At 61.8% G+C, this 50,237-nt stretch carries 56 protein-coding genes and 1 pseudogene (1 of these 57 running past the window's edge); 28 read left to right on the top strand and 29 right to left on the bottom strand.

Annotation, left to right across the window (positions count from 1 at the left end; translation table 11 throughout):
* Nucleotides 1-10 precede the first annotated feature (10 nt).
* The 4 genes from M3G19_RS06305 to M3G19_RS06290 all read right to left on the bottom strand — a co-directional run bounded on the left by M3G19_RS06305 (nucleotide 11) and on the right by M3G19_RS06290 (nucleotide 3,814).
* Nucleotides 11-262 (bottom strand): YHS domain-containing protein, encoded by a 252-nt coding sequence (locus M3G19_RS06305; RefSeq protein WP_070478513.1) that lies wholly within the window; start codon nucleotides 260-262, stop codon nucleotides 11-13.
* A gap of 83 nt (nucleotides 263-345) precedes the next feature.
* Complete coding sequence (locus M3G19_RS06300) at nucleotides 346-2,616, bottom strand: cation-translocating P-type ATPase (protein ID WP_070478511.1); 2,271 nt, start codon at nucleotides 2,614-2,616, stop codon at nucleotides 346-348.
* A gap of 47 nt (nucleotides 2,617-2,663) precedes the next feature.
* On the bottom strand, nucleotides 2,664-3,605 hold the full coding sequence (locus M3G19_RS06295) for a hypothetical protein (RefSeq protein ID WP_070478510.1): 942 nt from the start codon (nucleotides 3,603-3,605) through the stop codon (nucleotides 2,664-2,666).
* A complete protein-coding gene (locus tag M3G19_RS06290) occupies nucleotides 3,605-3,814 on the bottom strand; it encodes a heavy-metal-associated domain-containing protein (protein ID WP_070478508.1) in 210 nt (69 codons plus the stop codon). Before M3G19_RS06290 ends, M3G19_RS06295 begins: the two co-directional genes overlap by 1 nt.
* Nucleotides 3,815-4,248: 434 nt before the next feature.
* Between M3G19_RS06290 and M3G19_RS06285 the strand changes: the two genes are divergently transcribed.
* The 3 genes from M3G19_RS06285 (at nucleotide 4,249) to M3G19_RS06275 (ending at nucleotide 6,797) form a co-directional block, all read left to right on the top strand.
* On the top strand, nucleotides 4,249-4,458 hold the full coding sequence (locus M3G19_RS06285; RefSeq protein WP_070478506.1) for a hypothetical protein: 210 nt from the start codon (nucleotides 4,249-4,251) through the stop codon (nucleotides 4,456-4,458).
* Nucleotides 4,459-5,140: 682 nt separating this feature from the next.
* Entirely contained in the window at nucleotides 5,141-6,292 is a 1,152-nt protein-coding gene (locus M3G19_RS06280; RefSeq protein ID WP_210573287.1) for a replication initiation protein, read from the top strand.
* Between the two features lie 202 nt (nucleotides 6,293-6,494).
* Nucleotides 6,495-6,797, top strand: coding sequence for a DUF732 domain-containing protein (locus M3G19_RS06275; protein WP_210573285.1), 303 nt, complete (start codon nucleotides 6,495-6,497; stop codon nucleotides 6,795-6,797).
* A 169-nt stretch (nucleotides 6,798-6,966) separates the two neighbouring features.
* On the opposite strand, the pseudogene M3G19_RS06270 reads toward M3G19_RS06275, so the two are convergent.
* From M3G19_RS06270 to M3G19_RS06235, 8 genes and pseudogenes are all read right to left on the bottom strand, one after another.
* A pseudogene (locus M3G19_RS06270) lies at nucleotides 6,967-7,137 on the bottom strand (IS256 family transposase); the annotation flags it as partial.
* Between the two features lie 226 nt (nucleotides 7,138-7,363).
* Nucleotides 7,364-8,533 (bottom strand): hypothetical protein, encoded by a 1,170-nt coding sequence (locus tag M3G19_RS06265; protein ID WP_210573283.1) that lies wholly within the window; start codon nucleotides 8,531-8,533, stop codon nucleotides 7,364-7,366.
* Between the two features lie 3 nt (nucleotides 8,534-8,536).
* Complete coding sequence (locus M3G19_RS06260) at nucleotides 8,537-9,076, bottom strand: DUF4365 domain-containing protein (protein WP_210573281.1); 540 nt, start codon at nucleotides 9,074-9,076, stop codon at nucleotides 8,537-8,539.
* A gap of 855 nt (nucleotides 9,077-9,931) precedes the next feature.
* Nucleotides 9,932-11,140 (bottom strand): Fic family protein, encoded by a 1,209-nt coding sequence (locus M3G19_RS06255; RefSeq protein WP_259901569.1) that lies wholly within the window; start codon nucleotides 11,138-11,140, stop codon nucleotides 9,932-9,934.
* 123 nt (nucleotides 11,141-11,263) lie between these two features.
* Complete coding sequence (locus M3G19_RS06250; RefSeq protein WP_259901562.1) at nucleotides 11,264-11,545, bottom strand: glutaredoxin domain-containing protein; 282 nt, start codon at nucleotides 11,543-11,545, stop codon at nucleotides 11,264-11,266.
* A 2-nt stretch (nucleotides 11,546-11,547) separates the two neighbouring features.
* Nucleotides 11,548-12,066 carry a dihydrofolate reductase gene (locus M3G19_RS06245; RefSeq protein ID WP_259901559.1) on the bottom strand — a complete coding sequence of 173 codons (519 nt, stop codon included), beginning with the start codon at nucleotides 12,064-12,066 and terminating at the stop codon, nucleotides 11,548-11,550.
* A gap of 2 nt (nucleotides 12,067-12,068) precedes the next feature.
* The gene (locus tag M3G19_RS06240) at nucleotides 12,069-12,878 is read right to left on the bottom strand and encodes a thymidylate synthase (RefSeq protein WP_259901558.1); all 810 of its coding nucleotides are present in this window, start codon (nucleotides 12,876-12,878) and stop codon (nucleotides 12,069-12,071) included.
* A 40-nt stretch (nucleotides 12,879-12,918) separates the two neighbouring features.
* Nucleotides 12,919-13,692, bottom strand: coding sequence for a 3'(2'),5'-bisphosphate nucleotidase CysQ (locus tag M3G19_RS06235; protein WP_259901557.1), 774 nt, complete (start codon nucleotides 13,690-13,692; stop codon nucleotides 12,919-12,921).
* Nucleotides 13,693-13,924: 232 nt separating this feature from the next.
* Here M3G19_RS06235 and M3G19_RS06230 point away from each other — a divergent pair, with 232 nt between their 5' ends.
* The 4 genes from M3G19_RS06230 to M3G19_RS06215 are packed head-to-tail and all read left to right on the top strand — an operon-like array spanning nucleotide 13,925 to nucleotide 20,167.
* Entirely contained in the window at nucleotides 13,925-18,697 is a 4,773-nt protein-coding gene (locus tag M3G19_RS06230; protein ID WP_259901556.1) for a DEAD/DEAH box helicase, read from the top strand.
* A gap of 38 nt (nucleotides 18,698-18,735) precedes the next feature.
* Complete coding sequence (locus M3G19_RS06225) at nucleotides 18,736-18,942, top strand: CopG family transcriptional regulator (RefSeq protein WP_259901552.1); 207 nt, start codon at nucleotides 18,736-18,738, stop codon at nucleotides 18,940-18,942.
* Between the two features lie 32 nt (nucleotides 18,943-18,974).
* Nucleotides 18,975-19,319: a type II toxin-antitoxin system death-on-curing family toxin gene (locus M3G19_RS06220; protein WP_259901549.1), complete on the top strand. Its 345-nt coding sequence runs from the start codon at nucleotides 18,975-18,977 to the stop codon at nucleotides 19,317-19,319.
* Nucleotides 19,320-19,342: 23 nt separating this feature from the next.
* The gene (locus M3G19_RS06215) at nucleotides 19,343-20,167 is read left to right on the top strand and encodes a DNA-formamidopyrimidine glycosylase family protein (RefSeq protein ID WP_259901547.1); all 825 of its coding nucleotides are present in this window, start codon (nucleotides 19,343-19,345) and stop codon (nucleotides 20,165-20,167) included.
* Here the strand turns inward: M3G19_RS06215 and M3G19_RS06210 are convergent, their stop codons facing one another.
* The 4 genes from M3G19_RS06210 to pgi form a co-directional block, all read right to left on the bottom strand.
* On the bottom strand, nucleotides 20,168-20,401 hold the full coding sequence (locus M3G19_RS06210; RefSeq protein WP_259901540.1) for a hypothetical protein: 234 nt from the start codon (nucleotides 20,399-20,401) through the stop codon (nucleotides 20,168-20,170).
* A gap of 50 nt (nucleotides 20,402-20,451) precedes the next feature.
* A complete protein-coding gene (locus M3G19_RS06205; RefSeq protein ID WP_259901538.1) occupies nucleotides 20,452-21,081 on the bottom strand; it encodes a DedA family protein in 630 nt (209 codons plus the stop codon).
* A gap of 15 nt (nucleotides 21,082-21,096) precedes the next feature.
* A complete protein-coding gene (locus M3G19_RS06200) occupies nucleotides 21,097-22,584 on the bottom strand; it encodes a glutamate-cysteine ligase family protein (RefSeq protein WP_259901530.1) in 1,488 nt (495 codons plus the stop codon).
* A gap of 67 nt (nucleotides 22,585-22,651) precedes the next feature.
* The gene (gene pgi / locus M3G19_RS06195; protein ID WP_259901524.1) at nucleotides 22,652-24,289 is read right to left on the bottom strand and encodes a glucose-6-phosphate isomerase; all 1,638 of its coding nucleotides are present in this window, start codon (nucleotides 24,287-24,289) and stop codon (nucleotides 22,652-22,654) included.
* Between the two features lie 103 nt (nucleotides 24,290-24,392).
* Between pgi and M3G19_RS06190 the strand changes: the two genes are divergently transcribed.
* Nucleotides 24,393-24,713, top strand: a complete 321-nt coding sequence (locus M3G19_RS06190; protein WP_259901516.1) for an antibiotic biosynthesis monooxygenase — start codon at nucleotides 24,393-24,395, stop codon at nucleotides 24,711-24,713.
* 122 nt (nucleotides 24,714-24,835) lie between these two features.
* Here the strand turns inward: M3G19_RS06190 and M3G19_RS06185 are convergent, their stop codons facing one another.
* Nucleotides 24,836-25,855: a hypothetical protein gene (locus tag M3G19_RS06185; protein ID WP_259901506.1), complete on the bottom strand. Its 1,020-nt coding sequence runs from the start codon at nucleotides 25,853-25,855 to the stop codon at nucleotides 24,836-24,838.
* Nucleotides 25,856-26,009: 154 nt separating this feature from the next.
* On the bottom strand, nucleotides 26,010-26,309 hold the full coding sequence (locus M3G19_RS06180) for a chorismate mutase (protein WP_259901504.1): 300 nt from the start codon (nucleotides 26,307-26,309) through the stop codon (nucleotides 26,010-26,012).
* 87 nt (nucleotides 26,310-26,396) lie between these two features.
* On the opposite strand from M3G19_RS06180, the gene pcrA reads away from it, so the two are divergent.
* Nucleotides 26,397-28,691 carry a DNA helicase PcrA gene (gene pcrA / locus M3G19_RS06175; RefSeq protein WP_259901497.1) on the top strand — a complete coding sequence of 765 codons (2,295 nt, stop codon included), beginning with the start codon at nucleotides 26,397-26,399 and terminating at the stop codon, nucleotides 28,689-28,691.
* 4 nt (nucleotides 28,692-28,695) lie between these two features.
* Here the strand turns inward: pcrA and M3G19_RS06170 are convergent, their stop codons facing one another.
* Together M3G19_RS06170 and M3G19_RS06165 are read right to left on the bottom strand one after the other, a co-directional pair.
* Complete coding sequence (locus M3G19_RS06170; protein WP_259901488.1) at nucleotides 28,696-29,376, bottom strand: M23 family metallopeptidase; 681 nt, start codon at nucleotides 29,374-29,376, stop codon at nucleotides 28,696-28,698.
* Between the two features lie 250 nt (nucleotides 29,377-29,626).
* A complete protein-coding gene (locus tag M3G19_RS06165) occupies nucleotides 29,627-30,352 on the bottom strand; it encodes a M23 family metallopeptidase (protein WP_259901486.1) in 726 nt (241 codons plus the stop codon).
* Nucleotides 30,353-30,555: 203 nt separating this feature from the next.
* Between M3G19_RS06165 and M3G19_RS06160 the strand changes: the two genes are divergently transcribed.
* Genes M3G19_RS06160 through M3G19_RS06140 form a run of 5 tightly spaced genes read left to right on the top strand, consistent with a single transcriptional unit; the run spans nucleotide 30,556 to nucleotide 35,566 of the window.
* Nucleotides 30,556-32,034 (top strand): DUF6350 family protein, encoded by a 1,479-nt coding sequence (locus M3G19_RS06160; protein ID WP_259901484.1) that lies wholly within the window; start codon nucleotides 30,556-30,558, stop codon nucleotides 32,032-32,034.
* A gap of 6 nt (nucleotides 32,035-32,040) precedes the next feature.
* The gene (purN, locus tag M3G19_RS06155) at nucleotides 32,041-32,622 is read left to right on the top strand and encodes a phosphoribosylglycinamide formyltransferase (RefSeq protein WP_259901483.1); all 582 of its coding nucleotides are present in this window, start codon (nucleotides 32,041-32,043) and stop codon (nucleotides 32,620-32,622) included.
* Nucleotides 32,619-34,139: a bifunctional phosphoribosylaminoimidazolecarboxamide formyltransferase/IMP cyclohydrolase gene (gene purH, locus M3G19_RS06150; RefSeq protein WP_259901481.1), complete on the top strand. Its 1,521-nt coding sequence runs from the start codon at nucleotides 32,619-32,621 to the stop codon at nucleotides 34,137-34,139. The genes purN and purH overlap by 4 nt, the downstream gene beginning before the upstream one ends.
* Before the next feature lie 57 nt (nucleotides 34,140-34,196).
* A complete protein-coding gene (locus M3G19_RS06145) occupies nucleotides 34,197-34,694 on the top strand; it encodes a hypothetical protein (RefSeq protein ID WP_259901479.1) in 498 nt (165 codons plus the stop codon).
* Nucleotides 34,691-35,566, top strand: coding sequence for a class A beta-lactamase-related serine hydrolase (locus M3G19_RS06140; protein ID WP_259901478.1), 876 nt, complete (start codon nucleotides 34,691-34,693; stop codon nucleotides 35,564-35,566). The genes M3G19_RS06145 and M3G19_RS06140 overlap by 4 nt, the downstream gene beginning before the upstream one ends.
* A gap of 76 nt (nucleotides 35,567-35,642) precedes the next feature.
* On the opposite strand, the gene rpsR is transcribed toward M3G19_RS06140, so the two are convergent.
* The 5 genes from rpsR to M3G19_RS06115 form a co-directional block, all read right to left on the bottom strand.
* Nucleotides 35,643-35,891 (bottom strand): 30S ribosomal protein S18, encoded by a 249-nt coding sequence (rpsR, locus tag M3G19_RS06135; protein WP_076599274.1) that lies wholly within the window; start codon nucleotides 35,889-35,891, stop codon nucleotides 35,643-35,645.
* Nucleotides 35,892-35,909: 18 nt separating this feature from the next.
* Nucleotides 35,910-36,215, bottom strand: a complete 306-nt coding sequence (gene rpsN / locus M3G19_RS06130; RefSeq protein ID WP_076599275.1) for a 30S ribosomal protein S14 — start codon at nucleotides 36,213-36,215, stop codon at nucleotides 35,910-35,912.
* A gap of 2 nt (nucleotides 36,216-36,217) precedes the next feature.
* Nucleotides 36,218-36,382, bottom strand: a complete 165-nt coding sequence (gene rpmG, locus M3G19_RS06125) for a 50S ribosomal protein L33 (protein ID WP_012359793.1) — start codon at nucleotides 36,380-36,382, stop codon at nucleotides 36,218-36,220.
* Nucleotides 36,383-36,385: 3 nt separating this feature from the next.
* Entirely contained in the window at nucleotides 36,386-36,622 is a 237-nt protein-coding gene (rpmB, locus tag M3G19_RS06120) for a 50S ribosomal protein L28 (RefSeq protein ID WP_075466037.1), read from the bottom strand.
* Between the two features lie 227 nt (nucleotides 36,623-36,849).
* Nucleotides 36,850-37,977: an SLC13 family permease gene (locus tag M3G19_RS06115; RefSeq protein ID WP_259901469.1), complete on the bottom strand. Its 1,128-nt coding sequence runs from the start codon at nucleotides 37,975-37,977 to the stop codon at nucleotides 36,850-36,852.
* A gap of 141 nt (nucleotides 37,978-38,118) precedes the next feature.
* On the opposite strand from M3G19_RS06115, the gene M3G19_RS06110 reads away from it, so the two are divergent.
* The 7 genes from M3G19_RS06110 to M3G19_RS06080 all read left to right on the top strand — a co-directional run bounded on the left by M3G19_RS06110 (nucleotide 38,119) and on the right by M3G19_RS06080 (nucleotide 42,844).
* Complete coding sequence (locus M3G19_RS06110; protein ID WP_210573235.1) at nucleotides 38,119-38,391, top strand: type B 50S ribosomal protein L31; 273 nt, start codon at nucleotides 38,119-38,121, stop codon at nucleotides 38,389-38,391.
* 24 nt (nucleotides 38,392-38,415) lie between these two features.
* Entirely contained in the window at nucleotides 38,416-38,589 is a 174-nt protein-coding gene (rpmF, locus tag M3G19_RS06105; protein WP_076599278.1) for a 50S ribosomal protein L32, read from the top strand.
* A 95-nt stretch (nucleotides 38,590-38,684) separates the two neighbouring features.
* Nucleotides 38,685-39,386 (top strand): response regulator transcription factor, encoded by a 702-nt coding sequence (locus tag M3G19_RS06100; RefSeq protein ID WP_259901463.1) that lies wholly within the window; start codon nucleotides 38,685-38,687, stop codon nucleotides 39,384-39,386.
* Nucleotides 39,383-40,783: a HAMP domain-containing sensor histidine kinase gene (locus M3G19_RS06095; protein WP_259901462.1), complete on the top strand. Its 1,401-nt coding sequence runs from the start codon at nucleotides 39,383-39,385 to the stop codon at nucleotides 40,781-40,783. The genes M3G19_RS06100 and M3G19_RS06095 overlap by 4 nt, the downstream gene beginning before the upstream one ends.
* 76 nt (nucleotides 40,784-40,859) lie before the next feature.
* The gene (locus M3G19_RS06090; protein WP_396121755.1) at nucleotides 40,860-42,038 is read left to right on the top strand and encodes a trypsin-like peptidase domain-containing protein; all 1,179 of its coding nucleotides are present in this window, start codon (nucleotides 40,860-40,862) and stop codon (nucleotides 42,036-42,038) included.
* 50 nt (nucleotides 42,039-42,088) lie between these two features.
* Nucleotides 42,089-42,655, top strand: a complete 567-nt coding sequence (locus tag M3G19_RS06085; RefSeq protein WP_210573231.1) for a molybdenum cofactor biosynthesis protein B — start codon at nucleotides 42,089-42,091, stop codon at nucleotides 42,653-42,655.
* The gene (locus M3G19_RS06080; protein ID WP_259901461.1) at nucleotides 42,656-42,844 is read left to right on the top strand and encodes a hypothetical protein; all 189 of its coding nucleotides are present in this window, start codon (nucleotides 42,656-42,658) and stop codon (nucleotides 42,842-42,844) included.
* On the opposite strand, the gene mscL is transcribed toward M3G19_RS06080, so the two are convergent.
* The 3 genes from mscL to M3G19_RS06065 form a co-directional block, all read right to left on the bottom strand.
* Nucleotides 42,841-43,254: a large-conductance mechanosensitive channel protein MscL gene (gene mscL / locus M3G19_RS06075; protein ID WP_259901460.1), complete on the bottom strand. Its 414-nt coding sequence runs from the start codon at nucleotides 43,252-43,254 to the stop codon at nucleotides 42,841-42,843. The two genes, M3G19_RS06080 and mscL, sit on opposite strands and share 4 nt — an antisense overlap.
* 121 nt (nucleotides 43,255-43,375) lie before the next feature.
* The gene (locus M3G19_RS06070; protein WP_396121754.1) at nucleotides 43,376-44,011 is read right to left on the bottom strand and encodes an SAF domain-containing protein; all 636 of its coding nucleotides are present in this window, start codon (nucleotides 44,009-44,011) and stop codon (nucleotides 43,376-43,378) included.
* A gap of 3 nt (nucleotides 44,012-44,014) precedes the next feature.
* On the bottom strand, nucleotides 44,015-44,599 hold the full coding sequence (locus tag M3G19_RS06065; protein WP_259901458.1) for a 5-formyltetrahydrofolate cyclo-ligase: 585 nt from the start codon (nucleotides 44,597-44,599) through the stop codon (nucleotides 44,015-44,017).
* Nucleotides 44,600-44,627: 28 nt separating this feature from the next.
* On the opposite strand from M3G19_RS06065, the gene M3G19_RS06060 reads away from it, so the two are divergent.
* The 5 genes from M3G19_RS06060 (at nucleotide 44,628) to M3G19_RS06040 (ending at nucleotide 49,198) form a co-directional block, all read left to right on the top strand.
* Nucleotides 44,628-45,548: a UTP--glucose-1-phosphate uridylyltransferase gene (locus tag M3G19_RS06060; protein WP_259901453.1), complete on the top strand. Its 921-nt coding sequence runs from the start codon at nucleotides 44,628-44,630 to the stop codon at nucleotides 45,546-45,548.
* A gap of 19 nt (nucleotides 45,549-45,567) precedes the next feature.
* Nucleotides 45,568-46,827: a gephyrin-like molybdotransferase Glp gene (glp, locus tag M3G19_RS06055; RefSeq protein ID WP_259901451.1), complete on the top strand. Its 1,260-nt coding sequence runs from the start codon at nucleotides 45,568-45,570 to the stop codon at nucleotides 46,825-46,827.
* Nucleotides 46,828-46,829: 2 nt separating this feature from the next.
* Nucleotides 46,830-47,480 carry a GNAT family N-acetyltransferase gene (locus tag M3G19_RS06050; protein ID WP_259901449.1) on the top strand — a complete coding sequence of 217 codons (651 nt, stop codon included), beginning with the start codon at nucleotides 46,830-46,832 and terminating at the stop codon, nucleotides 47,478-47,480.
* A 103-nt stretch (nucleotides 47,481-47,583) separates the two neighbouring features.
* The gene (gene glpR, locus M3G19_RS06045; protein WP_396121756.1) at nucleotides 47,584-48,636 is read left to right on the top strand and encodes a gephyrin-like molybdotransferase receptor GlpR; all 1,053 of its coding nucleotides are present in this window, start codon (nucleotides 47,584-47,586) and stop codon (nucleotides 48,634-48,636) included.
* Between the two features lie 46 nt (nucleotides 48,637-48,682).
* Nucleotides 48,683-49,198 (top strand): hotdog fold domain-containing protein, encoded by a 516-nt coding sequence (locus M3G19_RS06040; protein WP_259901447.1) that lies wholly within the window; start codon nucleotides 48,683-48,685, stop codon nucleotides 49,196-49,198.
* Here the strand turns inward: M3G19_RS06040 and M3G19_RS06035 are convergent.
* Nucleotides 49,179-49,601 (bottom strand): DNA-3-methyladenine glycosylase I, encoded by a 423-nt coding sequence (locus M3G19_RS06035; protein WP_210573218.1) that lies wholly within the window; start codon nucleotides 49,599-49,601, stop codon nucleotides 49,179-49,181. The genes M3G19_RS06040 and M3G19_RS06035 overlap by 20 nt on opposite strands.
* A gap of 55 nt (nucleotides 49,602-49,656) precedes the next feature.
* Here M3G19_RS06035 and M3G19_RS06030 point away from each other — a divergent pair, with 55 nt between their 5' ends.
* Together M3G19_RS06030 and M3G19_RS06025 are read left to right on the top strand one after the other, a co-directional pair.
* Nucleotides 49,657-50,064: a DoxX family protein gene (locus tag M3G19_RS06030; RefSeq protein ID WP_259901445.1), complete on the top strand. Its 408-nt coding sequence runs from the start codon at nucleotides 49,657-49,659 to the stop codon at nucleotides 50,062-50,064.
* On the top strand, nucleotides 50,057-50,237 hold the beginning of the coding sequence (locus tag M3G19_RS06025) for a zf-HC2 domain-containing protein (RefSeq protein ID WP_259901444.1). 416 nt of this gene lie beyond the right edge of the window; 181 of the gene's 597 nt are visible here — the first part of the coding sequence; it begins with the start codon at nucleotides 50,057-50,059; its stop codon lies beyond the right edge, outside the window. Before M3G19_RS06030 ends, M3G19_RS06025 begins: the two co-directional genes overlap by 8 nt.

Here is a 50,237-nt window from a genome sequence, read left to right as displayed (position 1 = left end):
CGCTGGTGGATTACGCCATGTTGGCGGCGTATTTGGCGGGGTCCGAATCAAATGCGGGGCCGCAGCCGGCGCAGCAGAAGTAGTAGCGCTCGCCCTTGAAGTCGCGGTAGAGGCCGGCGGCCTCGGCGGTCTTCTTGCTGACCGGGGTGCCGACCATGACCGGGCAGGTGGTCATGTCATCGGCGCCCCCGCCGAGCAGGTTCTCGCGTCCACCGTTCTCGGCGGCGGGGTTAGTCTCGTTCGTGCTACAGCAGTTGCTCATTTTCTGGTGTTCCTTCTGTATCGGATTCGTATGGATGGGTGGGTTCTGTATCGGATTGGTATGGATGGGTGGGTTCTCGTTCGTCACTTCGTGGCGACGCTCTTGAACCCGCGCAGGCGGAGGCTGTTGCCGACGACGAAGACGCTGGAGAACGCCATCGCCGCGCCTGCGAGCATGGGGTTGAGCATGCCCAGCGCTGCGACTGGGATCGCGGCGGTGTTATAGGCGAATGCCCAGAACAGGTTGGTCTTGATCGTCGAAAGTGTCTTCCGAGACAGACGGATCGCGTCGACCGCGGCCCGCAGGTCGCCGCGGACCAGGGTGATGTCGGAGGCCTCGATCGCGACGTCCGTGCCGGTGCCCATCGCCAGGCCCAGATCGGCCTGCGCGAGCGCGGGGGCGTCGTTGACGCCGTCGCCGACCATCGCGACGATCTTGCCCTCGCCCTGGAGACGGGTGACGACGTCGACCTTGTCCTTGGGCAGCACCTCGGCGATGACCTCCTCGATGCCGACCTCGGCGGCGATCTGGCGGGCCACGGCCTCATTGTCACCGGTGAGCAGCACCGGGGTCAGGCCGATCTCCTTGAGCCCGCGGATCGCCTCCGCGCTCGTGGGCTTGACGGTGTCGGCGACGACGAGGATGCCGCGCGCAGCACCGTCCCAGCCGATCGCGACGACCGTCTTGCCTTCACCCTCAGCTTGAGCCTTCGCCCGTGCGACCTCCGGAGAGAGCTTCTGTGACCAGTCGGCCAGCAGCGACTCGCGTCCGACGACGACCGGGGTGCCCTCGACGATGCCCTGCACGCCCTTGCCTTCAACATTGGCGAAGTCCTCGGGCGTGGGCAACTGGCCGACTTCCTGGGTGGCGCCCTTGGCGATCGCCTGCGCGATCGGGTGCTCCGAGGAGTCCTCCAACGCACCCGCGAAGCGCAGCAGCTCGGCACGGTCCACACCGGATTCGGTGATCACATCTGTCAGGGTCATCTTGCCGCTGGTGACGGTACCGGTCTTGTCGAGCACGACGGTATCGACCTTGCGGGTGGACTCCAGCACCTCTGGGCCCTTGATGAGGATGCCCATCTGCGCCCCGCGGCCGGTGCCGACCAGCAGCGCGGTCGGAGTCGCGAGTCCCAGCGCGCAGGGGCAGGCGATAACGAGCACGGCGACCGCTGCGGTGAACGCGGCGGCGACGGGGAATCCGGCTCCCAGCCAGGCGCCGAGGGTGATGAACGCGACGACGATGACGATCGGCACGAACACGCCGGAGATCGTGTCAGCCAGACGCTGCACCTCGGCCTTGCCAGTCTGCGCATCCTCGACGAGCTTCGCCATCTGCGCAAGCTGCGTGTCCGAACCGACACGGGTCGCCCGCACGACAAGGCGGCCGCCCGCGTTGACGGTGGCACCGGTGACCGAGTCGCCCTCGCGGACCTCGACCGGTACGGACTCGCCGGTGAGCATGGAGGCGTCCACCGCGGAGGAGCCGGAGACCACGATGCCGTCGGTGGCGATCTTCTCACCCGGACGAACGATGAACTCGTCGCCGACCTGGAGGTCAGAGGTGGGGATCTTCACCTCAACGCCGTCGCGGAGCACGGCGACTTCCTTCGCGCCGAGCTCCAGGAGGGCGCGCAGCGCGGCCCCGGCCTGGCGTTTGGAGCGCTTCTCGAAGTAGCGGCCGGCGAGGATGAACATCGTCACGCCCGCGCCAACTTCGAGATAGATGTTCGCCGCGCCATCCGAGGGAGCGATCGTGAACTCGAACGGGTGCGTCATCCCGGGTGTGCCAGCGGTTCCGAAGAATAGTGCGTAGACGGACCACAGCAGTGCGACCGAGGTGCCCATCGAGATGAGTGTGTCCATCGTCGCGGTACCGTGCTTGAGGTTCGTCCATGCGGCCTTATGGAACGGCCAGGCTGCCCAGATGATCACCGGGGCGGCAAGCGCGAGTGAGGCCCACTGCCAATATACGAACTGCAGTGCGGGGATCATGGCCATGGCGATCACGGGAACCGTGAGCACAATGGCGCCGACTAGCCGATGGCGCAGCGAGGTGAGCTCAGTGTCTTCCTCCTCCCCGGCCTCGGTCTCCGACGTGTTCGCCGTGGTGCCCTTGGGCTTGGGCAGCGCAGCCGTGTAGCCGGTCTTCTCGACCTCGGCGACCAGCAGGCCCGGATCGTAGCCGGCAGGCACGGTGACCTTGGCCTTCTCGGTGGCGTAGTTGACCGTGGCCGCGACGCCCTCGAGCTTGTTCAGCTTCTTCTCGATCCGGTTCGCACAGGAGGCGCAGGTCATCCCGCCGATCTCCAGCTCGATGTCCGGCCCACCGATGGGGGGCGCTAATGTACTCATCCTCTTCCTTCTCTCTTCATCTCTCGTGCGACGCCAGGCCCTGCGGGTCAGTGGCCGCCGGTATGCGAATCGTCTGTCTGCGAGCCGTCACCATGCTCGGCGTCGATCACGAACTCGGCGGTGTGCACCTGCCCATCGACCTGGAAGTCCAGGTAGAGCAGGTAACGGTCGGCGGTCGGGGCCTCCGCTGCGAATCCGATCTCGGGTCCGGCCGTGTCCCTGGCCTGGGGCTCGTCGCCCTCGGCGTGGACGTGCAAGTAGGCGAGGTCGCCTTCGCGCAGCGCCACCAGGTGGCCAAACGCGCCCAGGTAGGGCTCCAGCGTGGTCACCGGCTGACCGTCGCGCTCGACCGAGATGGTGAGCTCGCTTGAGGTGCCGGCGGTAAGGTCGCCATTCAGGGAGACGGTGTATCCGTCGACCTCGTCGGTGGTCTGTGACTCGGTCTCAACAGGGGCGAAGTCGCCCGCCACCTCGACGGCGCGAGTCAGGGTGATCCCTTCGGCTCCCTCGCCCTCGGGTGTGAAGTCGGCGTACACGCGGTAGGTGCCCGCCTCGTCCCAGGTCCACGGCACCGACCAAGTGCCTGTGCTCGTGTCAAGCTCGGGGTGCACGTGCTGGAAACCAGTACCATCGGTGCGAACGGCGATCAGATGCAGGTCCTTCTCGTGCGCGGTAGTGTACTCGGTCACCGCTTCGCCGGACTCGTCGAGGATCTGGAAACTCAGGTCTCCATCCTCGCCTGCAGCCGTGGGAGCCTGGACTGGGGAAAGTACGAAGCCGTCCGCGCTTGCGGAGACCCCGTTCAGAGTGGGCTCCGCAGTTTCTTGCGCAGCGCCGCCGTGTCCTTCACCGTGTGTGTTCACGTCACTTCCTTCTGCCCATGCTGCTACGAAGCTGTCAGGAATGACGGCGCCGGCAAGGCCGAAGGCCCCGCCGAACGCCACCACCAGCCCGGCCCCGTAGAGCGCAAGCCGTCCTCCGGCCTTCATCAGACACGCACCGCCGAGTAGCCGGCCTCCTCGACCGCCGCGAGGACCTTGGCATCGTCAATCTCGCCCTCGGCGGTGACGTTAAGCTTGCCGGTCTGCGCGCTGACCTGGATGTCCTGGACGCCGGGGATCTCACCGACTTCCTCGCGGACCGACATCTCGCAGTGCCCGCAGGTCATGCCCGTCACCTGGTAATTGTTCGAAGCCATTATGTATCCTCCTTGTGTCTCTGTAGTACCCCTACCGGGTACCTGTACAAGTCAACAGTATACCCCTGGCAGGTATTCCGCAAGAAGGGGGTGGTCGTATGAGCCACATCGCACGCGTGCTGCAGACGATGGCTGGAGCGTCCGACATGCGCCTCGTGGCGAAACGATGCTGCGGGGCGACCCGCTGGACGGTGTCGCTGCGCGTCGGAGAGTAGTGGTCCCGGTCTAATGAGAACCGTGGACTTCCTTGCCACGTCGGCGAAGGCAGTGACGACCGGTACGGGCCGGACACCACCAAACACCGATCAGTCGCTGGTGCTCATGGTACGAAGCCGGCCATGTCAACTGGATTCGCAGGCGTTCGAGATTGGTGAGTGGAACAGACGAATCCCAGCTGGAGTGCTCAGTTACGCCGGAGACAGTTAGCAGCCCCTGTGCAGGCATTAGTCAGGAAAAATAACCCCTCACAGGTTGCTGGCACTGACGCTTTTAAAAACAAAGGGTTCGGCGCACTCGTGCAGGCGGCCCGGGAGTCTCAGGAAGTCTTCGAAACCATCACGGCAGATCCAGGCAACCTCAATAAGTTCCTGGAGGTGCTAGCGCACATGATTGTCGCCGCCAAGGACGAGCAGCAGTCAAAGTAATCATCACGATAGGCACCCTGTATTAGTGATTACCGGTAGGGGTGCCCTCATCTAGTAGTTACGTGGCGAGAACGGATGATTACCGTAGGAGTTGCACTCTTAGTACTCTGAAGTGTTCGTATTCGATTGACTCAGAAATCATTAACGAGTTCTAGCCCTGCCTGAGGGGCGAGAGGCAGGGCTAGAACTTATACATAGTGGCCGTTCGGGGGGAAGCAGCCTATAACCATTGTGCGGAGCTTCGACAAAAGTCACAAGGGATTGTTCACTCCAGTGAGCATTGGCAGTGAGGAAGAAAGTACTGGGGTTTATCTATGTGGTTTCTCTTTAAAGGCTCTTTGGTTATCTGTAGTCCTGGAGGCTGTGGTGCTTGGAGTAGTCCTGGTTGCCTCGGTGACAACCAAGCCTTTGATTTGGACGGCAGTACACATGAGTACCGCTAACCCCTATGATCCATAGTCGATGTCTTGTATCTATGCAGGATACTCTGCGGTTTTAGCATTTGTTGCAATATATTTCAAACACTGTTACTGCAGGTAAAACATATCTTTATGTGTGTCTCGCACAAAATGACAGTCATGTGTTTTACAGTTGAGAGATACTAAAGACGAAAGAAGGCCACTCGGCGGCAACCAAGTGACCTTCGCTTATCACCCAGTAGTAGCTGGGGGAAAGCATGTGCATGATTCTATCTAATGATTCCTCTCCGGGCACTTTGACCGGTGCGCGTGTTGGTACGCCATCTAGAGTGCGCCAGGATTGCGCAGGTCTAGATGATACTCCGGCAAGTCAGCTTGACCGGGAAAAACTTCTCCAGCATCTTGGGCGTGATGCGCTACACGGTTCTATCAGCCGTGACTTTCAAAGTGCTTACCGTGTCGTGGTAGATGAAGAAACCGGTAAGAAGCGCAGCGTTCCGAGACTTTATCGCACTGATTCGGAGAAACTCGGTCGATGTGAATACGTCATGCTGACGAATAAGCAATATTCTGCGGTTATGGTTATTGATGTTGACCAGCCCGGAGAATCTGGAGGCCATCCAGTTCATCTCAATGCTTATGTTAAAAGCGTTATCTTCGCCCTTGTCCAGCGAGGCATTGGGCCAGCATGGGCCGGGATTAATCCGCTAAGTGGTAAAGCTCAGTTTATTTGGCTGATTGACCCGGTGTATACCGGCAAAAATAAGCATTCCAGCAATATGGAGCTGCTAAAAGCTACGAGCCAGGAGTTAGGCGCTCTTCTCGCACATGACCCGCACTTTGCGCACCGTTTTAGTCGTAGTCCTTTTTATACTGGTAAGTCAGTAGAGGCATATCGCTGGTATCACCAACACGATCGCGTCATTCGCCTCCAGGACTTTCTAAGGCAGGTGCGTGAGATGGCTGGACACCCTCAGTACGGTAAAAACATGCGTCAGCAATTTAGCTCTGGTCGTGAACTCATCAATGCAGTGAAGGCTCGTCGAGAAGAAGCCCAAGCCTTCAAAGCTCTTGCAGAAGATGTTGAAAACGAAATAGGCGCAGGACTTGATCAATATGACCCAGAACTGATCGACGGCGTCCGTGTCCTTTGGATTAGTCAAGGGTGCGCGGCCCGTGATGAAACGGCGTTCCGCCATGCTTTAAAGACCGGACACCGGCTCCGTGCTGCTGGACAACGCCTCACCGATGCGGCCATCATCGATGCCTATGAGCATGCGTACAACATTGCGCAGCACGTGGGCGCGGCAGGACGGCGTAGTGAGATGCCGCCTATGCGTGACCGCCAGACGATGGCTAGACGCGTTAGAGGCTATGTTACCCAATCTAGGAACAATGAAGTGTCCTGGGTTTAGTTCCGATCATTTCTAGAGAAGGATTGGAATCATGCCAAGGAAGCAGCCGTGAACGTAAGGTTCGGCCCCGTCGAAAGTAGTAGCCCGGCTCCCGCCGAGGCCGCCCAGCAGGACCCGTGGAATAGTGCTCCGGACCGTGGCGGATTCGGGCAGAATGACGGTTCAGAACCACCGTTTTAAGCCTGCCTGAGGAGACCGAAACATGAAGAAGCTAACCGCCGTTATCGCCGTTGCCCTGGCCCTCCCCCTCGCTGCTTGTAGCAACGCCAAGTATGAGCAGGGGGCTGAGTACCTGACAGAGAAGGGTTACCCGATGGACGCTGAGACATTCCAAACCTTCGCAGATGGTACGTGCGAGTCCGTCAAGGACAGTGACAAAGGGGCCGAGGAGTCGATGGAAGCTAACGCTCAGTCACTGCAACTAGTCGGCATGGACAAAGAGGAGGCAGAGTGGGTAGTCGCAACCTCGGTCTCCATCGTCTGTCCGGAGGTCATCGACTGGTAGTCGAATAAGTGTTCGGCATTGGTCGCACGCGTATTCTACACTAGACGGCGCGTTGACCGCGACACGAAAGAGGCGATTATCGACTCGTGCTTGAGCTTGAGAACCAAACGGTAGCCGAGGCGTTCACACTACGCGAGAGTGTCCGATTGTTTGTGTGCGGGGGCTTGGTTTACAAGTAATCCGCGAATCGGTCAGGGTAAGCCACGGCTAGTTGGTTGATGACTTGTTTCCATCCGGTGGCTTTCGCTCCTTCAATATAGCCGTTGCATTCGATGTCGCGTTTCGCTTTCTTGGCTCGCTGGGCGGCGCGCTTGTCCTCAATATTGCAGATCATCAGCCACGACATTGCCTCTTCCGACTCGTGGGCCGACTTGGTTGCCGGTTCGGTGACGGTGCGGATGCCGAGGCTCTAACCTGTGTGCTCCGGCAGGTTACCGCCCCGGACCTCGTAGCGGGTCTCGGGGCGGTAATCGATTCGATGGGGGATGACAGGACGGTTCGATCCGCTAAGGGGGCCTCGACTCCACGTAGCGTTTTCGGTGCGTGATTCGTTTCGCGAGTCTGCGTCAGGAGTTGAGTTCGTCGTCCGTCGAGCTTTGAATCCACATCGGAGCGAAGCTCTCCGGACTTTCCATGTGCCGGGGCGTGGTGTTTCGATTGACTACCCCGCGAACCCTTACCGTGGTCTTCTGCTCCAGCCAGTTGAAAATGTGTCGCAAGTCGTAGTCCTGCTCCGACACGGACACCTGAAGTTTGTAGTTCATCTCGGCATCCGGGTTGAGCCGTTCACTATTCTTCGGAACCGCTAGTGTGACTTGGTACAAGTCGGAGTCCAGCGCTTCTTTTTCTACGCCGAGAAGCTTGCCAACAAATGTGTCCTTTTCCGGTTCAATTTGCACTGTCAATCGATTGGCTGTCTCAGTGAGCAAGTCGTGGCAGGACGCAGAGAACTCAAAGTGACGTGGAAGGCTGTTCGCACCGACAGTTTGACTGTGGGAAGGAGCCCACTCGAACTCGGTTGTCGCATCATTGGAGCCTTCAGAAAGAATTTCAGCGATTCCTACGATGAGTTCTCTGCTTACGCCTTGATTGACCATTTCGCGTAGGTCGTCGTCTTGGAGGTCGAACGTCGGTGGCTGGATAACGAACTCGTTGACTGCCTGAAGCGCCTTGGCTAGGGAAGACGTCATCACGCGCTTTTCGTCCGGAACCATCACTGGCAGTGCGTTGTCAACAGTAGGTTTGCCCAGCTTGACGTACACAGGGAGCTTGTAGGACCCCTTCTCCGTGAAGCCCGCCATGACTGATTCGTAGCGAACCTCATCAGCGGCAGACAAGTTTCCAACCTGAGCCGTTTGCTTTATTGCAGTATGCGCGACAGCTCGCCAAATCCGGTCTGCCCCAGAGAGCAGGTCGTTAACGACCTTAAGCTGGGCCGCGGATACACCGAAGTCGGTATCGGTTCCGACGTTGGAGCGAAACTCGCTGACATCCACATTCCACAGCAGTAGACGGCGTCGCAGAATGTCAGGACTTATCTGTTCCCAATACGCCAAGCGCTCGACAGTCGCTTCAAGTGCCCTGGGATCATCGTCAAATGATTTTGGTACTGCCACTTGGGTTTCGGGCTGACCTTTACGAGACCACAACTCGCCAAGTTCACCCCGGGAAACAGCGGACCACTCATGTTGGGCCAGCCATTCCGTAAGGTTGGAACGCTCAAGTGTGAAGCTCATGGCTTAAACACCTCCCCCAAAAGCGCTAATAGCGACATCGTGCCAGTCACGAATGGAATGAGATGTCACGCGATCTTCCGTTCCTAAACTCACGACTTTGGACTGGGCTTCCATATACAGGTTGTTCTTCGCGAAGTCATCGACCCGGGTCCAATACCCGCGGACAGGGAAACTCAGCAAGTCGTTATCATGGTTTGCCCATTTCCCGTCCGGCGAGTTGATAACCACCAGAACCAGAATTACTGGGATCTTCGACTCAGCCCATTTCTCAAGCCACTCCTTGTGGAGAGGGAACGAGAAATTGTCTTTCCAGTACTTCTCCTGAGTTGTGCTTTTCAGCTGCACACGCAGGTTAGTCTCTCGAAAGACGATGTCCCCGTCAATTGCCTGATAGTCCTGGCGGTGCGTGATGAACTGGAACCCATCCTGGGCGCAAACCTGGGCTACGTAGGCAGCAGAAAACTCTTCGGAACGCGCAGTCATGCCGATAGCAGCATCGAGAGGGTGCAACGTTCTCTCGTCAAGCTTCGGCAGTGGGTTCACGCTTCGAATGATAACGGGTACTGCTAGACAGGGAAGGTGCGGCATGAGGAAAAATCTATCTAGAGCTTCGTCCCATAACCATAACCTGGGAAAAGCGCCAACATTGCCTCCTCGCTTAGTGCCGTGAGGGCCGGGATTGTAATACTGCATATCCTAAATTGAGCAAAGGTTCTCACCCCAAACTGTCGAGCACCTCCCCGAGAAGACTGGGGAGCATGACCCACCACAATGCAGGCGCGCTCTGGTCACCGCGTACTTCGCCCTTACAACTTTTCGCCCCGTGTCAGCACGCAGCTTTCAACGCGTCCCTGTACTCGGTGGTCCAACTTCTATGCACTCGCTGCAAGGTGGAGCTTGCAACCACCGAGGTGGGTGAGCAAGTCAACTATTTCCAAAAAAGGAAAATGTTGGCGCTGAGCAGGAGAAACGGGTGATGGTTTAGGGGTTACTTGGGCAACACATACCCACCGTGCCATCACAGCCCCTCGGACGTGTAAGCAACGTGCTGCCGCGTGCAAGTGGCCCCCTCTCTTGCCACTCCGAATCGGCGCTAAGATGCACCTGCGCAGCAGTGTGAGTTTAGAGGGGATCGTAATCTCACATTCATTTCCTAGATAGCCCCGCTCCGGCAATAGGTGAACGGTGTCGTCTCGGCGACCTGGTCAAGTCGGCAGTTCGATAGCGCCCGGCTAACGGCTCAAGTAAAGCAGGAATCACCGACCGCGCGACACCGGGCAAAAAGTGTCGAAAGTCGTCCGTTTTTGGCAGTTCAACACCACCGCGCGAGTGTGGACAATTCGCAGCAATCCACTACCCGGGACTTGACCAGGAGTTTTCTGAAACCCCCCTTTTGCGTCAATCCAACCCCAGCACATCGAGGGCTTTTGGAGTCAGAGCGAGCTCTAAAGGGCGTTTCTTCACAGCGACGATAAGGCCGCTTTCCTGGAGTTCCGTCACGTGATCGCGAACGGTATTCCAGGAACGGTTGAGGTATTCCTGCAAGTCTCTTGCTGCCACCGGTGCATCGGGGCCGAAGAGCTTGGCTTGGCCAAGAATGAAAAGAATTTGGCCTTGGTTTTCGGGTAGTTCTACCTTCGCTGCGTTCTCACGCAGTGAATGAAGCGATGCCAGTTTTTCCGTAAGGGACTTTTCGAGCTGCTCTTGAGCGTCGGTCAAAATCGTGAGCATTTTGAGCAGGAAGAAGGTTCCTTCGCCTCGATTGAGAGGTGCCTCTGTCTCCTCGAACGCTTTGTAGTACTTGGCGCGCTGGATGGAAAACTGGTGCGATACTGACATTGCAGTGGGGGCGGACAGCGCCTTAATCAGGGCGAAAGCCAAGAGAAAGCGGCCGATGCGGCCGTTTCCGTCGTAGAACGGGTGAGTGTATTCGAACATGAAGTGCCCCATGAAAGCATTCACCAGGCGGTGGCTGTCCACGTTTTGCGTAGCAAGGAAGGTCTCGAGTCTCGCGGTGATTTCGGCTTCGTCCGTCGGGGCGGCATGAATCTCTTTCTGTCCATCGTGAATCGAAACTGAGTGGGCACGGAATAACTGACCGTCAGGCTTGTCGCTATCGGCAATCTCGTCGGCCAGAAGTTCGTCGTAAAGCGAGCGAAGCGCTTGTGGTGACTGGGGGAAGGCCCGTGCATCTTCCCGGGGAAAGAGCAGAGATGAGTACAAGGCTGCCATTTCGCGGAATCGCTTGTGCGCGGTTGTCCGTGGTTGCTTCAGTGCTTCGGCGATTTCCTGGCGAGTGGAGCGAATACCTTCGATGCTGTTCGTTGCCTTGATCTCTTCGATAAGGAGGTCGCTCAGGTAGTGGCTCTTGGCGGCATCGGGAAGTGATGCCCATTTAGGAGCGATCCGTAGTTCGTTGCTCCACACCTGCTCAATCGCTTCCACAACCTCGTTCGTATGCACGACAAACAAGGGGTGGGCGCCCACGTTGAAGTCCCAGGTGACCGTCGCAGGCGAGGAAAGACGCAGCTCATGCTGCTCCTTTGCGATTTTTTCACCGTTTTGATGGCTGTGGAAGACCTGTTTTAGCTGCTTGTGGGGGCTCATGTTGCGAACTTCCCTGGTCGTCGGGGTGCAATTTAGAGACCTATCTTAAGCCTGTATTTTGCAAAAAGCCCGCATTTTGAAAAATACGGGCTGGGGGAGCGGCTGTAAATTGCAGTTTTGGTGTTAGCTCAGCTCCGTGATCTTCGTCAGCACGTCGGCTGCCGGCGGGTTAGTGGCATGGGTGCCGTCGGAGTAGAGGACTGTCGGCACGACGCGGTTGCCGTTGTTGACGGACTCGATCCACTCGGAGATGGATTCGGTGCCGGGGGCATCGACATCGACGATCTCGACTGTGCCCTCGGGAAGGTTGGCGCGATCGAGGTCGGCGATGAGCCGGGAGCAGAACGGGCACCAGGAGGCGGCGAAGACGGTGACGGGGGAGGTCGTTTCCGGGGTGGTAGCCATTGTTATTGGGCCTTTCGTTCGAATCGTTGGAAGCGGTATCGCAGCGGAGAGTTCTCAGCGCCCTCGATAGTCACGCGGCCGCGCTCAGAGGTGAACCAGTCAGTTTCGCTGACCAGGTCGAAATCCTCGGTGATCTGGGGAGCGTACACGGCATCGTGGGGGAGGTAAGGGGCGAGGTGGACGTCGATAAGCGTGCGCTCGATGACGTCGACCTCGTCGAGCGTGGCTTCATAAAGTTGTGCCCCGCCGATGATCCATGCGTCTGCGTCGAAGTCGGGCAGGTCGCGGTAGACGTACGCGCCCTTCGACCACGTGCCTGCTTCGCGCGAGGAAATGATGATGTTCGTGCGACTCGGCAGCGGCTTGAACGGGAGCGATTCCCACGTGCGGCGGCCCATGATGACGGGATTGCCGAGCGTGGTTTTTTTGAAATGCTTGAGGTCCTCCGGCAGGTGCCACGGCATGCCCGCACCGTTGCCGATGATGCGGTCGACGGACTGGGCCCAGATTGCGCCGACCATCGTTACACCGAGACCTTCGCCGTGATTGTCGGGTGCGGGTCGTACCCAGTGACCGCAATATCCTCGAAACCGTAATCGAAGATGGACTCCGCCTTGGTGAGCTCCAGCTGTGGGTATGGGCGAGGATCGCGCGACAGCTGTTCTTTGACCTGCTCAATGTGGTCGTTGTAGATGTGGCAGTCGCCGCCTGTCCAGATCAGCTCGCCGACCTCGAGGCCGGCCTGCTGCGCGAACATGTGGGTGAGCAGCGAATAAGACGCGATATTGAACGGCACGCCCAAGAACATGTCCGCGGAGCGCTGGTAGACCTGCATGGACAGCTTGCCGTCGGCGACGTAGAGCTGGAAGAGCAGATGGCACGGCATGAGCGCCATCTTGTCTAGCTCCGAGACATTCCACGCCGAGACCACGTTGCGGCGTGATTCAGGATCCTGCTTGAGCAGGTCGAGCGCATTCTGTATCTGGTCGATGTGCTGGCCGTCCGGGGTCGGCCAGGAACGCCACTGGACGCCATAGACTGGGCCGAGCTCGCCGTCTTCATCCGCCCACTCGTTCCAGATGCGGACATTATTCTCCTGCAGCCAGCGGACATTCGAATCGCCCTTGAGGAACCACAAAAGCTCGCCGACAACACCCTTGAAATACACCTTCTTCGTGGTCAACAAGGGGAAAGAATTGGCGAGGTCGTAGCGCAGCTGCTTGCCGAACACGCTGATCGTGCCCGTGCCGGTGCGGTCGGACTTCGGCGTGCCAGTCTCAAGGATTTCGCGCAGCAGATCTTCGTACGGGGTGGGGATGGTCGTCCCAGTCATTCACTCACTCTTTGCGGGGTCGTGCGGGGGTGTGGTGCGGTTACTTGGCGATGCCTTCGTAGCTGCCGTGCTCTTCCTTATACGCCGCAGCGTGCTCAAGAATTTCATCGGCGAGCTCCGGGCGGCAGATCAGCAGGTCAGGGACATAGGTGTCCTCATTGTTGAAGCGCACTTCGGTTCCGTCCAGGCGGGTGGCGTGAAGACCAGCTGCCTTAGCGACGCCCACAGGGGCAGCCTGGTCCCATTCGTACTGGCCGCCGGCGTGAATGTAGGCATCGTAATCGCCGAGCAGCACGTGCATGGCCTTTGCGCCGGCAGAACCGATGCCCACGGCCTCGAAGTCCATCTTCTCTGCAACGTACTTCGCTACCGCCGGCGGACGGTTGTGCGACAGTGCGATCTTGCGGGACAGCGGGCCCTCGACGTGGCGCACGTCGGAGGACTTGAACACCACACCCAAGTCGGGCAGGCCGACCGCGGCGTGGGTGGGCACGCCATTTTCGACGAGCGCGATGTGCACCGCCCAGTCCTGGCGGCCGGTGGCGAATTCCTTCGTGCCGTCTAGCGGATCCACGATCCACACGCGCGGGTTGTCCAGGCGAGCCAGATCGTCGACCGCCTCCTCGGACAAGAAGCCGTCATCTGGGCGGTGCTGCGCTAGCACACGCGCGATCCAGTTCTGGGCGAGATCGTCGCCTGCCTCCCCCAACTCGCGGCCGCGCAGTAGGCCCACACCGCGGATGCCCTTGAGGATTTCGCCGGTGCCAAGCGCAATGAGGTTAGTCAACCGTGAGTCCGAGTACGTTGCCGTCATGGCCTAGACCTTACCGCGTGCGCGGTGTCCTCGTGCGCTGTGGGCGACTGCTTCTGCAGCGCAACATAACACTTAACTTCCCACATAACATAACACTTGTGGGAAGTAGGGTGTTATGTTGAATGTCCGCTGGTAGAGGATCGTTTGGGTTTGGCTTCCCATGAAGCTTCCCACTTAACATCACACATGGTGGGAAGTTAAGTGTTATGTTCCGGCCGGTTAAGGTGAAAGCGTGCCTGACAGACCTTTCGACCGATTTGTGAGCGGGGAAACTGGTCGCATTCTCGACCGCTTCCACCCGCAGGTGGCCACGTGGTTCGAGGAGGTCTTCGCCGCGCCGACTCCGGTGCAGGAACAGGCATGGAAATCGATCTCGGAGAGGGAGAACACCCTCGTTGTCGCCCCAACGGGTTCCGGTAAGACGCTGGCGGCTTTCCTCTGGTCGCTCAATTCGATGGTGCAGCGTTCCGGCCAGCAAGCCCTGCATTTCGACGACAATGCGGCGCTGCAGCGCACCACCACGGGAACGCGCGCGGGCGTGCGGGTGCTCTACATTTCGCCGCTCAAAGCCCTCGGCGTGGATGTGGAGAATAACCTCCGCGCACCCCTGACCGGCATCGCCCGCGTGGCGCAGCGCATGGAGCTGGACATGCCGGATATCTCCGTGGCCGTGCGCTCCGGCGATACCCCGCAGGCCGAACGCAACCGGCAGGCCCGCAAACCGCCAGACATCCTCATCACCACCCCGGAGAGCCTCTATCTGATGCTCACCTCCAAGACCGCGGGGATTTTGAAGACGGTGGACACGGTCATCGTGGACGAGATCCACGCGCTCGCCGGCACCAAGCGCGGCGTGCATTTGGCCCTGTCGATGGAGCGCCTCCGCAGATTAGCGGGCGATTTCCAGCGCATCGGCCTGTCAGCGACGGTGCGACCGCTCGATGCGGTGGCGAATTTCTTGGGCGAGCGCACCACGATCGTGAACCCGCCAGCGGAAAAGAAGTGGAAGCTGGATGTCCACGTCCCGGTCGAGGACATGAGCGACCTGCCCGTGCCGGAAGAAGGCTCGCCGATCGGGGACGCGGTGATCGACACCTCGGCGATCTCCGACGACGTGCTCGATTTCAACTTGGACGGGCCGGAAGAGAAGAAAGACCTTGCTCCGCCGCCGACCCCGGGGCAGTCGTCGATCTGGCCGCATATCGAGGCGCAGCTCTACCAGGAGGTGATGGCGCACCAGTCGACCATCGTCTTCGTCAACTCCCGCCGGACAGCTGAGCGGCTGACCAGCCGGCTCAACGAGATCTGGGCTTCTGAGCACGATCCGGACGCGCTCAGTCCGGATACGCGCCGACCGCCGGCACAGTTGATGAAGTCGGTGGATGTGGCGGGTGAAGCCGCACCGGTCATCGCCCGCGCCCACCATGGGTCGGTCTCCAAAGAGGAGCGCAAGGCGACAGAGACTGCGCTGAAAGAAGGAACGCTGCGCGCGGTCGTGTCCACCAGCTCGCTGGAGCTCGGCATCGACATGGGCGCGGTGGACCTGGTGGTGCAGGTGGAATCCCCGCCGAGTGTCGCCTCGGGTCTGCAGCGCGTGGGCCGCGCCGGGCACTCGGTCGGTGCGGTCTCCGAAGGCTCGTTTTATCCGAAGCACCGCTCGGACTTAGTCCAAACTGCGGTGACGGTCCCCCGGATGCGGGAAGGATTGATCGAGGAGCTCCACACCCCGAAGAGTCCGCTCGATGTGCTCGCCCAGCAGACCGTCGCCGCCGTCGCGGTGGAGGACCTCGAGCTGGATGACTGGTACGAGACCGTCACCCGCGCCTGGCCATACCGCGACCTCGCCCGAGAAGTCTTCGATGCGGTCGTCGACCTCGTCATTGGCATCTACCTGTCCACCGACTTCGCGGAGCTGCGTCCCCGCGCGATTCTCGATGGCACGACGCTCAAGGCCCGCCCCGGCGCCCAGCGCGTTGCCGTGACCAACGCGGGCACCATCCCGGACCGAGGCATGTTCGGAGTCTTCCTGGTCGCGAGCGATCAAGAAGGGGGGCAAGGACCGCGCCGTGTCGGCGAGCTCGACGAGGAGATGGTCTACGAGTCGCGCGTCGGCGACGTGTTCACCCTCGGCGCGTCCAGTTGGCGGATCGAGAACATCACGCGCGACCAAGTGCAGGTCTCTCCCGCGCCGGGCCACACGGGGCGCTTGCCGTTCTGGAACGGCGACAGCGCGGGCAGGCCGTACGAACTCGGTCTCGCTCTTGGCGCGTTCCGCAGGGAAGCGAAGAGTGATCCATCAATCATCGACGCGAGCCTCGACACCTACGCCCACGACAACCTGCTGAAATACCTCGAGGAGCAGGAAGAAGCGACCGGGATCGTCCCCGACGAGAAGACGCTCGTGCTCGAGCGTTTCACGGACGAGTTGGGGGATTGGCGCGTGGTGCTGCACACGCCGTTCGGTAAAGGTGTCAACGCCGCGTGGGCGCTGGCGACGGGGTGGCGCGTTGCGCAGGAGACAGGCATGGATGCTCAAGCGGTCGCGGGCGACGACGGTATCGTGCTGCGCCTGCCGCAGGGAGAGAAGGAGCCCGACGGCTCGATTTTCGCCTTCGACGCCGACGAGATCGCGGATATCGTCACCGAGCAAGTGGGCAATTCCGCACTGTTCGCCTCCCGTTTCCGCGAGTGCGCCGCACGCGCATTGCTCCTGCCGCGCCGCAATCCCGGCAAGCGGGCGCCGCTGTGGCAGCAGCGGCAACGCGCGGAGCAGCTTCTCGACGCCGCCCGCAGCTACCCGTCCTTCCCGATCATCCTGGAGACAGTCCGCGAGTGCCTCCAGGACGTCTACGATTTGCCGTCGCTGCAGGACGTGATGCGCAGCCTGGCCACCCGCCGCATCCGCATTGCCGAGGTGACCACTGACCAGCCGAGCCCGTTCGCGTCGAGCCTGCTGTTCAACTACACCGGCGCGTTCATGTACGAAGGCGACACACCGCTCGCGGAAAAACGCGCCGCCGTCCTCGCACTCGACCCGTCGTTGCTCGCGAAATTGCTCGGCACCGTCGAATTGCGTGAGCTTCTCGACGCCGACGTCATCGCCGAGGTCGATGCCTCCCTGCGCCGACTCGGAAAGGCCGAGACTTCGGAGCAGTTCGCTGACACGCTCCGCATCGTCGGACCCGTTCCCGTCGATCAGCTCGAGCTCTACACCTCGGTTCCCGCCGCCGCTCTCGAAGAGAGCCTGGGCAAGCGGATCATGCGTGTGCGCATCGGCGGCCGTGAGCATCTCGCCCAAGCGCTCGACGCGCCATTGCTTCGCGACGGCCTCGGTGTCCCCGTCCCTCCCGGCATCGCCGCCCAGGTGGCCACGATCCCGGATGCGCTCAGCCAACTGGCCAGCCGGTGGGTGCGAACACGCGGGCCGTTCACCCTGCGCGACCTCGCCGCCGCATTCGGTCTGTCCGTCGGTGCCTCCTATGAGACACTGAAGCGCCTCATTGAGGACGGGAAGGTCATCGAGGGCCGTTACCGCCAGGGCGTCGAGGAGCAGGAATACATGGGGGCAGAGGTCCTGCGTATCGTGCGCACCCGCTCGCTCGCCGCCGCTCGTGCGCAGACCCGCCCGGTCTCCCAGTCGGCCCTCGGCCGCTTCATGCCCGCCTGGCTCAATATCGCCCCGGCGGGGCAGCGGCCGGCACTCCGCGGCGCCGACGGCGTCTTTTCTGTCATCGAACAGCTCGCCGGGATCCGTCTGCCCGCCAGCGCGTGGGAGTCGATGATCCTTCCCAGCCGCGTCGGCGATTATTCCCCGGAGATGCTCGACGAGCTCACCTTGTCCGGTGAAGTGCAGATCGTCGGGGCGGGCAAAGCCGGTGCGCGCGATCCGTGGATCATGCTGCTTCCCGCCGACTACGCGGCGCAGCTCATTCCCGTTCCGGAAGAGCCGCTGCTGAGCCTCACTCAACAGCGCGTGATGGACAAGATCAACGTCGGTGGCGGCTATCTCTTCACCGACCTGCTCGGGCCCGCATCTGAATCGTTCACCACCTCCGATGAACTCCGCGAATCCATGTGGGACCTGGTTGAAGCTGGACTCATCGCGCCGGATTCCTTCGCGCCGATCCGCGCGCGCCTTGCCGGCGGCAAGCATGGCAAGACAGCGCACCGCGCGAAGCGTCGGCCGTCGCGAAGCCGCATCCGTTCCGGCCGCACGACCTTTGCCAACGTCACCCCGCCGGACATGACTGGGCGCTGGGCCGCGACACCAACGCCAGACACTGACCCCACGCAGCGCTCGCTCGCGCACGGCGAGGCGTGGCTCGACCGCTACGGCGTAGTCACCCGCGGCAGCATCGTTGCCGAGGACGTTCTCGGCGGATTCGCGCTGGCCTACAAGACTCTGTCGGGGTTCGAGGAATCCGGCAAAGCCATGCGCGGCTACCTCGTCGAAGGGCTCGGCGCGGCGCAGTTCTCCACGCCCGCGACCATCGACCGGCTGCGCGGCCACCAGGATTCCGACGACCTCGTCGGTTGGCCGTCCGGCACGAAGGAGCCGAAGGCCTACGTGCTCGCCGCCACCGACCCGGCCAACCCGTACGGCGCGGCACTGCCGTGGCCTGACACCGGACCGACCCGCTCGGCAGGAGCACTCGTCGTGCTTATCGACGGCCTGCTTGCCGCCCACATCACCCGCGGCGGCAAGACAATGACCACCTTCTTCGACGGTTTCCCCGAAGGCACCGGCACCGAAGATGAATTGCTCACGATGGTCGTGGGAGCACTCACTGACTCGGTGGCGGCGGGAAGGTTGTCACCGTTGACCGTCGAAAAGCTCAACGGCGAGCCCGCATTCGCCCTGAAAAATCACGGTGCCGGCGCGTCCCCGCGCGGCGCGAAGATTGGTGGAAAAACTGTTGCCGCACCGAAGCGGCGGGGACGGACTGTCACCGATGCGATCAAAGCGATGGAGCTGGGCGGGGACCTTGATTTCGACGATCATTGAAAGGCTGCGATTGGTACCGGCGTGGTACCATTTGGCCCATGGCCATGAATTTGCGGTTGACGCCCGAAGTCGGCGAGAAGCTCGATGCTCTCGCTGAAATAGATGGAGCCTCAAAACAACAGGTGATTGCAAACCTGATCAGTGAGCGCTTTGAGCGCGAGACTGCTCGCGAGTTCGCAGAACGTGAACTCAGCTCGTTTTTTGATTCGCGCCAAGACCTCATGAATCGCCTCCGGGACGCTTGATGAATCCTCGTTCCGCCCTGCGACTGGAGTCAGTGAATCCGTGGCTTGAAGAACACGGCTTTTATGTCGCTGATCGGGGTCTCCTTGGCGCTGCGTTGGAACGCCCCTGGCTCACCTTTGAAGAGGCGGACCTTTATCCCGGGGTGTGGTTGAAAGCGGCCGCCCTCATGGACAGCATCATTTCAACCCACCCGTTCGTGGATGGGAATAAGCGCTCTGGTGTGCTGCTCGCGGTGCTATTACTGCGCGCTTACGATGTTCCCGTAGCTCACACCTCTTCGGATGACTGGTTCGAACTAGCGATTTCTGTAGCGACGGCGGCGCCGAGTGTCGAGGAAATTGCAGCGAGATTGCAAGCGATGGTTGAAGAATCCTAAAAGCCAGAACCTAGTATTTCAATATGCCTGAAGGTGATTCCGTCTACCAGCTGTCCAAACGGCTGCAGTTCATGACCGGGCGTGAGGTCACAGCGACATCGTTGCGGGTCCCACGGTTCGCCACCGTCGACTTCACGGGCATGACAGTGGAGCGTGTGTGGCCGTATGGGAAGCACTTGTTCATGCAGTTCGGGGCAGATGGCCACGACGCGCAGATCCTGCACACGCATCTGAAGATGGAAGGTACGTGGTCCGTTCACCGCGTGGGAACGAAATGGACAAAGCCCGGCCACACCGCGCGCGTCGTGCTCCAGCTTTTCGACGATGCCGGTGACATCGAGCTCGTTGGCCACTCCTTGGGGCTCGTCGATGTCTTCCCCGCGCGCGAGTACGAGGCCGAGATGGGGTACCTCGGGCCTGATCTTCTGGCCGAGGATTTCGACCACGATGAGGCAATGCGCCGCATTCTCGCTGACCCGGAGCGAGAGATCGGCAGAAGCTTGCTCGATCAGTATCGCGTCGCAGGTATCGGCAACGAATACCGTGCGGAGATCTGCTTCCTCGGCGGCGTCCATCCGGCGCGGACGGTGGCTGAGGTGGGCGAAGAAGGCGTCGACAAGCTCCTGCGCATTGCGCGCCGTCTGATGTGGGCGAATAAAGACGAGGTCAAACGCGTGACCACCGGCGTGAAACGCGCCGGCGAGACCACCTACGTGTTCGGGCGCAACAAAAAGCCCTGCCGCCGGTGCACCACCTTGATCACCAAGGGGTTCTTAGGCGGGCAGGGCGGTTTAGAGCGCGTGATCTGGTGGTGTCCCACCTGTCAGCCGGAGCCTGTGAGTTTCTAGCTATCTGGTGTCGAGCTCGCTTCCTTGTGAGTCATGATGGTCGCTTCTTCGGTTCCTGTCGATGACGAAATTGGACAAAAGCGCGGCGCATGCACCAATCGCTACCCCGGCAAGAAGGATTTTTGAACGAGCAGGCTGCTCGATGCCTCCTACCAATACGATGATTAGCGCGACCGCCAACGCTCCGAAGATAAGAGCGATCTGAATAACGTACTGGCGTTTGGAAAACTTCATCTTGTGGCCTTTCTCACGAGGGGGTCGAAGAGGGCTTGGGATGAGCCTGACTAAGCAGTCGGTGCCTCGTTCTTCTCCCGGATCGCACGGCGGATAAAGAAGATGAGGAAGCCTAGCAGGATCACGAGGAGGATCACGTAGACGACCTTGGAGTACTGGTCGATGTACCCGGTGACGGCCTCCCAGTTCTCGCCGAGCTTGAAGCCCAGGAAGATGAGGATGAAATTCCAAACGGCGGAGCCGAGGGTGGTCCACAGTCCGAAGGTGAGCAGGTTCATTCGGTCCAGGCCGGCGGGAATGGAGATCAGCGAGCGGATGCCGGGGATCAGGCGGCCGAAGAGAATCGAGGGCCTGCCGTATTTGTCGAACCAGGCGAGGGATTTATCAACGTCAGAGGCCTTGACCAGCCACATCCAGTCGGCGATGGCGCGCAGGCGGTCCGCGCCGAGCCAGGCGCCGATGCCGTAGAGAATGTACGCGCCCACTACGGAACCGATCGTTGCCCAGATGAACACCGAGATGAAGTTCAGGGAACCCTGGGCCACGGTGAAGCCGCCGAGTGGCAGGACCACCTCGGAAGGGATCGGCGGGAAGAGGTTTTCTAGCAGGATGGCGATGCCGACGCCGGGGGCGCCGAGCGTATCCATCAAACTGACAATGAAGTCAATGATTGCGGACATGGCAAGTATCTTGCCTTATGAGATGTCGGTCGACCAAGAATGAACCGGCGCGCCAGTCTTCTGATTCTCCAAGTAGAGCTTCAACATTTTCGCCAGAGCTTCCTGCCGCTCCGGTGTCGCGGGCTTCGTGCCGGGGCCGTATTTATCCAGCACATCCAGCTGCCAGGTTGCGCCGTTCTGGCGGTGCCATGCGCGGCCCTCAATGACTTTCAAGTACTTGTCGGCCAGATCTTCATCGACATCGAGGAGGCGCAGTCCCTCATGCGCCTGGTCGAGCAGGTGATTGAGGACGAGGTTGGACACGTCGATGCGCCCCAGCGTCGGCCACGTCATCGTCGCGCCGATGCCGTCCCTGGCACCGGCGTAGAAATTGCTCCGCGCATCGTCGAAGGTCAGGCGCGACCACACTGGGCGGGTCTGCTCGCCCAAGAATTTCGCGAGCCCGTAGTAGAACGCGGCATCCGCGATGATGTCGATCGTCGTCGGGCCGGCCGCGAGCAGGCGGTTCTCCACACGGATATGGGACAGCTCCAGCGACGGATCGTAGATCGGGCGGTTCCAGCGCCACACCGTGCCGTTGTGCAGGTTCAGGTAGTGCAAGCCCGGGCTGTTGCCGTCCATCATCGGTTTGCCCGCGTCAGTGCGGGATTCCGGAATGAGCGGGGAGAAGTACCGGACGTTTTCCTCGAAGAGGTCGAACACGCTCGTGATCCAGCGCTCGCCGAACCACACGCGCGGGCGCACTCCCTGGTTGACCAGGGTGTCCGTGCGGGTATCAATGGATTGCTTGAAGACCGGGATGCGCGATTCATGCCACGTGCGGTGCCCCATGAACAGCGGGGAGTTCGCACTCAGCGCCACCTGCGGGCCGGCGATCGCTTGGGACGCATTCCACGCTTCCGGGAACCGGTTCGGCGCGACTTGGAGGTGCAGCTGCATCGACGTGCAGGTCGACTCCGTGGCGATGTCATCGAAAGTGGCGCGGTAGCGCTCCTGCCGCGCGACGTCGATATGCACGAGCTCGCCGCGCGCCTCGACGACCATATTCGACAGCGCGGAATAGCGGTTCTCCTGCGTCATCCACTCGTCGCTTCGCAGATAATCAGTGGTCACCGTCGGCAGCGTGCCGATCATCGCCAGATTCGCACCAGCTTTTTTCGCCGCCTTATCGACGGCCCGCAGACGCTCATCCAGCCCCTCGTGCAGCACCGTCAACCCGTCGCCGGACAGCTCCATCGGCGGGTGGTTCACCTCGACGTTATAGCGGCCAATCTCGGCCTGGAATTCGTCGGAAAGCTCGGCGAGCACTTCCTTATTGCAGCCCGCGGGAGCCATCGTGTCGTCCACGAGATTGAGTTCGAGCTCGAGCCCGATGGTGCCGTGATCGACGAATTCAGCCTCCTGGAGGTGGCGATCGAAGATCTCCAGATCGTCCAGGAGCGCCTGACGGTATTTGGTCCGCTCTTTCGGGGTGTATGAATCGCGTGAAACGGCATCGCCCATGCGTAAATCTTATCCGCGCGCACGACGGGATGCACCGTATTCACACCCGCATTGCATTCACATGCGGCTATTTCTTGCTGCGGTACCACCCGATGAGCGCGTCGGTGGAGGAATCGCCAGTGTCAGGTTCTTCCGCACCGGAGACCGCGCCAGCGAGCTCATTCGCCTGCGCCTTGCCCAGCTCCACGCCCCACTGGTCGAAGGAATTGATGCCCCAGATCACGCCCTGCGTGAACACGATGTGCTCGTACAGCGCGATGAGAGCGCCCAACGCATGCGGTGTGAGTTCCTCCGCAAGGATCGTGGTGGTGGGGCGGTTGCCAGGCATGACCTTGTGCGGGGCCAATTGCTTATCGACGCCACCTGCCTCCACCTCTTCCTGCGTTTTCCCGAAAGCCAGCACCTTCGTCTGCGCGAAAAAATTCCCCATGAGGAGATCATGCATGGAGCCTTCCCCAGAAGCGGTGGGCAGGTCCTGCTTCGGGTTGGCGAAGCCGATGAAGTCTGCCGGCACCATTGTCGTGCCCTGGTGGATCAGCTGGTAGAAGGCATGTTGGCCGTTGGTGCCTGGTTCGCCCCAGAAGATCTCGCCAGTGTCGTAGGTGACCGGGGTGCCGTCGATACGCGTGCTCTTGCCGTTCGACTCCATGGTGAGCTGCTGCAGGTACGCCGGGAAGCGGGAGAGATCCTCGGAGTAGGGCAGCACCGCGTGGGTGTCTGCGCCGTGGAAATTGCGGTACCAGATATTCAGCAGGCCCATGAGCGCCGGAATATTTTCCTCCAGCGGTGCCGTGCGGAAGTGCTCGTCCATCGCGTTGAAACCCTCGAGGAAACGCATGAAGTCCTGCGGGCCGATCACCGCCATGAGCGAGAGGCCGATCGCCGAATCGACGGAGTAGCGGCCGCCGACCCAGTCCCAGAACGGGAACATATTGTCAGTGTCGATGCCGAATTCGGCGATCTTCTCCGCATTCGTCGACACCGCCACGAAATGCTTCGCGATAGCCGACTCATCCCCGTCGAACTGCTCCAGCAACCAGCGCTTCGCCGCATGCGCGTTGGACAGCGTCTCCTGGGTGGTGAAGGTCTTCGACGCCACGATGAACAGCGTCTCGCCCGCCTCGGCGTCGTCGAGCACACTCGTCATATCCGCGGGGTCGACATTGGAGACGAACTCCGCGGTGATCCCCGCCGTCGCGTACGTGCGCAGTGCCTTGGTGGCCATCGCCGGGCCCAAGTCGGAGCCGCCAATACCGATATTGACGACCTTCTTGATCGTGTGGCCCGTATGGCCGAGCCACTCGCCGGAGCGCAGCTTCGACGCGAAATCGCGCATCCGGCTCAGCACCTCGTGCACGTCAGCCGCGACATCCTGTCCGTCCACCTTGAGGTCGTCTTCCGCCGGGATGCGCAAACCGGTGTGGAGCACCGCGCGGTCCTCGGTGGTGTTGATGTGCTCGCCGGTGAACATCTTCTCCGTCGCGCCTTTCAGGTCCGCCTCCTCAGCGAGGGCCACCAGTGCTTTGAGAACGTCCTCGTCGACGAGGTTCTTCGACAGGTCTACGTGCAGGCCTGCCGCGTCGAACGTGAATTTCTCGGCCCGGCCACTATCGGTGTCGAACATCTCCCGCAAGGTCTTCTTGCTCTTCTCAGCGTGGAGTTTCAGCAGTTCGTTCCAAGTGGTTGTGGAGGTGATGTCGGTCATTGCCACTCCTAGAGGGGGTCATCGAGGGGATCTGCGGTCAATGCCTCCCAGACTAATGAAACTTACGGAACCCGGACCCGAATTTCGGCCATAATGGGAAGCCATGAGCATCGTGAAGATCAACGCAATCACCGTCCCCGAAGGCGCCGGCGAGCAGCTCGAGCAGCGCTTCGCAGCGCGCAAGCACGCCATCGACTCCCAGCCCGGCTTCGAGGGGTTCCAACTGCTGCGCCCGGTCAAGGGCGAAGAGCGCTACTTCGTAGTCACCCGCTGGGCCGACGAGGAGTCCTACAAGAACTGGTGGGCCGGCGAAGGCAAGGCCGCCCACGCCCACAAGGACGGCGAGGAACCCCGCAAGCCGGTCGCATCCGGTGCCGAACTCCTCGAATTCGAAGTCGTGCTCGATTCGCTCGAGCAGGACTAGGTTTTTGGTCGGGAGGTCTGGGGATTTCTGGATTTAGATCGACTTCAGAGTCGCGGATTTCCTGTTTTCCCAGGTCAGATTTGCGTGACGTGGAATCTATTTAAGCTATATCCAGCGCTCGTTCAGCCCACCACTCCGCGGGACTTCAATAACCGGAACAGAACCCATGGCAGCTGCTCCAGTGTCCCTGCCGACACGCGGACGACCGTCCATCCTTGTAGCTGGCATTCAAGACTGATCCGGAAGTCTTTGTCGCGCTGGTTCCTTGACAGGTGGTGCCCGCCGTCGTACATCAACGCGATCTTCAGGTCGACCAGCGCGAGGTCGAAGGTGGTGATGAGCCTCTCGCCGTCGAAAAGCGGCACCTGTTCGATGAAGACGAGCCCGGCCGGGCGCAGTTTAACGCACAGCTGCGCCCACTCTGCTGCACCGGCAAGCCTCGGGTCTTTCACAAGCGCCGTGCACATCAAGCGCATTTCAGTCTCTTTAGGGGAGTCCGCGAGCTGTCTAGATAAAGCGAGCACTTTCGTGACCCATTGCCTGTTCACCCGCCCGCGCGCGGCCCGAAGGATCGCAGGCTCGGAAACACCCAGGTGCCGCCGCGCCGCATCGACGAGTTGGACTGCCCACAGAAGTTGCGCATCGGATACCCATGTCGGCGTGGCCCACCCGTGAATTCCGTCGCGGATGTCTTGGAGAGCCTCAACCACTGCGTCAGTCGGTTGGCTCAGCGGGATATTTGTCCCGCGCCATCTGACGGTCCACGTGCGCTTCGCTTTTCGACGCCTCCTCACCAGCCCCCACTCCCTGTCGCCGTCCCCGGCAGAAGTGTTCACGGTGGCGTCGCATGAATCGGCGAGGAACGGTAAACCGAGCAGGGCCAACGCGCTCACGCCCGAGACGACGCATTCCGGGTTGTCGTGCGCGTGCGCAATGGCGCGGATTCCGGCCGGTGCGTCGTGCATGTGGCGCCGCGGGTGGAACCGGGCATCGTGGTGAATGAGTTCTTGCGCGCGCACCGGGAAGTGCGTCGCCCACCAGGCGGGGGAGACCCGCACTCCGGTGCCTTCTTGATTCAGGCGTCCGGGGACTCGCCCGGTGATATCCATTTCGTCGCTGCATGGGAGTTGGGTGAAAGCCATGCCTTTTTAGACTGGCTCCACACGGTATCGGTTCCCGCACAGAATGAGGGGCTGGATTTAGTTTGAATCGTTACTGCGTCACGTAAATCTGACCTGGGGAAACGGCCTGCACTACTAACCGAAATTCAATCGTGATCCAGATCCACCGAGAAACTCAGCCCAACTTGCCCCGGCCGAGTCGCAGCAAAATGGCGGCGAGGTTGGGGCCTTCTTCACCGAGCTCGTCGCGGAACTGGTTGATGATGGCTACTTCGCGGGTGTGGACAAGGCGGGTGCCGCCAGAGCCCATGCGGGTCTTGCCGATGGCATTAGCAATCTCTGAGCGGCGCTTCACGGCATCGAGGATGACGCGGTCGAGCCGGTCGATTTCTTGGCGGTAGGCCTGGATCTCCTCGTCGGACAACGGGTCGTCGGTGCCGGACGGGTGCCTGATATCGCTGTTCTCCACGCTCATAACCATTGATTCTGCCACGAATTCCACAGCGTGTTCGGACGGCTCCGGACGGGGTGGTTCACCCCGCCAAGTACGGTAGGAGCCATCATGGGAACAGATTTGATTTTGGGGTTGAATCCGCAGCAGAAGGCAGCCGTTGAGCACTCCGGCAGCCCGCTGCTCATTGTCGCTGGCGCTGGATCCGGCAAGACGGCTGTGCTGACGCGCAGGATCGCGTTTCTGCTGCAGGAGCGCGGGGTAGCGCCGTGGGAGATCCTGGCCATCACCTTCACCAATAAGGCTGCCGCGGAGATGAAAGAGCGCGTCAGTCAGCTGATCGGGCCGCAGGCGGAGCGGATGTGGGTGGCCACATTCCACTCGGTGTGCGTGCGTATTCTGCGGCAGCAGGCGCAGCTGGTGAAGGGCCTGAACACGAACTTCACTATTTATGACGGGGATGATTCGCGGCGTCTGTTGGGCATGATCGCGAAGGAAGCGAACCTGGATCTGAAGAAGTTCTCGCCGCGTGCGCTAGCGAATGCGATTTCGAATCTGAAGAACGAGTTGATCGGGCCAGAGCGCGCGCAACGAAACGCCGAGAAAACGAAGAATCCGTTTGAGACGACGGTGGCGAAGGTCTATGCCGAGTACCAGCGTCGTCTGCGTGAGGCGAATGCGGTGGACTTCGACGACCTGATCGGAGAGGTGGTCGGGCTGTTCCAGCGCCACCCCCATGTGGTGGAGTACTACCGGCGTCGGTTCCGCCATGTGTTGGTGGACGAGTACCAGGACACCAACCACGCGCAGTACGAGCTGATCCACACGCTCGTCGGTAACGGTGCCGATGCACCGGAGCTGGCGGTTGTGGGCGATTCGGATCAGTCGATTTATGCGTTCCGTGGGGCCACGATCCGCAATATCGAGGAATTCGAGCGTGATTACCCGAATGCGACGACGATCATGCTGGAGCAGAACTACCGCTCGACGCAGAATATTCTCGCCGCGGCGAATGCGGTGATCGCGCAGAACGCCGGCCGCCGCCCAAAGAAGCTGTGGACGGATCTGGGAGAGGGCGAGAAGATCGTCGGGTACGTCGCGGACAATGAGCACGACGAGGCACGTTTTGTCGCCAGCGAAGTCGACGCATTGGCGGACCGGGGCACGGATTATTCGGATATCGCGGTCATGTACCGCACGAACAACTCGTCGCGTGCGTTGGAGGATATTTTCATCCGCGCGGGCATCCCGTACAAGGTGGTCGGCGGCACGCGCTTCTACGAGCGCAAGGAGATCCGCGATGTCATCGCCTACCTGCGCGTGCTGGAGAACCCGGATGATTCGGTGAGCATGCGCCGCATCATCAATGTGCCGAAACGCGGCATCGGTGACAAGGCGCAGGCGATGGTCGCGCTGTATGCGGACAACCACCAGATCAGCTTCGGGCGCGCGCTGATTGATGTCGCGGGCGGGGAAGGCGATGCCATCTCGTCCCGCTCCCGGAACGCGATCTCCAGGTTCGTCGACATTTTGAACGGTCTGCGCGCCGATATGGACGAACTCGTCAACGAGGTGACTGGCATGCCGGATTTGGGCGGTCTGGTCGCCCGCATTCTGGATGTGACCGGCTACCGCGCGGAGTTGGAGGCATCGAATGACCCGCAGGACGGGGCGCGGCTGGACAACCTCAACGAGCTTGTGTCGGTGGCCCGGGAGTTCTCGTCCGATGCAGCGAACACGATGGCGTACGAGGAGTTCGATCCGGACAGCGGTGAAGCACAGCCAGGATCGCTGCAGGCGTTCTTGGAGCGTGTCTCCTTCGTCGCTGATGCGGACCAAATCCCAGATGAGGGGCAGGGCGTTGTAACGCTGATGACGTTGCACACGGCGAAGGGATTGGAATTCCCAGTCGTATTTGTCACCGGCTGGGAGGACGGGCAGTTCCCGCACTTGCGTGCACTGGGTGATCCGGATGAACTCGCGGAAGAACGCCGTCTTGCTTATGTCGGCATTACTCGCGCACGCGAGCAGCTGTACCTGACCCGTGCGATGCTGCGGTCCTCGTGGGGCTCCCCGGTGACCAACCCCGCCAGTCGCTTCCTCGCGGAAGTCCCTGAGGACCTCCTCGACTGGCGGCGGGTGGAACCGGAGCGCTCCTTTTCCTCGGACGCGTGGGGCAGCCCGGTCCCCGCGCGACGCACGAGGCGCCGCAGCGAGAGCAGCGTGAAGGTGAATAAGAACCTTCAGCTGGCGAAGGGGGACCGTGTCAACCACGCGAAGTACGGGCTGGGCACGGTCATGAGCGTTGACGGTGTCGGTCCGCGGGAGACCGTCACCATCGATTTCGGTTCGAGTGGAACGGTGCGGCTCATGCTCATCGGCGGCGTGCCGATGGAGAAGATCTAGCCGCTTAGACGGTGATGCCGCGCTCGGCGAACCACGGCACCGGGTCCACTCGGTTCTCGCCGTCCGGCAAGATCTCGAAGTGCAGGTGCGGGCCGGTGGAGTGGCCCTCGTTGCCCATCTCGGCGATCTGCTGGCCGGCGGCGACGCGGTCGCCCACATTCACGTTGAACGAGCGGACGTGGCCGTAGACGCTGATGGAGCCGTCGTCGTGGCGCACACGGACCCACTTGCCGAAGCCACGGGCCGGCCCGGCGTTGATCACGGTGCCGTCCATGACGGCGAGGATCGGGGTGCCCAGATCATTGGCGATATCGATGCCGTAGTGGAAGGTGCCCCAACGCGGGCCGAAGCCGGAGGTGAAGCGACCCTGGGTCGGCATGACGACCTTATTGCCGTTCGGGGAGGTGCCTGACTGCTCGGTGACAGACGTGGTGGGGACGTCGGCGGTGGCTTCCTCTTCGTTGTACTCGGGAAGCTCGCGGGGGTCGTAGACGACCTGGTAGCCCGCGGCGGAGAAGGTCGCGCCCTTGGAGAAAATATCGTCGAGCGCCACGCCGATCGACGGCAGGGCGGGGCCGAGACCATCGACTTGCTGTCCGTTGACGGAGACGGAGAGCGCGTGGGCGGGAATAGCGGTCAGGGGGATGCTCAGTGCCACGGCGGCGACGAGGAGGCGTCGTTTCATGTCGTCTGTCGTCCTTTTACGCTTCGGGGAGTATAGGCATTTTCCAACTCGCAACATGCTAGCGGCAGAAACCACCCCGATCAATGTCATTTTCGTGGTTGACGTGCAGAAAAGGGCGAAACCACGCTCAAAAGTGCAGGTAATAACAGTTAACTAGTGTGACAAGAGTGAATTATGTGAATTTCCCGCCGGGGGGTGAAAAGCGCATAAAAATTCCCCCCGGGGTGAGCCGGAGGGAACTGTGAATTGTTTAGAGGGAGATGCCGCGCTCGGCCAGCCACGGGGCCGGGTCGACGGCGTCGCCGCCGTTCGGGTGGACCTCGAAGTGGAGGTGCGAACCGGTGGAGAAGCCGCGGGAGCCCATGCCAGCGATCTTCTGGCCGGCGTGAACCTTGTCGCCGACGGCGACGTCAATGGTCTCCATGTGGCCGTAGACGGTGATCGTGCCGTCCTCGTGGCGCAGGCGGACCCAGTTGCCGAAGCCGCCAGCCGGGCCTGCGTCGATGACCTCGCCGTCGGACACGGCGCGGATCGGGGTGCCGACGGCATTGGCAATGTCGACGCCCTTGTGGAAGGAGCCCCAACGCGGACCGAAGCCGGAGGTGAAGGTGCCCTCAGCCGGCTTCACGGTCAGCGGCGCGCGGGCGGCGAGATCGGCGGCGGAGCGGACCTTTGCGTACTCAACAGCCTTCCCCAGCTGTTCAGACAGGTTGTCCACGGGCTTGTACTCGCTGATGGCGAGGATCTGCGGGGCTGCCTGTGCGGCCTCGTCGGTGGCATCCTCGAGCGCTGCCTGGGCTGCGCTTGCGTGATCTGCGTTCGCTGCGGATGCGGCGGAGATTCCGCCGGATGCCACGGCGCCAGTTGCTACCGCGACTAATGCCACACGACCCTTGTTCGTGCTCTGCTTGCGGTGCTTGCCTGCGGTGCGGCGTGCGCTCGAAGAGTTCAAGGTGTACCTCGTTGAGATCGTCATTGGGTAACGGTTCGTTCTGGAATCGTAACCTCTTTGTTATCTACGGGGTGTAACAGTAGCGAGTCTCAGTGCAGCAAGCAAGCTAAATAGTGAGATTCACATATTCGTGTTTGAACCTTCATGCGTTACACAGTGATTGGGAATGGTTACTGAATCGTGTCCCAGCGCCCAATCGCACCGTTCACGTGCCAAAGTTGAAGGTGATGAGCAAGAACTCTAGTCCGCCAAGTAGATCGACTGGCACGGCGCCGTCGATAAGCCGTCGCCGTTTCCGCGCGGAGCGTAACGACGCCGCGAACCGCACGCCCGCTACGGAGCAGGCTCCCACGACGATGAAGGAGCGTGTCCGGCACTACCTTCCGTACGTGGGTGTTCCGAACCTCGTTGTGGTGCTCGGCATCGTTGTCGTATGTCTGGGGACGATTCTGCTCACGGGTGGCCGTCTCGCTGCTTTGCCGTCGTCGATCGCGGAGCTGTGGTTCGTGCTGCACGGCGTTCCGGTGAGTTTTCAAGGCGTGACGCTCGGCGCGATGCCGCTGGCTCCCGTCATTGGGGTGGTGGCGCTGATCGCGTGGCGTGTGCGTGCGGCTACCCGCGAACGCGTGAGCATTCTCGACCTATACGTGATCTTCGGGTTGGTCGTGCTCATACCGTTCACGCTTTCCGCGGTCGCGTGGTTCATGGTGGAAGATGCCACGGCAGTCTTCCCGTTGGCGCCGCCTGCGCTCCACAAGGCCCTCCTGATTCCGGTCGTCGTCCACCTCGCGGGTATGGCGTGCGGCATGAGCGGCCGCCTGTGGAAAGCACTTCTTACGCGTCTCGGCGCGCCCGATTCGCTTTACGACGCCGCCCGCGCGATCGTTCGCCTCTGCCTCCGCCTGCTCGCCGCTGCGGCCGTCGTGTACCTGATTGCCCTGGCGCTCGGCTTCGGTCGGATCAACGAGCTACTCGGCGAGTTCCCGACCTTGGGTGCCGGCGGCGGCTTCGCGTTGGTCGTGCTGAGTCTGCTGTATCTGCCGAATGCCGCCGTGTCCACCCTGGCTGTTCTGCTGGGCGCGCCTTTCGATATCGCCCGAGGTGGGGTGTCTCTCTTCGGCGCCGCGCTGGTACCGCTTCCGCCGTTCCCGCTGTTCGCCGCCATCCCTGGCGATGTTCCAGTCTGGGCCCCGGTCCTTCTGGTCATTCCTGCCGCTGTGATGATCCACTTCGTGCTCTCCCGCCGTTTGGATGGACTCGGAATTGTCTTCGCGGCTGCGCTGGCGGCTGCTTTCGCCGCGGTAGCGGGACTCATGTCCGGCGGCGAGGTCGGCGCCTACGGCTGGGTCGGCCCGAATCCGTGGTTCTTCGCCCTCGCTGCGGCCCTGTGGACTGCAATCATCTCGGGCGCCGCCTGGCTCGTTGCTTACTTCATGCAGCAGCGCAACGACGAGAAATCCGAGGAAGAGGAAGAGCCGGAAGAAGAGGAGCCGGAAGAAGAGCCTGAGCCGGAGATCATCGAGGCAGAAGAAGAGCTTGGGGCAGAGGAAGAAGAGGAGTCCGAGCCCGAGGTCATCGAAGCAGAAGAGGACGAGGAACCCGAGGAACCCGAGGAAGAAGAGGACGAAGGGGACGTCGATAAGACTGCTGCTTCTGGGGGCGGGTCGACGGCGATCTCGGTGAAAAACGAGGAGCAGCTAGACTGATCTTCTGTGGCAGAGACTTCTCAGACTTCTGTAGCGGTGCTCGTTTCCGGATCGGGGACGTTGCTTCAGGCGATCTTGGATAACCAGGGCTCATATTCGGTTGATCGTGTGGTCGCCGATGTGGAATGCCCGGCGTTGGACCGCGCGCGTAAAGCAGGCGTGCGCACTGAGGTCGTGGCGCTTGAGGGTGACCGGGACGATTGGAACCGGCGGCTCGCCGAAACGGTGGGGGACCCGGATCTCGTGGTGTCAGCCGGCTTCATGAAGATCGTGGGGGAGGCGTTCCTCGCGCGTTTCGAAGGCCGTCTGATCAATACCCATCCGGCGTTGCTGCCTGCATTTCCCGGCGCCCACGCGGTGCGCGACGCGCTCGCGTACGGCGTGAAGGTCACAGGCACCACCGTCCACTACATCGACGTCGGAGTGGATACCGGCGAGATCATCGCCCAGCGTGCGGTCGACGTGCGCGAGGGGGAGACTGAAGAAGATTTGCACGAACGCATTAAGGAAGTCGAGCGCGCACTTATCGTGGACACGTTGAACCGCGCCGAACCCTCAACTACTGGAAAGGTCGAATTCCGAGCATGAGCAATCGCACCCCCATCAAACGCGCACTGATCAGCGTTTACGACAAGACCGGGATTGAGGAACTCGCTGCCGCTCTGGCGGAGGCCGGGGTGGAGATCGTCTCCACCGGTTCCACAGCGCAACGAATCAAGGACACGGGCGTCGAAGTCACTGAGGTCGCTGAGGTGACCGGCTTCCCGGAGGTGCTCGAGGGCCGCGTGAAGACACTGCACCCGCACGTGCACGCCGGCATCCTGGCGGATTTACGGAAGGACGACCACGCGAAGCAGATCGAAGAGCTCGGCGTGAAGCCGTTCGAGCTCGTCGTGGTGAACCTCTACCCGTTCTCCGAGACGGTCGCTTCCGGTGCTGGCTTCGATGAGGTCGTCGAGATGATCGACATCGGCGGCCCGTCCATGGTCCGTGCGGCGGCGAAGAATCACCCGTCGGTGGCGATCGTCGTCGATCCCGCCAAGTACGGGGACGTTGCGGAAGCCGTCAAGGCCGGCGGCTTCGACGAGGACCAGCGCCGTCAGCTCGCGGCTGACGCGTTCGCGCACACGGCACAGTACGATGCGGCTGTTTCCGCTTGGTTCGACGAGCAGCTGGGAAGCTCGAAGCAGCTCCGTTACGGCGAGAACCCGCACCAGGCCGCAAGCCTCACCTCCGACGGCACCGGCCTGGCCGGCGCTACCCAGCACGGCGGCAAGGAAATGTCCTACAACAACTACCAGGACGCCGATGCGGCATGGCGCGCATGCTGGGACCACGAGCGCCCGTGCGTCGCCGTGATCAAGCACGCCAACCCGTGCGGCATCGCTGTTTCTGAGGACTCCATCGCCGAGGCTCACAAGAAGGCCCACGCCTGCGACCCAGTCAGCGCTTACGGTGGCGTGATCGCCGCCAACCGTGAGGTGACCCTTGAGATGGCCGAGCAGGTCAAGCCGATCTTCACTGAGGTGATCATCGCCCCGAGCTTCGCCGACGACGCGCTAGAGCTGCTGCAGACCAAGAAGAACCTGCGCATCCTCACCGCCGAGAAGCCGGAGCGCGAGGGCAAGGAGATCAAGCAGATCTCCGGCGGCATGCTCGTCCAGGACCGTGATATCTACCAGGCGGAGGGCGACAAGCCGGAGAATTGGACGCTCGCTGCTGGCGAAGCCGTTGACGAAGAGACCCTCAAGGACCTCGAGTTCGCATGGAATGCCATTCGCTGCGTGAAGTCCAATGCCATTCTCATTGCTGCCGACGGCGGCGCTGTGGGCGTGGGCATGGGCCAGGTCAACCGCGTCGACTCCGCGAAGCTCGCTGTCGACCGCGCCAACACTCTCGACGAGGGCCGCAACCGCACCAACGGGGCAGTCGCCGCATCGGACGCGTTCTTCCCGTTCGCTGACGGATTCCAGATCCTTGCCGACGCGGGTGTGAAGGCCGTTGTCCAGCCGGGCGGTTCCATCCGCGACGAGGAGGTCGTCGCCGCTGCGAATGAAGCCGGTGTGACGATGTACTTCACAGGGACGCGCCACTTCGCGCACTAGGAACTAAACTAGAGGTCTTTGAAGGACCTTTTTCTCGCGGAGCAAAGGATAATCAACGTGAGCACACCGACGTGGGACGCACCTGAGCAGCCAGCCCCGAAGAGCTCGAACACTGCTTTGATCGTCGTCAGCACGATCGCGGTGATGCTGGCTCTTGCCCTCGTCGGCTTTCTCGCGTTCTACTTTTTCTCCGGTTCGAAGCAGGAGACTGAAGAGACCGCAGCTTTGTCCCAGATCTCCGCGCCTGAGTCGGCGCCGGCATCAAACTCCACGGTCACGCAGACTGTCGACGCGCCGCCGCCGACCAAGGAAGAAAAGCCGAAGTGCGACTACTCTTCCTGGGACGTGACAGACTCGCAGGTGACCACCCCGGGCTTTGCCAAGAACGTCTTCAACGACTTCAAGGCGGCGTGCCGTGAGGAAGGGGGCCCGAATGTGACGCTCGTGGATGTCTACAGCCCCCGTACCGGTAAGAACTACACGATGTCGTGCCGGGACCGCGGAGACCAGGTCGTGTGCACCGGTGGCCGTAATGCGGCGGTTTATATCTCGTGAGGAAAGCACTGACCGGAGGCGTGCTGGGGGCGGCGCTGTGCCTCACCGCCTGCACCGTCGGCGACCCCCTGGAAGAGCCGGCACCCGTCGATGTCACCACCGTGACTGAGACCGCCAAGCCCACGCCAGAATCGTCGGAACCGTCAGAAGCGACGCAGCCGAAAACTCCTGAAAAGCGCGAACCTTCCGGCGCTGATGTCACCGCTGAGCTCACCTCCGCGGTCGACCAAGTCGTCGCAGCGCACGGGGGAACAGCGGCGGTGTCGATGGGCGAGTCCACCGCCGGTGACGCGTCCAGTTTCGCGTCCTGGTCCACCATGAAGGTCCCGGTGGCGATTGCCGCTCTCAAAGAGCACCCCGAGATGACCGTGGAGGCCACGAACGCCATTGAGGTCTCCGATAACGGGGCAGCGGACATGCTGTGGAATGCGACCACGCCGGAAGCGGTGGAAGCAGTCCTCGCCGAAGGCGGTGCCCCCGTCACAGTAGAAAGAAATATCACCCGCCCAGGCTTCTCTGCCTTCGGCCAGACGCAGTGGAGCGTTGCCGACCAAGCGCGGTTCGCGTCGAACCTGGGCTGTGTCGCAGGCTCTGGCCCGGTCCTCGAGATGATGGGGAATGTCGCCCAGAACTACGGCCTCGGAACGATCCCGGGGGCGCGGTTCAAAGGGGGATGGGGGCCGTCGATAAGCGGTGCGTACGAGGTCCGCCAACTGGGACTCGTGCCGGACGCTGCTGGCCGCACGATTCCCGTCGCTATCGCTGCGAGCGCGGCGGACGGCACCTACGAATCCGCGCAAGTGATGCTCACACAGCTCGTGACCGAGCTCGGCCCAGCTCTCAACGCCGCTCCCGAAGCCGCCTGCGCATAAAAAATCTCCCCCGCCTCCAAGATTGGAAGCGGGGGAGAAGCCGAAACTCTACGCTGTCATCGTCAACCTTGGCTAATTAGCGGGTCGTGAACGGCAGGAGAGCCATCTCGCGCGCGTTCTTCACAGCGGTAGCGACCTGGCGCTGCTGCTGCGGCGTCAGGCCAGTGACGCGACGCGAACGGATCTTGTGGCGATCGGAGATGAACAGACGCAAGGTCTCAATGTCCTTGTAGTCCACAGCTTCGATGCCCTTGGCCTTGAGCGGGTTCTTCTTCGGGCGGCGGGACTGCTCCATCCGCACCTTGCGGTTGTTATTGCGCTTCATTTACATGCACTCCCTTGCTTACCACGAGGACTTGCGGACGCCCGGCAGCTCACCGCGGTGGGCCATCTCGCGCATACGGACGCGGGACAGGCCGAACTTGCGGAGGTAGCCGCGGGGGCGGCCGTCGTGCGAGTCGCGGTTACGGACGCGAGCCGGGGAGGCATCGCGCGGCTGACGGTTGAGCTCAAACTGAGCTTCGAGACGGTCCTCGTCGGACGTCTCCGGGTTACGGATGATCGCCTTGAGCTCCTGACGGCGCTCGGCGTAACGCTCGACGATCTCCTTGCGCTTCTCGTTCTTAGCGATCTTGGACTTCTTCGCCATTCTTATCGCTCCTCGCGGAATTCAACGTGCTTGCGCGCAACCGGATCGTACTTCTTCAGCGTGATGCGGTCCGGGTTATTGCGCTTGTTCTTACGGGTGACGTAGGTGTAGCCGGTGCCCGCGGTGCTCTTGAGCTTGATGATCGGGCGGATATCGTTACGTGCCATGAGCTAGATCTTCTCCCCTCGGGCGCGGATCTGAGCAACGACGGACTCGATGCCGTCGCGATCGATGATCTTCAGACCCTTGGTGGAAACATTAAGCGTGATGGTACGGCCCTCGGAGGGCAGGTAGAAACGCCGCTTCTGCACGTTGGGGTTCCAACGGCGCGAATGGCGGCGGTGCGAGTGAGACACGGTCTTGCCGAAAGACGGCTTCTTTCCCGTGACCTGGCAATGTGCCGACATTGGTTACTTCTTTCTCCTAGCCGCTTGAGCCACGGAGACTATGAGGTGGACGCCGCGCTCGCTAATGGTTATCGGCCGGAAATGTGAGGATGGCCGTGATGAACGAGGGCGTCGCAAGTCACCGGTTGACTAAGCGTAAACGTGTACTTCGACAACAGCGAGAGTAAACACTACACGCGCACGCCCTCATCTCATAATCGCTCGCGCGCTTATCGACGGGCTTCCGTTCAGCCCGCAACCATCATTGCCCCGAGCGGGACCGCGACAGCGAAAGGTGCGAGACATGCGCCGCGGACGGCCACGTCCTTCCATGCGACGGCGACCCCCGCACGCTGTAGCTGGTCGTGCCATAGCAGCGTGGCGAGCGACGCCCACGGCGTCACGATGGGCCCGCAGTTGACACCTATTAGTAGGGCCATGATCTGCTGCGGGGTCTGCGCGGACGGTTCCAGCAGCAAATAAGCCGGCAAATTATTCACTGCATTCGCTGCTACTGCGCCTGCCGCGGCGAGCGGAACTGGGTCGAGCTCCCCGAATTCAATCCCGGCGGCAATTGCGGCGGCGGAGGCACACGAAAAGGTGGCGGCCAAGACGATTGAGAACCACGGAACGAGATTGCTTCTGCGGTGGTTCTTTTCGGCTGCCGCGTAGAGCACTGCTGCGGCGACCGTACTGACAAGCCAGTAGGGGAGCACCAGTAGCGCCGGAGGGATGACCGCCAGCACGGCGAGCGCGACCCTCAAGGCGGGACTGCTCGCCGCTTCGTCCTCAGTCCGCGGACTCGGCGCAGGCTCGTCCGCGGCGAGAACATAGGTCAGCCAAGACGCAGCCACGGCGACGAGGAGTGCCGCGGCGGCCGGGGCGGCGGCCATGCGCATATATGCGGTCTCAGACGCGATGTGGGCTGGCCCGGCGGCGAGAAGATTGGTCAGGTTCGACACTGGCAAAAGCAGCGAGCCGAGGTTGGCTATCCACACCACGGCGAATGCCACCGGCACCACCTTCAGGCCGTTTCTGCGCGCCAGGGCCACCGCCATCGGGGTGATCATGATCGCTGTCGTGTCGAGAGAGAGAAAGATCGTGGAGGCCGCTGCGATGGCGACAATGCCGGACCAGAGTGCCCACGGCGAGCGTGTCCACCTCTCAAGTCCGCGCGCGACCGCCTCGAATGCTCCGGCGGCGGACGCTAGATTCACAGTCACGGACATTCCCGCGACGAACAACAGCACCGGGGCCAGTCGCAGCGCGAGGGAGAGCAGGGCTTCTGGCTCGGCGACGGCGAGAAAAACAGCGCTCGGAGCGAGCACGGCTGCGCACACGGCCCAGCGAAGCAGCGATTTCGGGATAGTGTCCATCACCTGTACTATGTATCAAGTTGTCTGATCAGGCGTATTCGCGCTGCTCGGATAAAGACCATTTTCGCACCCAACTCAGGCACGATCCGGATAAGCATTCCGGAACCGACCTGAAGTATCAATCCTGAGGGAAACGAAGAGATGAAAAAAGATATCCACCCTGATTACCACCCGGTGATCTTCCAGGACGCAGGTACTGGCCGCCAGTTCCTGACCCGTTCCACCGCGACCTCTGACCGTACTGTCCAGTGGGAGGACGGCAACGAGTACCCGCTCATCGTCGTCGACGTGACCAGCGAGTCGCACCCGTTCTGGACTGGCGCACAGCGTGTCATGGACACCGCTGGCCGCGTCGAGAAGTTCAACCGCCGCTTCGGTGGCATGGCCCGCCGCAAGAAGAAGTCCGCCAACTAATCGCGGTAAAGGAGGAAAGACACCATGGCAACCCCGAAGTTCCGTAAGTCCCGTTCGAATACGCACCACCGCCGTTCCCAGTGGAAGGCTGACAACGCCGCACTGCAGGAAGTCAAGATCGACGGTCAGACCGTGCGTATCCCGCGCCGCCTGATCAAGGCCGCTGAGCAGGGCCTGATCGACGTCGAGCAGTTCTAAGCTCGGTGCCAAAACTCGATAGCTAAAAGCCGGTCATCCCGATTGCGGTGGCCGGCTTTTCGCATATGCAGGCGAAATTGCCCATAATAGATCGCATGAAAGTTCTGGTGGTCGACGATGAGCAGGCAGTCCGCGAATCCCTGCGCCGTTCCCTGAAATTCAACGGGTACGACGTCATCCTGGCAGAAGATGGCGTGCAAGCCCTGGACATGATCAGGGCCGAGCAACCGGATCTCACCATTCTGGACGTGATGATGCCGCGTCTCGACGGACTCGGGGTGTGCCGCGAGCTGCGCTCCACTGGGTACGACCGGCCGATTCTCATGCTCACTGCTCGCGACGGTGTCGCCGAGCGCGTCGCCGGCCTCGATGCCGGCGCGGATGACTACCTGCCCAAGCCTTTCGCTCTCGAAGAATTGCTGGCCCGCGTGCGCTCCCTGTTTCGCCGCGCGCAGGCGGATGCGACAGACGTCGAAAAGCGAGGCCCTAGTGCTGAGCTGACCTTCGAAGACCTTCACCTCGATGCGATTTCCCGCGATGTCTACCGCGGCGACCGGCACATCTCCCTGACGCGAACGGAATTCTCCCTGTTGGAAGTTTTGATGCGCAACCCGCGTCGCGTGCTGTCCCGCCAGACGATTCTCGAGGAGGTCTGGGGGCACGAGTTCCCGTCCTCCGGTAATGCCTTGGAGGTGTATATCGGGTACCTGCGCCGGAAAACTGAGGCCGGCGGTGAGGCGCGTCTGATCCACACCGTCCGTGGCGTGGGTTATGTCCTGCGGGAGACCGCTCCGTGATCCTTCGCCGCATCACTGCGGACGGAGATATGGATCTGCGCCCGGCGCGCACCTCTCCCGTCCGCGGCCGGATCGCCACATTCGCTGGCGCCGGCGTGGCAACGGCGGTTGGCGCGACCGCAGTGATGTCGTATATCGCCGTGTTCGGCGCAATGGAGGAGCATGAACTCAGTGCACTGAATTCCCGCACCATCGCGCTGATGCGGCAGGTGGATGACGGCACAGCGGATGATGAGGCGCTACGGTCGATCGTCGATAAGTTCAGGGCCGATAACCCCGGCTACCGTGCGTCTGTCTCGCGGCAGGAACACGAGTTCTTCGTTGGCGATCCAATGCCTGTGGACCGGATGGCGCGCGATGGCGAACCTGCGAATTGGTCGCAGCTCGAAAACGGAGACGAGATGGTCTCCGTGCTGCGCAATGACCACGGCACGACGGTCGCGGTGGCGCACAACCGTGCTCATTTCTCGCACCTGCAAAGTCGGCTGAAAGCGATTCTCGCCGGCATCGTCGGTCTGGGCACTCTGCTTGCGGCACTGACGGGCAGCATCATCGCGCGTGTGACCGTTCGGCCTGTCGGCCGTCTCCGCCACGCAATGGACAAGGTCTCCACTGAAGGGAGTCTGGAGCCCATTGAGGTCGTGGGTAACGACGAGTACGCCAAGCTGACCGAATCGCTCAATTCGATGATGGAATCGCTCAACGAATCGCGCGTGCGTCAAGCTCAGCTCGTCGCTGATGCGGGCCACGAATTGCGCACGCCGCTGACGTCGATGCGCACGAATATCGAGCTCCTCATCATGCTGCACCGTTCCGGACAGATGGCGGAGATGCCGCAGGAGGAACTCGACGCGCTCGAAGACGATGTCAAAGCCCAAATGGAGGAGTTGTCCACGCTCATCGGTGACCTTGTGGACTTGGCGCGCGAGGACGACCTACAAAGGGAATTCGAGCCGGTGCGACTGGACCACCTCCTGACAGAGGCAATGACCCGCGTGCAGCGCCGCCGCCCGGACGTGAATTTCCGATTCCGCGCAGACCCGTGGATCCTCGACGCCGACCGCGCCGCCTTATCGCGCGCGCCCGTCAACCTCCTCGACAACGCCGCGAAATGGTCCCCGCCCGGCGGTGTCGTGCGCGTCTCCTTGCGCGCGGCGACGCGCAGCGCCGTGCTGATTATCGACGATTCCGGCCCAGGCATCGACCCGGATGTCCGCGAGAAAGTCTTCGAGCGCTTCTACCGAGCGCCCGAATCGCGCTCCATGCCGGGCTCGGGATTGGGGCTGTCCATTGCCGGACAAGTTCTCGAGCGACACGGTGCCTCCATCGCGATTGAGGATTCCGACGACGGCGGCGCACGTATCCGCGTCGTTTTTCCGGGCCGTCCCGCACAGTGATTGCTCAGCAACCATTACGATAAGGACGGATCAGAATAAAGAACTGACACAGCGTTAAAGAGGACAATCACCGAGCATGACAACCCCGGAAATGAACCAAGGTTTCGGCGAGCCCGTGGTGCCGCCGCCGTATAGCGAGCCATTCCCCGTCCAGCCGGAGAAGAAAAAGGGGTTGGGGGCGGGAGCAGTCCTCGCTATTTCGCTCATCACAGGTCTGATCGGAGGCGTGGGCGGCGGTGCCGCCGCGAGCATGCTGACCGGCAGCGAGACCTCTATTGGTGCCAGCAACAACCAGAACTCGCTCGAGGCCCCGGTGAAAAAGGAGCGCACCCCGGCACCGGACGGTTCCGTGGAGAAGGTCGCCGAGTCGGTTCTGCCAGCTGTCGTGTCCATCGAGGTGGCCACGCGCAAGGGTGGGGCAGAAGGCTCGGGGTCGATCATCAGCGCTGACGGCATGGTGCTCACGAACCACCACGTTGTCGCGGAAGCTGGCGGCGAAGGCGCGCAGGTGCGCGTGACGCTTAACGACGGCACGAAGCACCCCGCCAAATTCATCGCCTCCGACGTGAACACCGATGTCGCCGTGATTCAGATCGAGGGTGTCAAGGACCTGCCCACGATCCAGTTCGGCGATTCCAGCGACCTTGCCGTCGGCCAGTCCGTTGTGGCGATCGGTTCGCCGCTCGGCCTGTCGGCGACGGTGACCACGGGCATCGTCTCTGCCCTCAATCGCCCAGTGCGTGCGGCCCAAGGCGGGGGACAGTCCTCCCTGATGGACGGCATTCAGACCGATGCCGCGATCAACCCCGGTAACTCCGGCGGCCCGCTGGTGGACATGAACGGCCACCTCATCGGCATGAACTCCGTCATCGCGTCGCTGTCGCAGGGTGAGTCGGGTGAGGCAGGTTCCATCGGCCTCGGCTTCGCTATCCCCTCGAATTTCGCGCGTCGCGTCGCCGAACAGCTCATCAACGAAGGTAAAGCCCGCCAGCCGATGTTGGGCGTTGAAGTGGACATTCGTGCCCAAACGGGCGGTGCACTCGTGAGCAAAGTCCAGCCCGGCAGCCCAGCGGAGAAGGGCGGACTTAAGGCCGGCGACATCGTGACCCGTATCAATGACCGTTTGATCGAATCGTCGGATGCCCTCGTCGCAGCTACCCGCTCCTTCGATTTCGGTGAGACCGTTGAGCTCGAGGTCCACTCCGAAGGCTCCGAGGAATCCAGAACGGTAGAGGTGACTCTAAGTTCCGAGTAGGTTCTCTAAGTAGCAAAGAGAATCAACGACGAACCGCGAGGAGCCCGATCATGTCAAACACTCTTGACGCGCTAGACCTCAACGAGCCGGACGAGGCATTCCTGCTCGCATCGGAGGCGGAAGTCGAGCTGCCGGCCCAGCCGTGCGCGCTCGCGGTTCTGATTAGCGATCACAAGCGCAACGGCGCTATCGCCGAGGGCACGGACCAGCTGGTCCTCGAGCTGCTCCAGGAGATGGGCTACAAGGTCGACGGCGTGGTCAGCGTGAAGTCGAAGAAGTCCGAGATCCGCAAGGTCATTGAAACCGCAGTCGTCGGGGGCGTTGACCTGGTGGTCACCGTCGGCGGCACTGGTGTCGGCCCGCGCGATAAAGCCCCGGAGGCGACTCGCGCAGTGATCGACCAGCTCGTCCCCGGCGTGGGACAGGCGGTGCGCGCATCCGGCCAATCGTGCGGCGCTGTTGATGCCTGCACGTCCCGCGGCATTTGCGGCGTGTCGGGCTCGACCGTCGTGGTCAACTTGGCGCCGTCGCGTGCGGCAATCCGCGACGGTATGTCCACCATCGCGCCGCTGGTCGCCCACCTCATCAGCGAGCTGCGCAAGTACAGCGTGCAGTAAATGGCTTCCCGGAAAAGACGCCGGGCACGGCGCATCTTGGATGTCGATTACGACAGAAAAGCGGACCGCCCGGAAACCGGACGGTCCGCTGGTGACGGCGAGCGGATCGTTGAATTAGATGATGCGCTGCCGGAGGGTGACGCAGCCGCTAACTACGAAGAGGAGCGGCCGCCGCATCACGGAGATTAGCCCTTGATCTGCGGGTTCTTTCCCTGCGCGAGCAGGTCGCGGATCTCGGTGAGCAGCTCCTGCTCGGTCGGGTCTTCAGCCTTCGGGTCGATGCCCTTGCGGATCTTCTGCTGCTCGTCCAGCTTGTTCATCGGGGCGACGATGAGGAAGTAGACGACAGCGGCGATCAGCAGGAAGTTGATGATGGCAGTGATGAGGGCACCGAAGTCCATGAAGGTGGACTCGTCGCCGGAAATGATCTTGAAGCCGAGACCGGAGAAGTCAGCGCCGCCGATGGAGTTGATCAGCGGGTTGATGATGTTGTCGGAGAAGGCGGTCACGATTGCGGTGAATGCGGCACCGATGACGACACCGACTGCGAGCTCGATGACGTTGCCGCGCAGGATGAAGTCTTTGAAGCCCTTGAGCATGAGGAGTCCCTCCTAGGGGAGTAGAGAAGTTTAGTGCCTGACAGAAGTTACTACAGTGATTTGGATAAGGCCATCACCCACTGTCCAAGTTTCCAGAGATTTCAACGAAAATTCGCATAGTTCAGCGCCCGCGCTGTGCTATGACCACCGCGAGCGGCGAGGACAACGACGCGGCTGCCACTGCCGACGCATCACGGTGCCGCAACAAGAGGAGTAGCCCTGAGCTGGGATTATCATCTTCTTCCGGCGCTCCGGCGATGACGACTATTCCGGATTCCGCCACCGTGATCGCTTCTTTCTCGCCGGCGGTGACGACGGACACGTGGTCGCCGTGGTGGAGCATGGGAAGGATGTCGGGGTCGGCGAGCTTGACCGGCACCAATGTGAACTCGTCGGCATCATCGCCCACCAGGGCGCTGACCAGGTCAGGGCCGAGTAGTCGCGTTGCGGTGACCACCTCCCCGGCCGACGCATGCGAGGCGATGATCTGCCCGGACGCATCCTCCAGCGAGGTCACAGCCGAAGACGGCACGGCATCTTCCGGGAGCGGACGCACCGCGAGATCGTCAGCTTCGACTACGTCGCCCGGGGCCACGTCGCGCGCGAAAACGACTACGCCGGGGTCGGCGTTCGCCCTGTTCATCAGGGCACTCAGTGCTGCGCCGGCGACCAGGACAGCGGCAGCGCTTCGGCGCAGCACAACGGCCCGGCGGTAGCCGGGGGTACGGAGAAAATGGAGAAAGCCAGACAAGTCCATGCTTTATTGGACTGCCGGACCACCCCGTTCGGTTCCCAGCCACATGAAACCTGACTGCGTCACGGCACCGTCGATGGGGTGGTCGTGTGGTTCGCTTGGCAGTTCATCATGGACTTCGTCGTCATAAACAAGCGCGATAATCGGGCACGTCACGCCGTTCAGCGCGCGATCGTAATAGCCTGCGCCTTGCCCCAGCCGTACGCCCGAACGGTCCACGCCGAGAGCGGGAACGATCACGGCATCGCACGAGAGCTTGCTTAACGACGCCTCACCCGGCCCCTCCGGTTCTCCGATCCCGAAGTGCGCGCCACGGTGTAGTTCGCCCGAGTATTTTCCCCACCGCAGATCCCCCTCTGGCGGGGTGATCGGGAGCCACACCTCGTGGTTATTGCTCAACTCAGGCAGGAGATATTCGCCGCCTGGCTCGCCAGACAAAGGGGAGTAGGCGGCCACGCGCGCCCCTGGCTCGAGCCAATCGAGCAGGTGGGAGACCACGGCGGCGTCGATAAGCGAATGCTCACTCTTTGCGCGCCGCCGACGCGTCTCGGTGCGGATTGCTTCTTTCGCGGAGTGGCCTACACGGAACACGGAATCATTGTAGGTAAACTGCTCATTCATGCAGAATTCTGACCAGAAGCCGGACGCTGCCGTGAAGACCGTCGTCGTGCCGGCCGCCGGGATGGGAACGCGTTTCCTGCCGGCGACTAAGACTGTTCCGAAAGAACTGCTGCCTGTGGTTGATACCCCTGGCATTGAGTTGATTGCGGAGGAAGCTGCCCAATTGGGGGCCGAGCGCCTCGCCGTGGTGACAGCGCCGGGCAAAGATGAAGTCATGGAGCATTTCGGCGAATTCGACCAGCTCCGTGCCACGCTGCTTGGCCGCGGTAAAGAGGAGCAGGCGCAGAAAGTCTCCCGCGCCGCCGAGATCATCCGGGCAGAAGCTGTCGTGCAGGAAGAGCCGCTCGGGCTCGGCCACGCAGTCGGCTGTGCGGAGTCCATCCTTGATGACGGCGAAGACGTCGTCGCCGTGATGCTTCCCGACGACCTGGTGCTGCCCACCGGCGTGATGGAGAAGATGGCGAATGTGCGCGCGGAGCTCGGCGGCTCTGTGCTGTGCGCATTTGAAGTCAGCCCGGAAGAGGTCTTCAATTACGGCGTTTTCGATGTCCGCGACGTTGAGGGCCATGACGACGTCAAGCGCGTGGTCGGCATGGTGGAAAAGCCGGACCCGGCCGATGCACCGTCTAATTTCGTGGCCACCGGCCGCTACTTGCTCGACCGGAAGATCTTCGACGCGCTCCGCCGCATCGAGCCCGGCAAGGGCGGTGAGCTGCAGCTGACCGACGCGATTGAGCTGATGATCAACGAGGGTCACCCGGTCCACGTCGTCGTGCACAACGGCAAGCGCCACGACCTGGGCAACCCGGGCGGGTACATCCCCGCCAATGTGGACTTCGGGCTGCGCCACGAGAAGTACGGTCCGGCGTTGTACAAGGCGATCAAGCAGATCATCGCTGATTACGAGGCGGAACTCTAGGACCATCCAGGAGGGGACCATGCGTAGTGTCGACGACCACCTTGCCTTGATCATCGATGCGACGATGACGCCCGAGCCGATCCGCATCGGCATTACCGACGCGCTTGGCCTCATGTGTGCAGAAGAGGTGCAGGCGACCTCGCCGCTGCCCGGATTCTCCCAGGCCGCGGTGGATGGCTACGCAGTCCGCGCCGTCGATGTCGGGGGCGGAAAGAGCCTCGGCCACAAAGAGGACTCGCCTGCGCCCGAGGCTTCCCTCCCTGTTGTCGGTGAAGTGGCCGCTGGCTCCCAGAAACCACTGCGCCTGCAGCCCCGCCAGGCTGTCCGCGTTGCCACGGGCGCGCCGCTGCCCACGCTTGCCGACGCAGTTCTGCCCCTCGAGTGGTCCGACCGCGGCCGCAAACGCGTCACCCCGCATCGCCCGGTCCGCTCCGGCGACTTCATCCGCCGTGAGGGCGATGACATTCAGCCCGGCGATATCGCCGTCCGCTCCGGTGCGGTTCTCGGCCCAGCGCAGATCGGCCTGCTCGCCGCCACCGGCCGCGATAAAGTGCTGGTCTACCCGCGCCCCCGCGTGACCGTGATGTCCTATGGTCTCGAGCTCGTCGACATCGACCGCAACCCTGGCCTGGGGCAGGTCTACGACGTCAGCTCTTATGCGGTGGCCTCTGCTGCGAAAGACGCCGGCGCCGATGTCAACCGCGTCGGCATCATCAATGCCGAGCCGCGCCGACTCAAAGAGCAGCTCGCTGTCCAGGCGCAGAAGAGCGAGTTCATCGTCATTACAGGTGCCGTCGGCGGTTCGAGTGCGAAACCCATCCAGGAGGCTCTCGGCGAGCTGGGCGATATCGACACGACCCGCGTCGCCATGCATCCTGGTTCCGCTCAAGGCTTCGGTCTCATCGGCGAGGATCGCATCCCGGTCTTCCTGCTCCCGTCGAATCCGGTGAGCGCGCTAGTGATTTTTGAGGCGCTCATCCGTCCGGCGATCCGCACGTCCTTGGGCAAGCGTGTCCCGACCCGCCGCACGGTCAAGGCGCGCGCTTTGGGGCGTATCGAGTCCATTCCGGGCCGCCTCGGCTTCATCCGTGCCCGCCTGATGCGCGATGCGGAAACACACGATTACCTGGTCGACGGCATCGGTGGTGTCTCCGGCAGCCCGGCCCACCTGCTCGCTGGACTGGCTGAGGCCAACGCCATCATCCGCATTCCTGCCGATGTCTCCGAGGTCCGTCCCGGCGATATCGTGGACGTGTTATTCCTCCAACAGCGGGCTTAACGATGTTCAATTTCCTCGGTCGGGCAAGCCACCCCGGCTGGCCCAAACCGACCCCTACCGTGCACGTCCCAGGGGCGACGCTCCGGCTCCGGCCACTGGCTGCGAGCGACGGAAAGAGCTGGGCGCGGATGCGCATCCAAGATGAAGAGATTCTCCGCCCCGTCGAGCCCACCGTGCCCGGCACGTGGGAGGAAGCCCATTCACAGGCGGCGTGGCGGTCGAATTGGCAGAATCTGCGCCGCTTCGCCCGCGACGGAATCATCGTTCCGCTCGCCATCGAGCTCGACGACCGTTTCATTGGGCAAGTCACGCTGGGCAATATCCAGCACGGCGCGATCGGGGAGTGCTGGGTCGGGTACTGGGTGTATTCGCGGTTCGCGGGCCGCGGCATCGCCACCGTTGCGTGCGCACTCGGCGTGGACCACGCCTTCGCCCGCATCGGCCTTCACCGAGTCACCGCCACCTATCTGCCGAACAACCCAGCTTCGGGCAAAGTGCTCGCGAACGTCGGCTTCCGGGAGGAAGGTTTTTTGCGCGAGAATTTGCATATCGACGGTGCGTGGCGCGACCACCATTTCGTCGCCCAAAACATCGACGACCTGCCCGGTTCCGCCATCGAACGCCTCGCCGCCCGCGGCCGCTGCTGGATCTAGAAATTCCCGCTTCCTTTCGCGGCGTGGGTCGGTCATTGCCGGATGAGATCTCTATAACCTCAGCCAGGAAACATGCCCGAAAAGCAGAAAGGTCGTGGCGTACATGTCCGGCAGCCTGAGCCTGATCATCGTCCTCATCGTCGTGGTGTGGGCGATTGTTCTCGCCCCGATGGTGTTGGGGGACTCGAAGCCGATCCGGCGCTCCGGCGAGGGCTACGACGAGACGCGCGTGCTGCACGAGGGTAATACCCCGCTCGCTACGCGTCGTCGCCCGCGCGTGACAAAGGCTGACATCCACAGCTTCGACGAGGACGACGCCGACTACGAGGTGCTCGAGGCAGAAGACGAAGCAGCAGCATCCGAGGAGGAAGCAGCGCTTATCGACGACGCCCCCTCCGGCTCCACCTCCCTCAAGAAACTGTTCGCCCGCAACTCCATCGACGGCGAAGTGGTGGAAACAGAATCTGAGACAGAAACAGAACTCGACGCTGAGACTGCCTCTGAACCTGACGCCGAAACTGACACTGACACTGACATTGACCCCGAGTCTGAAACTCAGCCCGAGTATGAGCTCGATGCCTCCTACCTCTCCCCGGAGGATTACGGCTACACCACCGTGACTCAGCTGGAAGAGCGGACAGAAGAACCCGAAGAGGAATCGGAAGAAGAGCACGAGCCGACTGCGCAGGAGCCTACTGAGGACGAGCTTGCCTTTGCTCGCTCGCGTCGCGGCCGTGGTGGCTGGGACCCGGAAAAGGCGAAGCGGGTGCGCGAGGACAGGTTCCGTCGCCGCCAGCGGACGTTGCTCGGCCTCGTCGTGCTGCTCGGAGTGACCTTCGTCTTCGGCATCGTTTCGGGTGGATGGGCATGGCTGGCACCGGCCGCGGCAGCAGGCCTGCTGATCTGGTTCATGACAGCGTTGCGCACGACGGTGAAGAAGGAACGCGCACTCCAGGCACGCCGAGTGCGTCAGCTGCGCCGCGCACGACTCGGTGTCATCACCGCGGAAGAGGACGCACCGCTGCCGCCGCACATGCGTCGCCCGGGAGCCGTGGTGGTCGAGGTCGACGACGAGAGCGCCGACTTCGCTAACCTGCCCGCCTACACGGCACCGCGGACCGAAACGGAAACCGAGCAGGTCCGCGAAATCGCGTAGTTTTTCCACCAATACGAGGTCGTTATAGCCGGTAATATCGCCGGGTATGACGACCTCTTTTTCTACCAAGGTAAACGATAATCCCGGTAAGTCTGCCCAGCTGTGGGAGAAGTTCAGCGACACGAAACTCAAGCGCCTGATCTTTTCAGCTTTCTACTCGGCGAAGGCGCCGTACTTCCGCACCGTGATGCCGCGTGTCCAGGTCGCTGAGCCAGGCCGCTGCGTGGTGCGGTTGGGTAAATGGTGGGGCGTGCAAAACCACATCGGCACCTTCCACGTCATCGCCGGCCTGAATGGGGCAGAGGCCGCCATGGGTCTTTTGTGCGAGGTGACGGTGCCGGATACGCACCGTTGGATTCCGCGCGGAATGCGCGCCGATTACCCGGCGAAGTCCACCGGCGGTTTGACCATCACCGCCACCGGCGACTTCCCGGACTTCTCCACGATCACCCGCGAAACCGGCGGCCAGCTGGTCACCATCAACTGCGAGATCGTCGACGATGCCGGGGTGGAGCCGATTACCGCGGAGATCGATGTGTGGGTCACCGCGAAGAAGAAGTGACCATCTCGATAAGTCCGTCCATCGTCGTCGGCCCGATGTAGACAAAGCCATAGGGGCGCAGATAGGCAGTCAGGCCTAGTCCGTCCCCGAAGTTATCGTGCTGGATATACCAGTTGATCAACTGCGATAAAGAGCGCTTTTCCCGCATCGCGACAGTGGCTTTGGCATTGGTCACCACCGCCTCGACTTTGCGGCGGTTGCGGATGAGCCTCGGGTCGGTCAACAGGTACTCGATGTCGTCTTCGTCGAATTCAGCAATGAGGTCGGGGTCGAAATCACAAAACGCGTCTTTCAGTGCTTCGCGTTTCTTCTGGATCAGGGCCCAAGACAGGCCGGGGAGAAATACTTCGAGGGTGAGCAGTTCGAATGCGTGGGTGTCGTCGATAAGCAATTGTGTTGTCATACATACTTTGACTGCCGTCACCGTCCAAAAGGTTCCACGTTGTAGTGTTTAACTCATGAATAGTCCCGCCCTCCGCGATTTCGCACTGCTCGTGGCGCGTCTCGTGCTCGGTGTCGTATTCATCGCGCACGGCTACCAGCACTGGGTCGGGACCGGGATGCGGCGCACAGCTGAAAGCTTCGCCGAAGCCGGAGTCCCGCAGCCGCGTCTGTCAGCGTATCTTGCTGGCTCAGCCGAACTCGTCGGCGGAGCGCTGCTTATCATCGGGCTGCTGACCACCATCGTCGCAGGTGTGCTTGCACTCTTGATTGTGGCCGGGGCGTATTTCGTTCACCTCGACGCCGGTTTCTTCGCAGCCGACGGCGGCATCGAATACCCGCTGGTGCTCGTTGTTTTGCTAATCCTTGTCGTGGTGTTCGGCTCCGGGCGCGTCAGTTTGGACAAGGTGCTCATCGATGATTGACCACGGTGACGTCCAAGCGGCGCTGTCTGCGCGCATCGACGGGGAGGACTCTAACCTCGACGACGACATTGTCGATGCGCACCTCGCGGAGTGCGACGAATGCCAGAAATACTGGGACCAGTCGCTGCAGCTGTCGCGCTCGCTCAATTCCGCTGCCGGCATGTCTCCGCCGG

Source organism: Corynebacterium sp. p3-SID1194 (assembly GCF_025144155.1).
Lineage (GTDB): Bacteria > Actinomycetota > Actinomycetes > Mycobacteriales > Mycobacteriaceae > Corynebacterium.
Note: the sequence above shows the minus strand (reverse complement) of the source record. Positions and strands in the feature narration are given on the sequence as shown.

Coding starts and splice junctions, on each gene's coding strand:
- M3G19_RS06305 (WP_070478513.1), bottom strand. CDS start 262: ATGAGCAACTGCTGTAGCACGAACGAGACTAACCCCGCCGCCGAGAAC.
- M3G19_RS06300 (WP_070478511.1), bottom strand. CDS start 2,616: ATGAGTACATTAGCGCCCCCCATCGGTGGGCCGGACATCGAGCTGGAG.
- M3G19_RS06295 (WP_070478510.1), bottom strand. CDS start 3,605: ATGAAGGCCGGAGGACGGCTTGCGCTCTACGGGGCCGGGCTGGTGGTG.
- M3G19_RS06290 (WP_070478508.1), bottom strand. CDS start 3,814: ATGGCTTCGAACAATTACCAGGTGACGGGCATGACCTGCGGGCACTGC.
- M3G19_RS06280 (WP_210573287.1), top strand. CDS start 5,141: ATGATTCTATCTAATGATTCCTCTCCGGGCACTTTGACCGGTGCGCGT.
- M3G19_RS06275 (WP_210573285.1), top strand. CDS start 6,495: ATGAAGAAGCTAACCGCCGTTATCGCCGTTGCCCTGGCCCTCCCCCTC.
- M3G19_RS06265 (WP_210573283.1), bottom strand. CDS start 8,533: ATGAGCTTCACACTTGAGCGTTCCAACCTTACGGAATGGCTGGCCCAA.
- M3G19_RS06255 (WP_259901569.1), bottom strand. CDS start 11,140: ATGAGCCCCCACAAGCAGCTAAAACAGGTCTTCCACAGCCATCAAAAC.
- M3G19_RS06250 (WP_259901562.1), bottom strand. CDS start 11,545: ATGGCTACCACCCCGGAAACGACCTCCCCCGTCACCGTCTTCGCCGCC.
- M3G19_RS06245 (WP_259901559.1), bottom strand. CDS start 12,066: ATGGTCGGCGCAATCTGGGCCCAGTCCGTCGACCGCATCATCGGCAAC.
- M3G19_RS06240 (WP_259901558.1), bottom strand. CDS start 12,878: ATGACTGGGACGACCATCCCCACCCCGTACGAAGATCTGCTGCGCGAA.
- M3G19_RS06235 (WP_259901557.1), bottom strand. CDS start 13,692: ATGACGGCAACGTACTCGGACTCACGGTTGACTAACCTCATTGCGCTT.
- M3G19_RS06225 (WP_259901552.1), top strand. CDS start 18,736: ATGGCCATGAATTTGCGGTTGACGCCCGAAGTCGGCGAGAAGCTCGAT.
- M3G19_RS06215 (WP_259901547.1), top strand. CDS start 19,343: ATGCCTGAAGGTGATTCCGTCTACCAGCTGTCCAAACGGCTGCAGTTC.
- M3G19_RS06210 (WP_259901540.1), bottom strand. CDS start 20,401: ATGAAGTTTTCCAAACGCCAGTACGTTATTCAGATCGCTCTTATCTTC.
- M3G19_RS06205 (WP_259901538.1), bottom strand. CDS start 21,081: ATGTCCGCAATCATTGACTTCATTGTCAGTTTGATGGATACGCTCGGC.
- M3G19_RS06200 (WP_259901530.1), bottom strand. CDS start 22,584: ATGGGCGATGCCGTTTCACGCGATTCATACACCCCGAAAGAGCGGACC.
- pgi (WP_259901524.1), bottom strand. CDS start 24,289: ATGACCGACATCACCTCCACAACCACTTGGAACGAACTGCTGAAACTC.
- M3G19_RS06190 (WP_259901516.1), top strand. CDS start 24,393: ATGAGCATCGTGAAGATCAACGCAATCACCGTCCCCGAAGGCGCCGGC.
- M3G19_RS06185 (WP_259901506.1), bottom strand. CDS start 25,855: ATGGCTTTCACCCAACTCCCATGCAGCGACGAAATGGATATCACCGGG.
- M3G19_RS06180 (WP_259901504.1), bottom strand. CDS start 26,309: ATGAGCGTGGAGAACAGCGATATCAGGCACCCGTCCGGCACCGACGAC.
- pcrA (WP_259901497.1), top strand. CDS start 26,397: ATGGGAACAGATTTGATTTTGGGGTTGAATCCGCAGCAGAAGGCAGCC.
- M3G19_RS06170 (WP_259901488.1), bottom strand. CDS start 29,376: ATGAAACGACGCCTCCTCGTCGCCGCCGTGGCACTGAGCATCCCCCTG.
- M3G19_RS06165 (WP_259901486.1), bottom strand. CDS start 30,352: ATGACGATCTCAACGAGGTACACCTTGAACTCTTCGAGCGCACGCCGC.
- M3G19_RS06160 (WP_259901484.1), top strand. CDS start 30,556: ATGAGCAAGAACTCTAGTCCGCCAAGTAGATCGACTGGCACGGCGCCG.
- purH (WP_259901481.1), top strand. CDS start 32,619: ATGAGCAATCGCACCCCCATCAAACGCGCACTGATCAGCGTTTACGAC.
- rpsR (WP_076599274.1), bottom strand. CDS start 35,891: ATGAAGCGCAATAACAACCGCAAGGTGCGGATGGAGCAGTCCCGCCGC.
- rpsN (WP_076599275.1), bottom strand. CDS start 36,215: ATGGCGAAGAAGTCCAAGATCGCTAAGAACGAGAAGCGCAAGGAGATC.
- rpmG (WP_012359793.1), bottom strand. CDS start 36,382: ATGGCACGTAACGATATCCGCCCGATCATCAAGCTCAAGAGCACCGCG.
- rpmB (WP_075466037.1), bottom strand. CDS start 36,622: ATGTCGGCACATTGCCAGGTCACGGGAAAGAAGCCGTCTTTCGGCAAG.
- M3G19_RS06115 (WP_259901469.1), bottom strand. CDS start 37,977: ATGGACACTATCCCGAAATCGCTGCTTCGCTGGGCCGTGTGCGCAGCC.
- M3G19_RS06110 (WP_210573235.1), top strand. CDS start 38,119: ATGAAAAAAGATATCCACCCTGATTACCACCCGGTGATCTTCCAGGAC.
- rpmF (WP_076599278.1), top strand. CDS start 38,416: ATGGCAACCCCGAAGTTCCGTAAGTCCCGTTCGAATACGCACCACCGC.
- M3G19_RS06100 (WP_259901463.1), top strand. CDS start 38,685: ATGAAAGTTCTGGTGGTCGACGATGAGCAGGCAGTCCGCGAATCCCTG.
- M3G19_RS06090 (WP_396121755.1), top strand. CDS start 40,860: ATGACAACCCCGGAAATGAACCAAGGTTTCGGCGAGCCCGTGGTGCCG.
- M3G19_RS06085 (WP_210573231.1), top strand. CDS start 42,089: ATGTCAAACACTCTTGACGCGCTAGACCTCAACGAGCCGGACGAGGCA.
- M3G19_RS06080 (WP_259901461.1), top strand. CDS start 42,656: ATGGCTTCCCGGAAAAGACGCCGGGCACGGCGCATCTTGGATGTCGAT.
- mscL (WP_259901460.1), bottom strand. CDS start 43,254: ATGCTCAAGGGCTTCAAAGACTTCATCCTGCGCGGCAACGTCATCGAG.
- M3G19_RS06070 (WP_396121754.1), bottom strand. CDS start 44,011: ATGGACTTGTCTGGCTTTCTCCATTTTCTCCGTACCCCCGGCTACCGC.
- M3G19_RS06060 (WP_259901453.1), top strand. CDS start 44,628: ATGCAGAATTCTGACCAGAAGCCGGACGCTGCCGTGAAGACCGTCGTC.
- glp (WP_259901451.1), top strand. CDS start 45,568: ATGCGTAGTGTCGACGACCACCTTGCCTTGATCATCGATGCGACGATG.
- M3G19_RS06050 (WP_259901449.1), top strand. CDS start 46,830: ATGTTCAATTTCCTCGGTCGGGCAAGCCACCCCGGCTGGCCCAAACCG.
- glpR (WP_396121756.1), top strand. CDS start 47,584: ATGTCCGGCAGCCTGAGCCTGATCATCGTCCTCATCGTCGTGGTGTGG.
- M3G19_RS06040 (WP_259901447.1), top strand. CDS start 48,683: ATGACGACCTCTTTTTCTACCAAGGTAAACGATAATCCCGGTAAGTCT.
- M3G19_RS06035 (WP_210573218.1), bottom strand. CDS start 49,601: ATGACAACACAATTGCTTATCGACGACACCCACGCATTCGAACTGCTC.
- M3G19_RS06030 (WP_259901445.1), top strand. CDS start 49,657: ATGAATAGTCCCGCCCTCCGCGATTTCGCACTGCTCGTGGCGCGTCTC.